Annotated in this window: 54 protein-coding genes (2 of these 54 running past the window's edge); 21 read left to right on the top strand and 33 right to left on the bottom strand. The window is 54.4% G+C overall.

What is annotated here, in order from left to right; all coding sequences use genetic code 11:
- From CPA45_RS09450 to CPA45_RS09425, 6 genes are all read left to right on the top strand, one after another.
- Window positions 1-2,412: the 3' portion of a formate dehydrogenase subunit alpha gene (locus tag CPA45_RS09450; protein WP_096651304.1), read on the top strand. The gene continues 441 nt to the left of window position 1, outside the view; only the last 2,412 of its 2,853 coding nucleotides appear in the window; its start codon lies beyond the left edge, outside the window; the stop codon is at window positions 2,410-2,412.
- Between the two features lie 72 nt (window positions 2,413-2,484).
- Complete coding sequence (gene fdh3B / locus CPA45_RS09445; RefSeq protein ID WP_016915147.1) at window positions 2,485-3,099, top strand: formate dehydrogenase FDH3 subunit beta; 615 nt, start codon at window positions 2,485-2,487, stop codon at window positions 3,097-3,099.
- Between the two features lie 11 nt (window positions 3,100-3,110).
- Window positions 3,111-4,211 (top strand): formate dehydrogenase subunit gamma, encoded by a 1,101-nt coding sequence (locus CPA45_RS09440; RefSeq protein ID WP_096651303.1) that lies wholly within the window; start codon window positions 3,111-3,113, stop codon window positions 4,209-4,211.
- Window positions 4,212-4,376: 165 nt separating this feature from the next.
- Window positions 4,377-4,709, top strand: a complete 333-nt coding sequence (locus CPA45_RS09435) for a DUF1244 domain-containing protein (RefSeq protein WP_078088914.1) — start codon at window positions 4,377-4,379, stop codon at window positions 4,707-4,709.
- A gap of 5 nt (window positions 4,710-4,714) precedes the next feature.
- On the top strand, window positions 4,715-5,236 hold the full coding sequence (gene moaB / locus CPA45_RS09430) for a molybdenum cofactor biosynthesis protein B (RefSeq protein ID WP_096651302.1): 522 nt from the start codon (window positions 4,715-4,717) through the stop codon (window positions 5,234-5,236).
- On the top strand, window positions 5,229-6,440 hold the full coding sequence (locus tag CPA45_RS09425) for a molybdopterin molybdotransferase MoeA (RefSeq protein ID WP_096651301.1): 1,212 nt from the start codon (window positions 5,229-5,231) through the stop codon (window positions 6,438-6,440). Before moaB ends, CPA45_RS09425 begins: the two co-directional genes overlap by 8 nt.
- Before the next feature lie 23 nt (window positions 6,441-6,463).
- On the opposite strand, the gene CPA45_RS09420 is transcribed toward CPA45_RS09425, so the two are convergent.
- From CPA45_RS09420 to CPA45_RS09350, 14 genes are all read right to left on the bottom strand, one after another.
- Complete coding sequence (locus tag CPA45_RS09420; protein WP_096651300.1) at window positions 6,464-6,832, bottom strand: hypothetical protein; 369 nt, start codon at window positions 6,830-6,832, stop codon at window positions 6,464-6,466.
- Entirely contained in the window at window positions 6,832-7,374 is a 543-nt protein-coding gene (locus tag CPA45_RS09415) for a chemotaxis protein CheW (protein ID WP_096651299.1), read from the bottom strand. Before CPA45_RS09415 ends, CPA45_RS09420 begins: the two co-directional genes overlap by 1 nt.
- Window positions 7,349-8,605 (bottom strand): diguanylate cyclase, encoded by a 1,257-nt coding sequence (locus CPA45_RS09410; protein WP_244287564.1) that lies wholly within the window; start codon window positions 8,603-8,605, stop codon window positions 7,349-7,351. Before CPA45_RS09410 ends, CPA45_RS09415 begins: the two co-directional genes overlap by 26 nt.
- Complete coding sequence (locus CPA45_RS22625) at window positions 8,598-10,658, bottom strand: hybrid sensor histidine kinase/response regulator (RefSeq protein ID WP_106408411.1); 2,061 nt, start codon at window positions 10,656-10,658, stop codon at window positions 8,598-8,600. The genes CPA45_RS09410 and CPA45_RS22625 overlap by 8 nt, the downstream gene beginning before the upstream one ends.
- Window positions 10,658-12,040 (bottom strand): CheR family methyltransferase, encoded by a 1,383-nt coding sequence (locus CPA45_RS09395; protein WP_096651298.1) that lies wholly within the window; start codon window positions 12,038-12,040, stop codon window positions 10,658-10,660. Before CPA45_RS09395 ends, CPA45_RS22625 begins: the two co-directional genes overlap by 1 nt.
- A complete protein-coding gene (cheB, locus tag CPA45_RS09390) occupies window positions 12,037-13,107 on the bottom strand; it encodes a chemotaxis-specific protein-glutamate methyltransferase CheB (RefSeq protein ID WP_096651297.1) in 1,071 nt (356 codons plus the stop codon). Before cheB ends, CPA45_RS09395 begins: the two co-directional genes overlap by 4 nt.
- Before the next feature lie 10 nt (window positions 13,108-13,117).
- The gene (locus tag CPA45_RS09385) at window positions 13,118-15,145 is read right to left on the bottom strand and encodes a methyl-accepting chemotaxis protein (RefSeq protein WP_096651296.1); all 2,028 of its coding nucleotides are present in this window, start codon (window positions 15,143-15,145) and stop codon (window positions 13,118-13,120) included.
- Between the two features lie 206 nt (window positions 15,146-15,351).
- Entirely contained in the window at window positions 15,352-16,518 is a 1,167-nt protein-coding gene (locus CPA45_RS09380) for a glutathionylspermidine synthase family protein (RefSeq protein WP_096651295.1), read from the bottom strand.
- A 15-nt stretch (window positions 16,519-16,533) separates the two neighbouring features.
- Entirely contained in the window at window positions 16,534-17,175 is a 642-nt protein-coding gene (locus tag CPA45_RS09375) for a DUF1190 domain-containing protein (RefSeq protein ID WP_096651294.1), read from the bottom strand.
- A gap of 14 nt (window positions 17,176-17,189) precedes the next feature.
- Window positions 17,190-17,603 carry a DUF350 domain-containing protein gene (locus tag CPA45_RS09370; protein WP_096651293.1) on the bottom strand — a complete coding sequence of 138 codons (414 nt, stop codon included), beginning with the start codon at window positions 17,601-17,603 and terminating at the stop codon, window positions 17,190-17,192.
- 71 nt (window positions 17,604-17,674) lie between these two features.
- Entirely contained in the window at window positions 17,675-18,388 is a 714-nt protein-coding gene (locus CPA45_RS09365) for a DUF2491 family protein (protein WP_096651292.1), read from the bottom strand.
- On the bottom strand, window positions 18,388-19,467 hold the full coding sequence (locus CPA45_RS09360) for an ion channel (protein ID WP_096651291.1): 1,080 nt from the start codon (window positions 19,465-19,467) through the stop codon (window positions 18,388-18,390). Before CPA45_RS09360 ends, CPA45_RS09365 begins: the two co-directional genes overlap by 1 nt.
- Window positions 19,468-19,547: 80 nt before the next feature.
- The gene (locus tag CPA45_RS09355; RefSeq protein ID WP_096651290.1) at window positions 19,548-20,243 is read right to left on the bottom strand and encodes a PspA/IM30 family protein; all 696 of its coding nucleotides are present in this window, start codon (window positions 20,241-20,243) and stop codon (window positions 19,548-19,550) included.
- Window positions 20,244-20,325: 82 nt separating this feature from the next.
- Window positions 20,326-20,784, bottom strand: coding sequence for a DUF2170 family protein (locus CPA45_RS09350; RefSeq protein WP_244287563.1), 459 nt, complete (start codon window positions 20,782-20,784; stop codon window positions 20,326-20,328).
- Between the two features lie 186 nt (window positions 20,785-20,970).
- Between CPA45_RS09350 and CPA45_RS09345 the strand changes: the two genes are divergently transcribed.
- Both CPA45_RS09345 and CPA45_RS09340 read left to right on the top strand, forming a co-directional pair.
- Window positions 20,971-21,975: a GlxA family transcriptional regulator gene (locus CPA45_RS09345; protein WP_096651288.1), complete on the top strand. Its 1,005-nt coding sequence runs from the start codon at window positions 20,971-20,973 to the stop codon at window positions 21,973-21,975.
- The gene (locus CPA45_RS09340) at window positions 21,966-23,129 is read left to right on the top strand and encodes an MFS transporter (RefSeq protein ID WP_096651287.1); all 1,164 of its coding nucleotides are present in this window, start codon (window positions 21,966-21,968) and stop codon (window positions 23,127-23,129) included. Before CPA45_RS09345 ends, CPA45_RS09340 begins: the two co-directional genes overlap by 10 nt.
- On the opposite strand, the gene CPA45_RS09335 is transcribed toward CPA45_RS09340, so the two are convergent.
- From CPA45_RS09335 to CPA45_RS09315, 5 genes are read right to left on the bottom strand one after another with little or no spacing between them, the layout of a single operon-like run.
- Window positions 23,126-23,572: a phosphatase domain-containing protein gene (locus CPA45_RS09335; RefSeq protein ID WP_096651286.1), complete on the bottom strand. Its 447-nt coding sequence runs from the start codon at window positions 23,570-23,572 to the stop codon at window positions 23,126-23,128. The two genes, CPA45_RS09340 and CPA45_RS09335, sit on opposite strands and share 4 nt — an antisense overlap.
- The gene (locus CPA45_RS09330) at window positions 23,560-24,651 is read right to left on the bottom strand and encodes an MBL fold metallo-hydrolase (RefSeq protein WP_096651285.1); all 1,092 of its coding nucleotides are present in this window, start codon (window positions 24,649-24,651) and stop codon (window positions 23,560-23,562) included. The genes CPA45_RS09335 and CPA45_RS09330 overlap by 13 nt, the downstream gene beginning before the upstream one ends.
- Window positions 24,648-25,694: an ABC transporter ATP-binding protein gene (locus CPA45_RS09325; RefSeq protein ID WP_096651284.1), complete on the bottom strand. Its 1,047-nt coding sequence runs from the start codon at window positions 25,692-25,694 to the stop codon at window positions 24,648-24,650. Before CPA45_RS09325 ends, CPA45_RS09330 begins: the two co-directional genes overlap by 4 nt.
- On the bottom strand, window positions 25,682-27,409 hold the full coding sequence (locus CPA45_RS09320; protein ID WP_096651283.1) for an ABC transporter permease: 1,728 nt from the start codon (window positions 27,407-27,409) through the stop codon (window positions 25,682-25,684). Before CPA45_RS09320 ends, CPA45_RS09325 begins: the two co-directional genes overlap by 13 nt.
- 2 nt (window positions 27,410-27,411) lie before the next feature.
- A complete protein-coding gene (locus tag CPA45_RS09315; RefSeq protein ID WP_096651282.1) occupies window positions 27,412-28,416 on the bottom strand; it encodes an ABC transporter substrate-binding protein in 1,005 nt (334 codons plus the stop codon).
- Window positions 28,417-28,551: 135 nt separating this feature from the next.
- Between CPA45_RS09315 and CPA45_RS09310 the strand changes: the two genes are divergently transcribed.
- On the top strand, window positions 28,552-29,304 hold the full coding sequence (locus CPA45_RS09310; protein ID WP_096651281.1) for a DeoR/GlpR family DNA-binding transcription regulator: 753 nt from the start codon (window positions 28,552-28,554) through the stop codon (window positions 29,302-29,304).
- Between the two features lie 64 nt (window positions 29,305-29,368).
- On the top strand, window positions 29,369-29,635 hold the full coding sequence (locus tag CPA45_RS09305) for a DksA/TraR family C4-type zinc finger protein (RefSeq protein WP_096651280.1): 267 nt from the start codon (window positions 29,369-29,371) through the stop codon (window positions 29,633-29,635).
- A 32-nt stretch (window positions 29,636-29,667) separates the two neighbouring features.
- On the opposite strand, the gene CPA45_RS09300 is transcribed toward CPA45_RS09305, so the two are convergent.
- On the bottom strand, window positions 29,668-30,177 hold the full coding sequence (locus tag CPA45_RS09300; protein WP_208858479.1) for a DMT family transporter: 510 nt from the start codon (window positions 30,175-30,177) through the stop codon (window positions 29,668-29,670).
- 24 nt (window positions 30,178-30,201) lie between these two features.
- Entirely contained in the window at window positions 30,202-30,630 is a 429-nt protein-coding gene (locus CPA45_RS09295; protein WP_096651279.1) for a DMT family transporter, read from the bottom strand.
- 89 nt (window positions 30,631-30,719) lie between these two features.
- Between CPA45_RS09295 and CPA45_RS09290 the strand changes: the two genes are divergently transcribed.
- Both CPA45_RS09290 and mtnK read left to right on the top strand, forming a co-directional pair.
- A complete protein-coding gene (locus CPA45_RS09290; RefSeq protein WP_096651278.1) occupies window positions 30,720-31,649 on the top strand; it encodes a LysR family transcriptional regulator in 930 nt (309 codons plus the stop codon).
- 111 nt (window positions 31,650-31,760) lie between these two features.
- Window positions 31,761-33,017: an S-methyl-5-thioribose kinase gene (gene mtnK, locus CPA45_RS09285; protein ID WP_244287574.1), complete on the top strand. Its 1,257-nt coding sequence runs from the start codon at window positions 31,761-31,763 to the stop codon at window positions 33,015-33,017.
- A 694-nt stretch (window positions 33,018-33,711) separates the two neighbouring features.
- Here mtnK and CPA45_RS09280 read toward each other — a convergent pair.
- Genes CPA45_RS09280 through mtnB form a run of 3 tightly spaced genes read right to left on the bottom strand, consistent with a single transcriptional unit; the run spans window position 33,712 to window position 35,583 of the window.
- Entirely contained in the window at window positions 33,712-34,260 is a 549-nt protein-coding gene (locus tag CPA45_RS09280; protein WP_096651276.1) for a 1,2-dihydroxy-3-keto-5-methylthiopentene dioxygenase, read from the bottom strand.
- Window positions 34,261-34,295: 35 nt separating this feature from the next.
- A complete protein-coding gene (gene mtnC, locus CPA45_RS09275; protein WP_096651275.1) occupies window positions 34,296-34,982 on the bottom strand; it encodes an acireductone synthase in 687 nt (228 codons plus the stop codon).
- A gap of 13 nt (window positions 34,983-34,995) precedes the next feature.
- Window positions 34,996-35,583, bottom strand: coding sequence for a methylthioribulose 1-phosphate dehydratase (gene mtnB / locus CPA45_RS09270; protein WP_096651384.1), 588 nt, complete (start codon window positions 35,581-35,583; stop codon window positions 34,996-34,998).
- A gap of 119 nt (window positions 35,584-35,702) precedes the next feature.
- Here mtnB and mtnA point away from each other — a divergent pair, with 119 nt between their 5' ends.
- A complete protein-coding gene (gene mtnA / locus CPA45_RS09265; RefSeq protein WP_096651274.1) occupies window positions 35,703-36,713 on the top strand; it encodes an S-methyl-5-thioribose-1-phosphate isomerase in 1,011 nt (336 codons plus the stop codon).
- Window positions 36,714-36,724: 11 nt separating this feature from the next.
- Here mtnA and recQ read toward each other — a convergent pair whose 3' ends face one another.
- From recQ to CPA45_RS09235, 6 genes are all read right to left on the bottom strand, one after another.
- Window positions 36,725-38,866, bottom strand: coding sequence for a DNA helicase RecQ (recQ, locus tag CPA45_RS09260; RefSeq protein WP_096651273.1), 2,142 nt, complete (start codon window positions 38,864-38,866; stop codon window positions 36,725-36,727).
- A 64-nt stretch (window positions 38,867-38,930) separates the two neighbouring features.
- Window positions 38,931-39,785, bottom strand: coding sequence for a carbohydrate ABC transporter permease (locus CPA45_RS09255; RefSeq protein WP_096651272.1), 855 nt, complete (start codon window positions 39,783-39,785; stop codon window positions 38,931-38,933).
- Window positions 39,782-40,669 (bottom strand): carbohydrate ABC transporter permease, encoded by an 888-nt coding sequence (locus CPA45_RS09250; protein WP_244287562.1) that lies wholly within the window; start codon window positions 40,667-40,669, stop codon window positions 39,782-39,784. Before CPA45_RS09250 ends, CPA45_RS09255 begins: the two co-directional genes overlap by 4 nt.
- A 142-nt stretch (window positions 40,670-40,811) precedes the next feature.
- Complete coding sequence (locus CPA45_RS09245; protein WP_096651271.1) at window positions 40,812-42,092, bottom strand: ABC transporter substrate-binding protein; 1,281 nt, start codon at window positions 42,090-42,092, stop codon at window positions 40,812-40,814.
- Between the two features lie 46 nt (window positions 42,093-42,138).
- On the bottom strand, window positions 42,139-43,269 hold the full coding sequence (locus tag CPA45_RS09240) for an ABC transporter ATP-binding protein (RefSeq protein WP_096651270.1): 1,131 nt from the start codon (window positions 43,267-43,269) through the stop codon (window positions 42,139-42,141).
- A gap of 102 nt (window positions 43,270-43,371) precedes the next feature.
- The gene (locus CPA45_RS09235) at window positions 43,372-44,793 is read right to left on the bottom strand and encodes a sigma-54 interaction domain-containing protein (RefSeq protein ID WP_096651269.1); all 1,422 of its coding nucleotides are present in this window, start codon (window positions 44,791-44,793) and stop codon (window positions 43,372-43,374) included.
- 287 nt (window positions 44,794-45,080) lie between these two features.
- On the opposite strand from CPA45_RS09235, the gene speB reads away from it, so the two are divergent.
- From speB to CPA45_RS09215, 4 genes are all read left to right on the top strand, one after another.
- Window positions 45,081-46,031, top strand: coding sequence for an agmatinase (speB, locus tag CPA45_RS09230; protein ID WP_096651268.1), 951 nt, complete (start codon window positions 45,081-45,083; stop codon window positions 46,029-46,031).
- A 101-nt stretch (window positions 46,032-46,132) separates the two neighbouring features.
- Window positions 46,133-47,515, top strand: coding sequence for a YjiH family protein (locus CPA45_RS09225; protein WP_096651267.1), 1,383 nt, complete (start codon window positions 46,133-46,135; stop codon window positions 47,513-47,515).
- A 10-nt stretch (window positions 47,516-47,525) separates the two neighbouring features.
- On the top strand, window positions 47,526-49,169 hold the full coding sequence (locus CPA45_RS09220; protein ID WP_096651266.1) for a 5-guanidino-2-oxopentanoate decarboxylase: 1,644 nt from the start codon (window positions 47,526-47,528) through the stop codon (window positions 49,167-49,169).
- Window positions 49,170-49,178: 9 nt separating this feature from the next.
- On the top strand, window positions 49,179-50,654 hold the full coding sequence (locus CPA45_RS09215; protein ID WP_096651265.1) for an aldehyde dehydrogenase family protein: 1,476 nt from the start codon (window positions 49,179-49,181) through the stop codon (window positions 50,652-50,654).
- Here CPA45_RS09215 and CPA45_RS09210 read toward each other — a convergent pair.
- Window positions 50,651-51,586 carry a hydroxymethylglutaryl-CoA lyase gene (locus tag CPA45_RS09210; protein ID WP_096651264.1) on the bottom strand — a complete coding sequence of 312 codons (936 nt, stop codon included), beginning with the start codon at window positions 51,584-51,586 and terminating at the stop codon, window positions 50,651-50,653. The genes CPA45_RS09215 and CPA45_RS09210 overlap by 4 nt on opposite strands.
- Window positions 51,587-51,596: 10 nt before the next feature.
- On the bottom strand, window positions 51,597-52,802 hold the full coding sequence (locus tag CPA45_RS09205; protein WP_096651263.1) for a CaiB/BaiF CoA transferase family protein: 1,206 nt from the start codon (window positions 52,800-52,802) through the stop codon (window positions 51,597-51,599).
- 150 nt (window positions 52,803-52,952) lie between these two features.
- Here CPA45_RS09205 and CPA45_RS09200 point away from each other — a divergent pair, with 150 nt between their 5' ends.
- The 4 genes from CPA45_RS09200 (at window position 52,953) to CPA45_RS09185 (ending at window position 57,056) form a co-directional block, all read left to right on the top strand.
- Window positions 52,953-53,852: a LysR family transcriptional regulator gene (locus CPA45_RS09200; RefSeq protein WP_096651262.1), complete on the top strand. Its 900-nt coding sequence runs from the start codon at window positions 52,953-52,955 to the stop codon at window positions 53,850-53,852.
- A gap of 310 nt (window positions 53,853-54,162) precedes the next feature.
- Entirely contained in the window at window positions 54,163-55,143 is a 981-nt protein-coding gene (locus CPA45_RS09195; RefSeq protein ID WP_096651382.1) for a TRAP transporter substrate-binding protein, read from the top strand.
- Window positions 55,144-55,224: 81 nt separating this feature from the next.
- Window positions 55,225-55,764 carry a TRAP transporter small permease gene (locus CPA45_RS09190; RefSeq protein WP_096651261.1) on the top strand — a complete coding sequence of 180 codons (540 nt, stop codon included), beginning with the start codon at window positions 55,225-55,227 and terminating at the stop codon, window positions 55,762-55,764.
- Window positions 55,761-57,056, top strand: a complete 1,296-nt coding sequence (locus CPA45_RS09185; RefSeq protein WP_096651260.1) for a TRAP transporter large permease — start codon at window positions 55,761-55,763, stop codon at window positions 57,054-57,056. Before CPA45_RS09190 ends, CPA45_RS09185 begins: the two co-directional genes overlap by 4 nt.
- A gap of 69 nt (window positions 57,057-57,125) precedes the next feature.
- On the opposite strand, the gene CPA45_RS09180 is transcribed toward CPA45_RS09185, so the two are convergent.
- On the bottom strand, window position 57,126 holds a 1-nt sliver of the coding sequence (locus CPA45_RS09180) for an FAD-binding oxidoreductase (protein WP_096651259.1). Its footprint extends 1,424 nt past the window's final position; a 1-nt sliver of its 1,425-nt coding sequence is all that appears in the window; its start codon lies off the right edge, out of view; only part of the stop codon is in view: it crosses the right edge, with 1 base visible at window position 57,126.

The following is a 57,126-nucleotide window of genomic DNA, read 5'->3' as shown; positions in this document are numbered from 1 at the left end:
CTGCGCGATGAACATGGCCCGGATAGCGTGTATTGGCTAGGTTCGGCCAAGTTTAATAACGAGCAGGCGTATCTAATGCGTAAGCTGGCCTCGCTATGGGGCACTAACAACACTGACCATCAGGCACGTATCTGCCACTCCACGACAGTGGCTGGCGTGGCAAATACCTGGGGCTATGGGGCGATGACTAACTCGCTCAATGACATGCATAACAGCAAATCGATGCTGTTTATTGGTTCCAACCCGAGCGAAGCCCACCCGGTGGCGATGCAGCATATCTTGATAGCCAAGGAGCGTAATAACTGCGACATCATTGTTGCTGACCCACGCTTTACCCGCACAGCGGCTAAGGCCAATAAATATGTGCGCTTGCGCCCAGGTTCCGATGTTGCCTATATCTGGGGCCTGCTGTGGCACATTTTTGAAAATGGCTGGGAAGATAGCGAGTACATCAGCCAGCGGGTTTATGGTATGGATGAAGTACGTGCCGAAGTGGCTCAGTTTACGCCAAGAGTAGTGGAAGACATTACTGGCGTATCTGAAGCAGACATGTTCGATGTGGCCAAGCGCCTTTCCGATAATCGTCCTGGCTGCGTTGTATGGTGCATGGGCGGTACGCAGCACACTACTGGTAATAACAATACCCGCGCTTACTGCATCCTTGAGCTGGCGCTAGGCAATATCGGCAAAGCAGGCGGTGGTGCCAACATCCTGCGTGGCCACGATAACGTCCAAGGCGCTACCGATTTAGGCTTGGGCTCTGATTCGCTGCCGGGTTATTACGGCTTGGCAGAAGGCGCTTGGCAGCACTGGGCTAAGGTGTGGGACGTTGAGTACGAGTGGCTGAAAGGGCGCTTTGATGATACGGAATACGCCGATGGGAAACCGATGTACTCCAGTGGTATCACGGTCTCCCGCTGGGTGGATGGCGTGCTGGAAGAGGATGAAAACATCTCCCAACGCAGCGCACTAAAAGCGATGTTCTACTGGGGGCACGCGGTTAACTCGCAAACCCGCGGCGTCGAAATGCAGAAGGCGATGCAGAAGCTGGAGATGATGGTCATTGTTGATCCCTATCCCACTGTTGCCGCCGTTATGCATGACCGTTCCGATGGGGTTTACCTGTTGCCTGCGGCGACCCAGTTTGAAACCACCGGTAGTGTCACCGCAACCAATCGCTCTATCCAGTGGCGCGATAAAGTGATTGAGCCGCTGTTTGAATCCAAACCAGACCACGAAATCATGTACCTGTTTGCCCGTAAACTGGGCTTTGGTAACGAGCTGGTCAAGAACTATCAAATGAATGGTAACGAGCCGCTAATCGAGGACATTCTACGGGAAATCAACCGTGGTATGTGGACGGTAGGCTACACCGGGCAAAGCCCTGAGCGTCTCAAAGAGCACCAGCAAAACTGGCATACCTTTAGTTTTGAAAACCTGCGTGCCCAGGGAGGCCCCGCCGACGGCGACTACTACGGCCTGCCATGGCCCTGTTGGGGCACACCTGAATTCCGTCATCCGGGGTCGCCTAACCTTTACGACACCAGCGTGCCGGTGATGGAAGGCGGTATGGGCTTCCGCGCCCGGTTTGGTATTGAACGAGATGGCGTCAATCTTCTGGCAGAAGGCTCTGCGCCAGTCGGCGGCGATATTGACGATGGTTATCCTGAGTTCAACGATCAGTTGCTGAAAGATTTGGGTTGGTGGGACGACCTGACCGACGTGGAGAAAATGGCGGCTGAAGGTGAAAACTGGAAAACCGACCTTTCAGGCGGTATTCAGCGGGTAACGATTGAGCATGGTTGCGCGCCTTACGGCAATGCCAAAGCGCGTGCGGTGGTCTGGACGTTCCCTGATCAGGTGCCGAAACACCGTGAGCCGCTCTACACCACGCGGCGTGATTTGGTTGAACGCTTTCCCACCTGGGACGACTTTGACTCCATCATGCGCCTGCCGACACTGTACAAAACCATTCAGGACCGTGATAACAGCGCCGACTATCCGATCATCCTTACCTCGGGTCGCCTTGTTGAGTACGAGGGTGGTGGTGAGGAAACACGCTCCATGTCGTGGCTGGCTGAGTTGCAACAGGAGATGTTTGTGGAGATTAACCCCGCAGATGCCAACGATATTGGCGTGCTCGATGGCGACCAGGTATGGGTAGAGGGCGCGGAAGGCGGCCGCGTGAAGGTGAAAGCACTGGTGACGCCGCGTGTCGATCGCAAAGTAGCCTTCATGCCATTCCACTTTGGCGGCATGTTCCAAGGGGAAAGCCTGCGCGACCGTTATCCGGAGGGTTCTGATCCTTACATCATTGGTGAGTCGGCTAACACTGCAACTACCTACGGCTATGATCCGGTGACACTGATGCAAGAGACCAAATGCACCATTTGTCGTATTGAGCGTGCCTGAGTCTAGAAAAAAGTCCCGACCTGACAGCACTGCCAGTGCGGGCGAGGCCCGCGCTGGCAAGAGGAGAACACCATGGCTCAAATGAAATTTATGTGTGATGCCGAGCGCTGCATTGAGTGCAACGGCTGTGTCACCGCCTGTAAAAACGCCAATGATGTCGAGTGGGGCATCCAGCGTCGCCGTGTGGTCACACTTAATGACGGTGAAGCGAGTGAAATGTCGATTTCAGTGGCCTGTATGCACTGTGACGATGCGCCATGTATGGCGGTTTGCCCCACCGACTGTTTCTACAAAACTGATGACGGTATTGTGCTGCACGATAAAGATCTGTGCATTGGTTGTGGCTACTGCCTGTATGCCTGCCCCTTTGGTGCGCCGCAGTTCCCGAAACAGAACGCGTTTGGTGAGCGTGGCAAGATGGATAAGTGTACCTTCTGCGCGGGTGGCCCTGCTGAAAGTAAAGAAGAGGAGTATCAGAAGTACGGCTCTAACCGTATTGCCGAAGGCAAACTGCCACTATGTGCCGAGATGTGTTCCACCAAAGCGCTTCTCGCAGGTGATGCCCAAGACGTAGCCGATATCTTCCGTCAGCGTGTCGTGCATCGTGGCCACCCAGATGGTGCTTGGTCCAACAACCCTCAGGCCAGTACCGACAACCTAGCCTATGATGCTGCCCGTAAAGGGTAAGGAGGCGTGTCATGAACCTGTTGACTGCACAGCTGCCCGGAAGGGCGCCGCGCTCAGGTAAAGGGCTAACCCTGGGTATCTGGCGCTGTATGCTGGTAGCGTTTGTTCTGGTACTAAGCCTTGGTTTCACACAAGTGGCAGTTGCCCAGGCTGACCCTGACCGCGAGATGAGTTCTGCCGCTCCTGGCATCACTGCTGAGCAGTGGCGACAAGTCCGTAGCGGGGAGACGGGGCCTAATTTTCGTGACTCGCGACACGAGAGTACCTATAACCTGATCAATGCGAGTGGCGAGACATGGCGAATTCTGCGTAATCGTTGGGTATCACCGTTTGGACTGATTGCGATAATAGGCATGGCGGCAGTAATTACCCTGTTCTACGTTATCGTTGGTCGTAAGCAGTTAGACGAGCCACGCACGGGGCGTAAGCTGTTTCGTTGGTCGCTCTTTATGCGCTCATTACACTGGACGGTAGCGACGCTGTTTATCACCTTGGCGCTGACGGGGCTTAACCTACTGTATGGCAAGTTTGTGTTTCGCTCTTTGTTCGGCGATGCCTTCTGGGGATGGATGATCTCTGCCTCTAAAGTGCTGCATAACTACCTGGGCCCGATATTTGGAATTTTGCTTATTGTGCTGCTGATTAGCCTGTTAAAAGACAACATCCCCAAGAAGCAAGACTGGGTGTGGTTCAAAAAGGCTGGCGGCTTAACTGGCAAACACCATCCAGACGCTGGTTTTGCCAATGGTGGTGAGAAAGCGTGGTACTGGCTGCTGGCCACTGTGGGTCTAGTGGTCGTTGCCAGTGGCTTTGTGCTCGATTTTCCTAACTTCAACCAGAGCCGTGACACCATGCAGTGGGCGAATATCATCCACGCGGTAGGTGCGCTAGGGTTAACGGCGGTAGCGCTGGGTCATATCTATATCGGTACGGTGGGAACCGAAGGCTCTTTGGAAGCCATGACCACTGGTTATGTGGATGAGACCTGGGCGAAAGAGCACCACAACTTATGGTATGAAGAGGTAAAAGACCAAGCGATCACAGAGGAGGAGTTGGCCGCTCGTAAGTCGGGAGACAGCAGCGGTGACATTTCAGCCTCTCGGCCAAGCTAATGACGTAAAGTAATGCTCTACGACACCGCCTCCGAGCGGTGTCTTTTGTTATGCTGCTTCTATGTTTGTTAAAGCGTATGTTTCTGAAAACACGTGTTGCTTAAAACCTACGCCCTTTAAAATTTGCGTCGCTTAAAACGATATCACTTGATAGGAGAAACGGTAATGTCAGCGTTTAATGAGTTGGACACTTCTACCCAAACCGAACTGGAAGCTGCCGCGTTTCGTCGCCTGCTTAAGCATTTAGACGATAATAAAGATGTGCAGAATATCGATCTGATGATCCTGGCAGATTTTTGCCGTAACTGTCTCTCCAAGTGGTTGGTCACGGCAGCAGAAACTCGCGGAGAATCCCTCAGCTACGAAGAGGCACGCGAGCACGTTTACGGTATGCCTTATAGCGAGTGGAAGGAGCTTTATCAGCCGCCAGCAACACCGGAGCAGATGGCGGCTTGGGAAGCACACCATGCTAAAAAGAAAGCAGCGAAGCAAGGGTGAATTCTATGAGTGAGTCGATGGTTCCCCTTAATATCGCCGTGCTTACCGTATCTGATACCCGCAGTGAAGAAACGGATCGTAGCGGCCAAGCATTAGTTGAGCGTTTAACCAGCGCCGGTCATACACTCGCTGAAAAGCGCATCGTACCCGACGATGTCTATCGCATTCGCGCTGTGGTGGCGAACTGGATCGCCGATGAGAAGGTACAGGTGGTGATTACCACTGGCGGCACCGGTTTTACCGGCCGCGACTCTACGCCGGAAGCCATCTCGGTACTGCTGGATAAGCGCATCGAAGGCTTTGGTGAGCGCTTTCGCCAGCTAAGCGGTGATGAGATTGGCAGCTCCACCATCCAAAGTCGTTGCCTCGGTGGCTTAGCGAATGCAACGGTCGTGTTCTGCCTGCCGGGGTCCACCGGCGCCTGCCGAACTGGCTGGGATGGCATTCTTGCCGAGCAGTTGGATAGCCGCCATAAGCCCTGCAACTTCGCTAATCTGGTTATCCCAGGCCGAGGTCAGCATGGCTGATTTACAGCCAATTTCAGCCGCACTTGAAGCACTACTGGCAGGAGTCAGCCCTCTAAGTGCTGAGACTGTTCCTCTCGAAGCTGCCGCAGGACGGGTGCTGGCTGACGCGGTCACCGCGCAGCTGGATGTACCGCCGTTTGATAACAGCGCCATGGACGGCTATGCATTGCGCGCTGCTGATGCGGGGAAACGGTTGCCCATTAGTCAGCGTATTGCGGCGGGTAGCCCCGCCGTGCCACTGATTGAAGGCAGTTGCGCGCGAATCTTTACCGGTGGAGCAATTCCTCCTGGTGCCAACTGCGTGGTGATGCAGGAACGTGTAGAGATGGACGGCGAACGTGCACTAATACCTGAGGGGATTCCCGTTGGTGATAATGTTCGCCTCCAGGGGCGCGACGTGAAAAGAGGCTCTATATTGCTGAATGCCGGTGAGCGGCTGGAAGCTGCTGCATTGGGCCATTTGGCTGGCCAGGGGATAACCCAAGTCAACGTACGTCGTCGGCCTCGGGTGGCGCTGCTCTCGACGGGTGATGAAATTATTGATCCAGGCACACCGCTCAAACCGGGGCAGCTATATAACTCCAACCGGCCGATGCTCAAGCGCTTGCTGGAAAACTTTGGGGCGGAGGTAGTGCAGCTGGTTAGTGTACCGGATGATTACGCTCAGACCGTTGCACTATTACGTCAAGCGGCGATGGAGGCTGATGTAGTCGTCAGTACCGGCGGGGTTAGTGTGGGTGAAGAGGATCATGTAAAAGCCGCGCTGGAATCGCTGGGCCAGTTGGACATGTGGAAACTGGCGATTCGTCCTGGTAAGCCGCTGGCGCTGGGCCGTCTGCCTCGCACGGATGGCAGTGAAGCTCGCTTTGTAGGGCTTCCGGGTAATCCAGTGTCTAGTTTTGTGGGTGCTTGGCTATTTTTGCGTCCCGTAATGGGGGCGTTACTTGGCTGCCCTGCTTTAAACGCGCTGCCTACCCTAACGGCCATCGCTAACTTCACCACCAATACTGGGCCTCGTCAGCACTATATGCGCGTTGCGCTACGTTTTACTGACACAGGAGTCATTGCCGATGCGTTTGAGGACCAAAACTCTGGGGTGCTCTCGTCATGTATTAGTGCCGACGCCTTAGCAGTGATTGCCCCCCACCAGAAGGTTGAGAACGGCTCGCTTGTTCGCTGTCTATGGCTAAAGGGCCTGGGTTGACTTAAGAGTTGGGCTGAGCAGGATTACTTATCGGGGCCCAACAGTGCACCGTTAAGCAGCAGTATCAGCCTATTACCTTCCAGTGCTAGCCCGCATAGCGCAGGGTGGGGGCGATGCGCGTCAATCAGCGGTGGTAGTCGCTGTAGTATGGTGACTGGTAGTGCCCCCAGCACGCTTTCTCCGGTGATGCCCAACTGCCACACTCCTTGGGTGTCGTGTAGGGTTAGCCAGCGGGTGGGAGTAGTGAGTGTGTTGAGCCGCAGTAGCGTATCAATGGCTACGCGGCGTGGCGCTGTGGGAGCGCTGTCGATACGTTGCACATAGTGCGCTTCAATCGCCACTTGATACGCGCCTGTATTAAATAGCACGCAGCTCACTTGGCTGGGGGCCATTAGCCAAGCCCTTGCTGGTAAGCTTTAAATAGGGCGTCGACATCCAGTAACGCAGTGGCGGTACGCTGCTCGCTGGGTTGCCAGAGGGCGCTAACGTAGGGGCGCAGCGAACTGGCAAGAGTAGCAGGTGCCGGCTTGAAAGCGCTGATTGGCAGCTCACATACATCGTCCAACTGGTCAATGCGCACAGCACTACTTATTCCTGCTGCACGAACAATGAGAATCATACCCTCTGTATCGCTTTCCGGTAGCCCCAAAAGTGGCTGCAGCGTGATTAACGACTCGATTTTTCCACGTAGGTGTATCACACCTTGGGTAGAGGCTGGCAATCCAGGCACAAAATAGACTGGAGTATCACCCTTTAAAATTTCGCTAACGGCCTGGCCGGGCAGTGCAAATGACTGACCTGACAAGTGAAATAGCACCATTTGTTGACAGGGCTCATCCACATCCACAATGGCGCTGTCGTCACCGTGTGTAGCTAGTGCTTGCTCAAACGTCATGTTGGATGATTCATTAAGGGGTGGTTGTGAATCCGTCATTATCTTGTTCCTTGCTAACAACCACCTGGTTACGCCCCTGGTGTTTGGCGCGATACAGCGCTTGATCGGCGCTTAGGCGGAGCGATTCCGTGGAGAGGTGGGTGGGGAAGCTGCTAATCCCAGCACTGAACGTACAGCGAAAACGCTCCCCGCCAGCATGGAACTCTACCTGTTCAAAGTCACTGCGCAGTGCATCGATGAGTTCGCTGGCGCGCTCGTCGCTGATGCCCTTAAGCAGCACCACAAACTCTTCACCGCCATAGCGCCCGATAATGTCGGATACGCGTAAGCGCGTTTTTAATAATCTTGCTAGGGTGATAATTACCTGATCACCCGCAAGGTGGCCATGGGTATCGTTGACTGCTTTAAAGTGATCAATATCAATCATTGCCATTGCATGCTGCGTGCGGTCACGATACGCCTGGGAGAGTGTTTTGCCGATTAAATCGGTGGTAGTACTGTGATTATAAAGCCCGGTCATGCTGTCGCAGGTCATTAGTGAACGCAATAGACGTAGTCGCTCGGCGCGTAGCTTTACCGCAGAGACCAGCGCTTCCGGCTCCACAGGCTTGGTAATAAAGGCTTCTACGCCAGCCGTCATGGCTGAAAGCTGCTTTCGGCTGTCGGTTTCACCAGACAGGTAAATGATCGGTAGGCCAACGTATTCGGGCTGCTGGCGAATAATATTAGCCAGTTCTTCGCCAGAACAAACCGGCATATAAACATCGACGAGCAGTAGGTCAGGGCTAAAGCGTTCAAGGGCATCGAGCGCGTCAGCGGGGTGATTAACCTGCTGTACGACCATGCCAGCTTCTTCTAACAATAGTGCATGATAGGCTGCCACTTCTGGCTCGTCATCGACAACCAGTACACGCAGAGGCTCTTCCTCTGGTGGTGTGGTCAAATCATCTACCGCCAGCATGAGATCAAGCGGCTTGACCGGCTTGGTGAAATAACCGTCACAGCCTGCCCGAACGGCACTTAAGCGCGAGTAAAAATCAGCGTGGGCGGATAGGACAATGGAAGGTAACCGTTCGCCGATGAGTTTATTCAGGCTGGTGAGTGTTTCGGTGCCTGCGGTGTTTCCCTGGGGAAACTGGACATCCATAATAATGGCATCTGGACGACGGTTTAGCACTGCATTAAAGAAGGTCGTGGTATCTGCAAAATGCTCTACTTCGTGGCCGAAACAGCGTAGATGGTGAAGCAACTGGCTTACTTGATTAGGCATCAGCACCTACTTCGATACCGCGTTGGCGGTCAGCCTCTGTTTCACGGGAGGTGATAATAATAATAGGCTTATGACGGTAGTCTTCATTTTCGCGCAGACTCGCGGTTAGCGCAAAGCCATCCATCACGGGCATCTCAACATCGGTGAGCACTGCATCAAACTTATCGGCGAGCGCCTTGTTTAGACCATCGCGTCCATTTTCCGCCAAAGTAACTTGGTAGCCCCAGGCTTCGAGCACGTCTTTTTCGATTTCACGAGTATTTAACGAATCATCCACTACAAGAATACGATGCGCTTGGGTTGTCGTAGTCGTTGTTGCGATGCCGCGTTGCTCGGTGCGGCGAGCACGCTCTAAGAGTGCTGGTACATGCAGTAGGCTCACCAATGCATTGCGCCCTTGAGAAACCATGCCTGATACGAGTGGTAAGTAGCGTAAGTGAGCAGGTAATGGCTTAATCACCATGTCGCGTTCATCTACTAGTGCATCGACAATCAGCGCCAGTTTTTGCTGGCGTTGGTGGACCACCAATAGTAGGACGTTATCGGCCTGTTGAGTGGTGGTTGGCAGCGAAAGCAACTCGGCAAGCGCTACGACGGGTACAAACTCATTACGCAGAATCAGCGCAGTTTGCCCTGCGGCGTCAATAAACTCGCTGGTAGAGCACTCCAAAAGCTCTGCGACGTGAGGGGCTGTTACTCCCAACGTCGCTTGGCCAACGTTAACCAGGAGAACCCGCATCATTGCCAGCGATAGTGGCAAGCGCAGAGTGAAACAGGTACCTGTACCCGCCTCGCTAACAAGCTGTAGGTCCCCGCTAAGTTCGTCGACGATGGTGCGTTTAACTACATCCATGCCGACCCCACGCCCGGAAAAGTCAGTAATCATTGCTTTGGTAGAGAACCCAGGCAAAAAAATCAGCTCCAAGGTTTCCTGCTCACTCAGTGCCTGGAGCTGCTCTTCGGTGAGCAGGTTCTTGGCGAGTGCTTTTTGGCGCACCGCTTCAACGCTGATACCTGCGCCGTCATCACGCATTTCAATGACTACCCAGCTATCATCCTGCCACGCTTTCAAGGTTAGCTGGCCGCGCTGTGGCTTGCCTATAGACTGACGCTGCTCGGGGGGCTCTAGTCCATGATCAAGTGCGTTACGCAGCAGGTGAATGAGCGGGTCTGATAGTCGATCAATCATTTGACGATCCAGCTCGATTTCGCTGCCTCGCACTCGGCAGTCAACTGTCTTACCCAGAGAGTGAGCTAGTTCCCTTGCCATTTGGGCCAGCGGGTCAAACACGACACTTAATGGCAGCATGCGCATTTGCAGCGCCCGGTCGTGTAGGTCACTCATCAGGGCATCGTGGCTGAGCACACTATCTTTTAGCTCACGGTTAAACGCGTTAAAAGTGGCTTGATGGCCTGTGGGCAGTGTTGTACCTAGTAGACGTGCCTGCTCAACCAAACTATGTAAGTGATGATGGCCGGAGAGAACTTCGCCCATGAGGCGGATAACGTCATCTAAACGGTCAAGGCGTACGCGCACTGTGTCGCTTAGTACCATTGAAGTGCTGCCTGCCGCTTTGCCAAGTGGATCGAGATTGGTTGACCTTGCTGCAGTATTCACTTTTACCCCTGCCACTGTTGGTGGGGTGCTTGCAGGTAGCTTTCCTGTGGCTGCAGCTTCTAGGGCGTGGCATAACGCAGGGTCGGCATTGGCTAAGTCGGCGGGCGTTGCTCCCCGAGCGAGTTGCCCAACTAAGTCTGCCAAAGCATCGATGGCTTGATTTAGCAAGCTGGAGGTAGCAGGAGTGGGTACTTGGCTGCCATCACGAAAGGCACTTAATAGCTCTTCAGTGCTGTGGGAAATAGCAGTAATTGGAGCTAACTTCAGCATCCGCGAGGAGCCTTTTAGCGTGTGCACCGCGCGAAACAGTTCGTTAATACGTTCTTTATCTGCATCTCCCTGTTCAAGGGCACTCACGCCTTCACGCAAACGTGGGAGATGATCGGCAGCTTCTTCCACAAATCGTTGAATAAAACGTCGGATATCCAAAACCATTAGCCAACTCCCTGTATGGCGGTTTGCTCGCTTAAGTAACGCTTGGAGAGAAAGCAGGCATCACCTGGTGGCAACGGCGGGGATATCACTTGCAGCGCACCGTCTGCCTGAGGGGATGACTCCAGCAGGCGTACCACGGCGGCGTAACCACGCTGGCGCTGGGCAGCGTTACCAGTTAACTCGCCTAAACGCAGCAACTCGGCCTGATAAAAGTGTGCAGGCCAGCACTCAGGAGCTACGTATAGCGCTCGTTTAAAATAGTCGAATGCCTGCTGGGGTTGCTGCTGCCAGCGGGCTACAAGGCCGGCGAGTAGAAGGGCGTCTACGCTCCAAGGTTGCTCAACGAGTAGCGGTTCGAGCAGGTTTCGGGCCGCGGTAAAACTGCTCTGGTTTAACAGATCGTTGGCTTGATGCAGTGTGTCGTGAAAGTCCTTAGACGTCACGTTTGTCTGGCTGCCAGCATCTCCAGGGGGAGGAACTGGGCAAGAGTGAATTGATTTGTCGTCGATATCTGAGTGGCAAGTGGATGTTGGCGTGCTGGTTACAGTGGGCATGCTAGAAGAGACAGGTGAGTGCGTCGGCCCGGCGTGGTCACGAAAATAAAACAGGCCATGTTCCTCAACCATCTCTAGCACGCCCAAGTCGTTACCAAGCGTTTCGGTAACGCCACATAGCAAAATACCATCTGGGGTGAGCAGTTGCTTCAGATGCTGCTGGATCGCTCGGCGGGTAGCCTCATCGAAATAGATGGAGACATTACGGAATAGAATCACATCAAACGGGCCACCTAGTGCCTGCGCGTTGTGATCTAGTAGGTTAAATGAGCAAAAGGTGACCCATTGCCGTAATGTATCAAGCAACTTGAAGCGCCTGCCCTCCGCTGAGAAATAGCGTAGCTTTAACGATGAGGGAAGGGCGCGAAATGCCATGCCTCCATAAATTCCAGCCTGGGCTTTATCAAGTACCTGCTGGTCAACATCGCCACCGGTAATATGAAAAAGCTGTTTGGCGCGTTCACCGTAACGTTCGTAAAGCGCTATCGCGAGGCTATAAGGTTCTTCGCCCGAGGAGCAACCTGCACTTAAAATAGACAATGGTGCATTTTTGTTCACCAGGAGCTTGGGTAAATGTGTATTGACCAGCCAGTTTAGTGCTTCAGGCTCACGAAAAAAGTAGGTTTCGTTGACCGTTAATTGACTGATGAAGTAATCAAAAAGGGGGCTATCTTGCTCCAGCTTGCTAATCAGCAATGTAGGGCTATGAATTCCTGTTCGCGTACGCAGTAGCGCCACCGCTTTCACTAGTCGCGCTTCCGCAAGCCCTTCTAGGTGTAGCCCACAGCGCTGATGCACCAGTTGCTTAAAGAGCGCAAGCGTACTCATCGGGGTACCCGGCAGGAGGAATGATGGAAGCGAACCTCGCGCAGCAGCCGGCTAGGTAGGTCATCTAAAGCAATAACATGCTGGACAACACCTGAATTTACAGCTTCTTGATTCATGCCGTAGATTACAGAGCTCGCTTCGTTTTGGGCAAATGTTGTGCCTCCAGCCAAGTGAATGGCACGCATGCCGCTCACGCCGTCACGGCCCAGGCCCGTCAAAATAACGCCAATTGTATCGGTGCCATACACGCTGACAACGCTGTGTAAAAGTGCATCGCAACTAGGATGATAAAGGGCACCCTTAGGGCTTGCCTCTAGCCGAAGGCGGTGCTGAGAAGTTACACAAAGATTACACTCGGAGGGCGAGAGATAAATACACCCGGGTCGGATACGCTCGCCATCCTGGGCGACGCTAACTGGCAGGCTGCATAGTGAGCCCAGCCAGGTTGCCATACCCTCTATAAAGCCATGACTAATGTGCTGAGCTATCATAATGGGGGCTGGAAAACCTGCTGGCAGTTTACTCAGTAGGCGAGCGAGTGCCTGCGGCCCGCCTGTTGAACAAGCGATGGCGACAACGCGCTGAAAGGCACGAGACGCTGCTCTGTTGGGGCTAGATGGTAACGGAGGTATGGCGGTGGGCAATGGGGAGGGCGATGTTGGGCGGCGCCGCAGTCGAGTAATTACCGCCACACCTGAAAGCAGCCGGACCCTTTCCAGGAGCCGCTCGGCATCCTCTTCATCAATGGTCGGTTTAGGCAGTACCTCAAGGGCACCAACCTCCAGGGCCCGGTAAGCTGTCTGTGCATCAGAACGGTCGCTAACTACCAGGATTGGCACGCCCTTAGTGTGCATGATCTCTTCAATAGCGCTAAGCCCGTCCATCACCGGCATGTTCAGATCCATGGTGATCAACTGAGGTGCAAGGCGTCTCGCCATGTCAACAGCCTCACGGCCATTAGCCGCTTCGCCGATAATCTCAATATCACCATCACGAGTGAGTATATCGCGTAGCACAGCACGCGATAATTGACTGTCGTCTGCTATCACCACCCGAATTGCACTCATCAAAGCGTCCTCAGGAAGGGCGTTGTTGATTATTGTTATGTTGTGCCAGTGTAAATTCCTGGACGAGATCATTCAGTTCTGTAGACATCAGAATCATATCTTGGCTAATGTCGGTAATGCTGCGCACGGATTGAGCATTACGAGCGCTGGCAGTATCAATATCACGCAGTGCAATCACGACCTGATTGCTGGCTGTTTTCTGCTGCTGTGTGGAGAGCGATATTTGCTGGGCAGCGCTACTGGTTTGACTAGCGGCCTTAAGCAGCGCTTCCAAGTCTTGTGCAGTGCTGATGCTAGCTTCTACCCCCTGCTCTATTGAGGTTGCTCCTTTTTCAGAGGCAACCACTAAGCGGTTGATGGCCTGTTGAATTTCATCAGTATGACCCTCAATCTCCTGGGTAGAATCGGTCACGCTATCGGCTAAGCGGCGAATCTCATTGGCCACAACCGAAAAACGTCGCCCAGACTCCCCTGCGCTCGAGGCTTCTAAAGCGGCATTAAACGCGATCAGTTTGGTCTGTGCAGCAAGGGTATTGATCAGCTCCATTACCTTACTGATTTGTTTGGATTTAGCGCCTAACGTCATAATCTCAGAGAGGCTTTGCTCGCTGTCGCTGCGGATGTCCTGCATTTTAGCCTGCAGCAGTTGCATGGCTGTGCTGCCTTTGCGGCTACGCTCCAGCGTTTGGTTGGCAACATCGACAACCGATTGGGAGTGATCGGCAATTTGGGTGGACGAGGTCGAGAGCTCCTCCATAGTTGAAGTGATTTCGGCCACCGAAGATGCCATTTCTTCCACTGCTGCGGCCATGGTTTGATTGGCTTCGTGGCTAATATCTCCGCCTTGAACACCGGAAAGCCCTGCGGTTTGTGCCAGTCGATCGGCTACTTGGGTAAGGGCTAAAGAGTTATTTGACACTGCAGCAATCGCCCGGGAAAGACGTGCCAGCAACTCGTTGGTTTGTGCGGCTAAGTCGCCTAGCTCTGCGCGATCATCGGTGTCTACCCGGCGTGATAAGTCTAGGCTATGGGTAATCTCTTTTAGTTGGCGTTGGAAGCGTGTCAGGGGGCGGATCAGACTGCCGGTTAAGGGATATAGAACCATTAGTCCGACCACTAAAATAATTAGCCCCAAGCCGATAGAAGCCAAGAAGCGCTCACGGGTAGTAGCGGTGTACTCGCTCTTAGATACTTCTACTTGTAGATAGCGCTGTAGCTCGGGTAGCCAGCGGGTTGTAATAAAGTAAATTTGCCCATCGCGCTGAACCTCTCTTACGTGAATCTCGCGGTCAGTAATGAACAGTTGTTCAGCTTCTTGCTCTTTTAATGTTGATATATTGGTTTCATCGCTGCGAATTAATAACTCGCCTTCGGCGCTTAGGATGGCTGCACGGCCTGTGTCACCAAGTCGATAATCTTCGATCAGTTGAGCCATATGTGACAGGTTAAGCCCGGCACCGGCCACCACAAGAGGGCGGTTGTTGGCCGCCATTTCTCTGCCGCGGTAATTGAGATAGACAAATGCATCCTCGGGCGAGAAGGTATCGCTGTCTAGATTTAGGTTGTAATCGTCGTTGCTATCAATGAACTGGTAGTACCAGTCATCGTTTCCTCCTGGGGCGAGCAAGGAGCGCTGCAAAAGCTCACCGTCACGGAGCTGAAAGTAGTAGCCTCTGCCTTGGTACTGGGCGACGATGAACATCAGCTCAGTATCGAGCTGGCCCATTAGGCGTGATAGATAGCGAATAACATCTACCTGTTGCTCTTCATCCAGCCCATTTTGTACCCACTGTTCAATAAAGTAGCTGTTCGCTAGGCTTTCTGAGATGGCAAGGGCTGGGCTTAAGCGTAGGTTGATGTGCGTGGCCAGCCCCTCAACTTGCGCGGGGAGCTCATGGTTAATCAGGTTCTCCAGGCGCTCTTGGCTATGGGAGCGCGCTTGAAGGTAGAGTGCCAAGAGCATTGCGAACGCTAAAACCGTCCCAAAAGAGATAAATAGCCGTAGCCGTAGTGGCAGGGATTTCCAGCGCGCGATCATATTCGCCTTTGCTCCAAAATAAACGGTGGCCCTGAAAACGTAGCGGTTTGTTGTCTTTACGCTGTCTAATATCTCTCAGGGTTAAATAAAGCAGAGTGAAGGTTACCGCCCTACTTAAGATAGTACTGCTCACGACATTAACCCTGAGTTTCAGCTTTTTTCGGGAGTGTTGTCCAGCGTTTGTCCTCGGCCATTAGTGCTGGTGTTTATACGATAGCGTGGGGTACAAAGCAGGAGGAGTCTTTGGTGATGCGACCTACATCTTCACGAATGCCCATCCCACAGGCGCGATCACCGACGACCCAGCTGCCGATTAAGGCGTGGTTATTACCAAACCTCGGCATTGGGTGATATGCCTGGCGAATCCATGGACTATCGGTATAGGGCCCATCCACCGCTTCACGTTGTCCTGATGGCGTGATTAACTCTATGTTACTACCTTCCCGGGAGAAGAAGGGCTTGCGTACCCATCCGGCAGGCAACGGCGGGCTGCTAGCGTTCTCGAAAAACGCCGGTAATAGGTTAGGGTGACCCTCAAAGTGTTCCCACAGCAGAGGGAGAATCCCTTTGTTAGAAAGAATGGCTTTCCAGGGCGGTTCAAACCAGTGGGTGTTGAGCTGTGGGATCTGCTCGCCAAAGTCGTCGTCGGCCATTTCTTCCCAGGGGTAGAGCTTGAACAGGGCATGAATGGGCTTATCATCCAGATCAACAAAGTGATCCATGCCTGCTCGCAGGCCAATATCTTCCGTGTAGATAAATGGGGCTTTTAGGCCTGCCTGTACCGCCACATCCTGCAAGTAGTGCACGGTGGCACGCTCTTCAGCATTATCTTTGATGCAGGAGAAGTGCATCGTGCGCGCTTCGATTCGGTCGCCAAGGTGTGCCATGGCATTGATCAGCCGCTCCTGGATCGAGTTGTACTGATCCGCATGGCGCGGAAGGATGCCTTGCTCAATGGCTTGTTCCAGCCACACCCACTGAAAAAAGCCCGCTTCATACAGTGAGGTAGGGGTGTCGTAGTTAAGCTCTAACAGCTTCGCAGGGCCTGTGCCGGAATAGGCAAAGTCCATTCGTCCATAGAGGTGCGGTTGTCCCGACTTCCACGAATGATGGATGCTGTCCCACATATGCTCCGGTAGTGACAGACGCTGCATTAGCGCGTTGGAGTGGCAGACCTTATCTACCAACTCCATACACATTTCATGTAGCTCCTCAGTGGGGGCTTCAATGTCCTGTTCTACCTGTTCCATGGTGAACTGGTAGTAGGCGTCTTCTTTCCAGTAGGGCTCCCCGCCAATGGTATGAAAATGAAAGCCCAGCTCGTGGGCTAGGGCTTTCCAGTTGTTTCGCTCAGGAATGTCGATTCGCAGCATGATAGTGTTAGCTGGCTAGGAGCCCCAGCCACCCCGTGCTGAAGAGCGTGAGCCGAAACCGCTGCGCTGAGTACTCGCTTGGCGACTCTGAGCTGCTTGGCGGTTCTGAACTACCGAGCTACGCATTGCTTCATTACGTTGAGTCACGCGCTGAGTGGCTTGGGTCGAGGCGGTGTTCCAGTTGCCCTGATTCTGGCGGTTTCGGTACACAGGCTCCTGATAAACTCGCTCAAAGGAGCGGCCACGGTTGGTGTTAGACATCATGCTGCCAACCATGTAACCCATCATAGCGGGCATAAACCAACTACCGCCGCTGCTGCCGGTGGCCGCTTGTGCTTGCGCCTCGGTTGGGGCGGTACAAGCGCCTTCGCCGTGCTCGGCTTCACACTCTTCAAGGGTGCTGAAGCGTGGCACTGCTTCTAATGAGGCTGAGTAGGCGTCTTCACAGGCGCTGCGGGTATAGATATTTGCGGCTACACACTCTTCGACGCTTTGGAAGCTACGTGGCTCGTCGAATCTTACTTCGGTTATTTGCTCTTCCTGCGGTGGTTGACCGCAGGCGGTAAGGCCAAAAGCGCCCGCGCCCATCACTGCTAATGACAAACGCGCGCTGCGCTTACGGCGCGGCAAATGCGGTGTTTGATCGTGTTTAGACATGCCGACTTTCTCCTTTACCACGTCATCGAAGCGGCGTTGAGCAAGCCGACGGCTATCGCAACACTAGCCATCAGAATGCCATAGGCATGGTGGCCTTCGGTGATGTGCTGGGAAAGACTTTCGCCCTGTTTGCGCAGAAACAGCTTAACCGCGAAGAAGGTGGCTAACTGCACGATAAAGGCAACAATACCCCAGAGCACAAAATCGATAAAGCTGATGGAGTGCGCCATTGCGCTATACAACGGAATCGTAAAACCTAAAATAGAGCCGCCATATGCCGCTGCTGCGGCAGAATTGCCTTCGCGGATCAGCGTCCACTCGTGGTGGGGGGTAATACGGCTGTAGCAATACATAAAGGCGACGAGTAGTGCAATCGCAGTCACTAAATAGGCAAGAAATGACGGCAAGCCGTAGAGGTAGTTCACCATGGTGGTTGTTTCCTTTTATAGCTTAAAAGTATCGCTTGTAAGAGATAGCGTTTAATAACAGCTCGGAAGTTTCAGATTGCATCAATATCAACAGAAGCAATATCCACACCCACATTTTGCACTAGCATATAACCGCCTTCGCCATCGTTTTCAGCGCTCAACAGTAAATACTCCATACGCTCAGAATCTTCGATAGTGCGCTCATACAGCATTACATGATGAGTTACATAGCGTGTCATCACACTCTCTGTTGTCATGACTTGCTCTTCAAATACCACTGGCGGAGACCAAAGGCTATCGCTATTACCCCATACCCGTTGATAGGTGCAGGTCCTTGCTTCTTCCGATGTTGCTGCAAGTGTAACGGTGTGAGCACCGATGCTGTCAGGCTTTTTATCTTCACCGTTAATCATGCTGTCAAACTCAGCGTCTGAAAGATGGGCGACACGGTAAAAGTCAAACAGCTTATATTCAAGTACCTGACCATGCTCAATATTAGCCTGTAGCCAAGTGTCATTATCTAAATAAAAGCGAACTAGGTGAGCCCCCTGACCTAAATCAACGTGGCCCACGGCAGCAATGTGATGATAGGCATCATCGTCCCAGCTAAATAGTGCATCCTGGTGGGCACGTAGGCCTATTAGCTTAATATTGACGCGGCCATCCAAACGCAGGCCTTCCAGCATCTCCGAGGAAATGCCTATGGGTAAGCCTGGGGAAGTTTGGGAAGGTTGCTCTTGTGGAGCGGTAGTAGCGCGAAATAGTGTTTTAAGCGTCTTAAACATCAGCTAGCTCCTTGGACGGCAGACATAAACAAGGTAGTAAGTTCTTCCTCGGTCAGTCGTTTATTACCCATGTAATAAAGGGTATCTCCTTTGCCCACCATAAAATCAGCCGGTGGGTTGAGCAGTTGCTGAGTTTGAGTAGAGGGTCGCCATACGCCCAGTAGTGTCACGTTGTCACGTGATTTTGCTAGGTTCATCAGCTCTCCGTAGCAAACCTTTTGATCGGCCGGTAGAGTATCGGGCAAGCACCCTTGGAACTGGGTTGCGCCGTGATCAATGGCGAGCAGCTCATTGACCACACGACTGATGCCCGCATCAGTCGCAGAACGAACCAGCATCTCAATCGATAGACCTTGGGTGCACTCTATGCCTGGCAATGTGCGGCGCAACATGTTGGCTGTAGCAGGATTATCGCAGTGAGCGACAACATGGCAGTTGGGGGGCTTTTGATCAAAAACCGACAAAGCAATAGTGGCCACACGCTCATCGGCCTCATCGTAGATAATGACCCGATTGGCTCCCTGAATTCCGGCACGTGCCAGCAATTCCGGATTCGAGAAACTATCACCTTTGACAAATTTGATGCTGCCAGGCAATGGATTGTCGATATCTTTAGTCACGCATAGCACTATATCATCGGGAAGATTTGGGTCGGCTTGCAGAATGCGAATAATTTGAGCCGTTGGCTCACCGTGCCAACCGATGACAAGCGTATGCCCGCAAAGGCTGCTGTAATTAGCGTTGCCTTGCACCAGCATTCTCCATGTTGAACTAATATTAGCCGTAGCTTTGCCGATCAAACTGGCAAACAATATAATGCCGCCAGGAATTACCCATAAGGCGGCGGCCCATTGTCCACCCGGTGTGACTGGGCTGTAATCACCGTAACCCACAGTCGTGGCAGTGGTGACGTAAAAATACACCCATGTCCCCAGCGTGTTTGCAACCGCTTCATTGCTTAGTGCCATGAAGGCCCAGGATAGAGCCGAATGGCAAACCACCATCAAGAACAGAAATGTCCAACTAACTTTGATCGTAGACGCCTGAAGCGCCTTGATCAGACGTAAAAAAACAGGCACTGGATGCCCCTTTGAACTAGGCCCGCCGATATAGACGGCGGGCAACATCAGTGGGTTAGTTGTTTGGGTGGTCGTACGGATTATTCCTGGGTAGTGTTCTTCTTGGCTTTGAGACGAGTCAGCACGTCATCCGCCTTTCGCTGTGAACCGCCGATGCCCGCCGCTTTAAGACGTGCCTCCAGTGAGCTGCCACTCTCTTCTGCGGCCATATCGTCGGCAGCTTGCATTTGCGCAGAGTTAAGTTGTTGGCGCTCTTTTATGCGCTCTAGTGATTCCATCGCACTGCTCATGGCGCTGTTCTGGCCCGAGTGACGAGCAGCTACGGCGGATTGCGCTTTTTGTGCAGACTCAGTGGCTTTAACTACACTAACCTGTTGCTTAAGCTGGCGCAGTTGGTTGTCGGTACTACGAATTGCGCCACGCAGTTTTTCGATGCTGGCATCGTACTCGCCCACAATTGCACGCTCGGCTTCAAGATCATCCTGTAGTGCTACCATACGCTCAGCGACTTCCATCGCCAGTGCTTCCTCGCCTTTATCTAAAGCAGCTTCAGCACTTTTTTCCAGCTCAGTAATTTTACTTTCTAGTGTGTCCGCTTTATTGCTGTTTAGCTGACGCAGCCCCATCAGGCGGGTGAGTTCCGTTTTGGATTTACTAAGGTGGTTTTCTGAATCGCGAATTTCCTGGTCTAAAATACGCAGTGCTTGCGAGTCTACGACCGCTTGGCCGGTTTCATTGGCTTTACCACGCAGGGCCGTCATAATTTTGCTTAACATAATTGATCTCACTTATATGTCACCGCGATAGCGACATTAGTTAATAACAGTGGCACTGATAATAGATAATCTATTGTATACGTTAAACGAAATGCGTTTGTATCAGTTCGGCAACTTCCATCGCAGCACCTGCTGTAGCGTGTAGTTCCGCGCAGATTGATTCAAGTTTGGAATCGCCAAATAGCTGCCCGTAAGCCACATAAAAATCGTGGCCATCGATCTCGACAATACCAACAGATGCCAGTGGTAATGAAATACCCTGGCGTAGCAGAACTTCGTTCAGCTCGACAGTATTCGTGATGCTCTCTACGGCAACGATAGGTGCCATCGCTATCCACTCATTTTCGCTTCGCGACAGGGTAATCGGCAAGTTGCCGTAATCATGAAGCTCCCAGATTAGCGTCTGGTTTGTTTCATCCAGGCTAATCGTGGCCTGGGGCCACTCAAGGCTAGCGTTTTCACTACTGCTGGAAGCTGGTTGGCTTACTAAATTATATAGCTCGGTGGCGGTGATGCCGTTGGTAACGGTAGATGTGTTCAAAGCGACTTTCTCCATCGTTCTATAAGTGGTTTTACCTTAACACTAAGAGAAGTAAATGGTTCAGTTTAGTAAGTGTCTGCTAATTATACATAAGTCTTTTTAGGTGGGGTAATGGTCCTTGCCGACATGAGTCGTAGCGCCGACACTCTCTCTAATGCTTCGATACCCCACCAGCGGAGAGAGACCGTGACTCGCCATGTTGCCCTATTTGCCTACCCTGATTGCCAACTGTTAGATGTGAGCGGGCCCTGGCAGGTCTTTGCCAGTGCCAATGAGTTGAGCCCTAAGCCGCTCTACCAGCTTACCCTGGTTGCCGATGCCGCAGGCCCGGTAACTACCAACGGTGGGTTAGCGGTACATGCTACGCATACCTTTCACCAGCTCCATCAGTTACAGCCTCTGGATACGCTGCTGGTAGCGGGCGGCAGTGGAGTGATGCAGCAGCGCAATAGCGTCGCTGTCAAAAAAGTGCTCTGTGAGGTTGCCCCAAACGTCAGACGCTTGGGGTCTATCTGCTCTGGGGCATTTCTGTTAGCCGCAGCAGGATTGCTGGATGGTTGTCGCGTCACCACCCATTGGCGCCATGCTCAGCAATTAGCTGAGGAATACCCCGCGCTTAGCGTCGAACCTGAGGCGTTGTATGTCGAAAGCAACAGTCGCTATACCAGCGCTGGCGTAACGGCGGGGATTGATTTGGCGCTGTCGCTGGTAGAGGCGGATCACGGGGCTGAGCTTGCAGGGAGAGTCGCCCGCGAGCTAGTGGTGTTTTTGCAGCGCCCAGGTGGGCAGTCCCAGTTCAGCGAGGTATTGCGCAGTCAGCAGGAGGCTGGGCCTCTGCGCCGCTTGCTGGATCAATTACACGCTGACCCCAGCGTCGATCATGGGCTTGAAAGTATGGCCGAGCTGATGGCGGTTTCCCCCCGTCATCTCACCCGGCTATTTAGGCGCCACTTAAATACTACCCCCGGCGCCTACCTGACCCAGCTACGCCTTGAACAAGCGCGCCTGGCGCTGCTCAGCGAGCGTGAAAGTTTATCCCTTGAGCGTTTGGCACAACGCTGGCGGCTGGGTGGTGCCGAGCAGCTGCGCCGCCAGTTTCAGCGCCACTATGGCGTGTCGCCCTCGGTCTATCGTCAGCGCTTTGCTTCCTCTTATGCGGCTTCCTCTCAGGAGAGTGTCTTATGCCTTTAACCGTCTCACTGCTATCGCTCTGCCAAGCGCTGCTGGTCACTGGCAGCGTATTATTGATTGCCGTCTCGCCGCTAATTGGAGCCTCGTTGGCCCCTAGCGCCTCTTGGTCTACGGCGCCGGTTGCCACCCAGTGGTTGGGGCTGATGTGCGCGACCATTCCGGCCTCTTTGATTATGGCCAAGCTAGGCCGTAAGCGTGGTTTTTTTCTAGGCAATCTGGTTGGGTTGATCGGGGCAGTGGTGGCGGTTCAGGCGCTAATCGGCGAGCATTTTGGACTATTTCTGCTGGCGACCTGGCTGATTGGTATCGGTATTGGCTTTGGCCAACTATATCGCTTTGCAGCGGTGGAAGCGGCCCCCGTTAACCTGCGTGACCGAGCGATTGGTTTGGTGATGGGCGGTGGCGTGCTGGCTGCGTTTGCTGGGCCGTGGTTGTCAAGGGTGAGCCGTGAGCTGGGCGACGTACCCTTTCTGGGCAGCTTTGTCGGCCTGGCCGCACTTTATGCGCTGGCACTGTTGGTATTGACCATAACGCGCTTACCACCTGCTTCACGCACCCACGGTGAAGGAACCGGGCTTCCGCTGCGAAAAATACTCAGCCAGCCTGGGTTTATTGTGGCGGTAAGCGCGGCGATGGTTGGTTATGGCGTGATGAACCTGGCCATGACCGCCACACCGCTCGCCATGGCGGGGGCAGGGCACCACTTTAACCACGTTTCAATGACCATTCAGTGGCACGTGGTCGCGATGTTTTTACCCTCGTTCTTCACTGGCCATTTAGCCACTCGCTTCGGTGCCAAGCAGGTGATTGTGGCCGGCTGTCTGTTGCTGGTAGCGAGTGCTCTGGTCGCACAATGGGGTGTCGGTTTGGCGGGCTTCAACGTGGCACTTATTTTGCTGGGTTTGGGGTGGAACTTCACCTTCTTGCCTGCCACCGGACTGCTCACCGAAAGCTACCGGCCAGAGGATAAAGCGCGTACCCAGGCCGCCAACGAGTTTTTAGTGTTTGGCACCGCTGCGATCACTGCGTTGCTCGCTGGGCCCTTGGTCAGCGGCTTAGGCTGGGCGACACTTAACCTAGTGTTGATCCCCATCGCGCTGATTCCCTTGGCGGTGCTGGTGTGGCAATACCGAATCAGACTGGCAAACGCTTAAAAATCCCCCGGCGCGCACTGGAGGCAAGTAAGCCCGAGGGCGCGCCACTGGGCCACCACCGCATCACGGTCATCCAGCACTAGCCAGGGCTCAAACCCATCGTTACGCATGGTGCTGAGTAGGGCTTCCTTAACAGCTTCATCATCCACATGATCATCGCCTTCAGGGCGCAGGTACATGGCATCGAAAGGGATGGTGTGGCGCTCCAACCAGCGTTGGGTATGCTCACGGTGGCTGTCGGGGCGATCACTGCAGATAACGATCTGCTGGCCCTGGGCTTTAAGAATTTTGACCAGCTTAGCCACCGCTTCGATCACCGGCGCTTCGGCCATATGAGCAAAGAAGGGCTCCCACTGTTTCTGGCTGCCTAGCACCCAGTCGCTGACCTGGTGGGGGTGAAATTCGGCTAAGGTACCGTCGACATCGACAATTACTGTGGACATGCAAAACTTCCTAAACAAGAGTGAGTGTTCAAACGAGTATTGGCTGTGAAGCGCTGAGCAGTGCAGAGGCGGTTGGTTAGCAGCCCACGCCACGCCTTTAATTCGCTATCGCTAAGCTGAGTAAATAGCGGCACTACTTGAGTAGCGCCTAGCTGATCAGCGAGCGCCACCAGGTGTGACGCGCGCAGGTGCACATTCCAGCGCTGCCAGCTTATCTTGCCCACCGCTAGCTGGGCGCGGCGATCCGGGGTTAGATAACCGGTGTGGAGCAGGCGGTGGTCGGGCCACTGTTGCGGGGTGTCATCGCGATCACGCACTAGTCTTAGCGTGGCATTTTTATCGTCTCCTCGTGCCAATACCTTGGCGATAGCGGCATCAATGCCAGGACGCCGCAGCGCCTCAGGCATTGCCAGCAGGGCGGCAAGGTTGGTGCGAATATCGGCGTCGATGGCGAGTGTTAACCCTCGCGCTTCAGCCTCATCAGCCAGCCATAGCGCCATTTCTAACCCACGACCGGTTTCAGGGACTGGGAAGGCCAGCGGCTGAAAAAGCTGTTCGCTGATGGCTTGAATACAATGTGCTTGGGGCTGGTCGTAGCTGCCGTAGGAGGCATCCAGTAGCGCTACAGCCGCTTTTGGTGGCGTATCAAACGGAAACACCGCCGACTCAAAGCAGGCATCGCCGCTGTAAAATACGCCGTTGCCGACGGCTAAGTGTAGCCATACGCCGCCTAGGGAGTGGCCCGCTTGGCCGGTGGTGACGGTGATGCCTTCTATTTCAAGCGTGCCCCGTTCCGGCAGCGGCCGCCATAACCGGCTTTTGGGCAACGATTTAGCGACTAACGGTGTGCAATAAAGCGGCACGTTCTTTGCTAGTTCGGCCACGCCGCCGATATGGTCAATGTGGTCGTGGCTGATTAGTACGGCATCCACATCCAGTGCGTTCGCCCAAGTGATGGGGTCACCAGGGTGGAGCGCACCGCCTGCGTCCAGCAGCAGGCGTTTTCCCTGGGCTTCAACCACGATGGCAGCAGGCCCCTTATCGCCTAATCCACTAAGCACCTCAACGTTGACACTCATTGGTCAGGCTCCAAACACCAGCCCTGATGAAGGCTAACGGCAACCTGGCTGCCAGGGTCAGGCGCGCTGTGATGGTAAGCCAGCAGCGTTTCGCCGCTGGGTAGGCGCAGGCTAAGTTCATAGCGCTCGCCACGGAAAATAACGCTCTCTACCTGGGCGGCAAGCTGGTTAGCAGCTGGCGTTTGGGTGCTAATTTGAATATGTTCCGGGCGTACCAGAACCGATTGGGTACGCTCAGTGGCAATAGCGTTCAACCCACGCATCAGATCAGCGCCCTCCAAATGCTTTCCAGGGTGTCCGGCCGCGACCTTTAATTGACTGCCCTGACCGATAAAGCCCGCTACCCATACCGTGCGCGGTTTACTGTAAAGGGTTTCCGGCGTGCCCCACTGAACCAGTTGACCCGCTTTCATAACGGCAATTTTGTCTGCCAGTGCCATGGCTTCGCTCTGGTCGTGGGTGACGTAGACCAGGGTGGCGCCGGTGCGCTGGTGAAAGTCGCGGAAGCTGTGTTCCATGGTGGCGCGCAAATGGCGGTCAAGGTTGGCCAATGGTTCATCCAGCAGCACTACTGAAGGGTCGCTCACTAAGCAGCGTGCCAGGGCGACGCGCTGGCGCTGTCCGCCGCTTAATGCTTGGGGCATGCGCTCGGCGTAAGCCTCAAGCTCTACCAGGGCCAGCGCTTGCTGAACCTTTAGTTGATAGGCTGTACCACGTAAACCGCGCAGTTTGATGGGGTAGCCGACGTTGTCCGCAACGCTCATATGCGGCCACAGGGCATAGGATTGAAACACCATGGCCATATGGCGCTGCTCAGGCGGCACATGCGTATCGGCGCTTGCCAGGGTACGATCGGCTAGCTGAATACGGCCTTCATCGACCGTTTCAAAGCCCGCCAGCATACGCAGCATGGTGGTTTTTCCGCAGCCACTAGGGCCAAGTAGCGCAACAAATTCACCTGGTTTAATTTCCAGTGACAGTGCATCCACGGCGGTGTGCTCGCCAAAGCGTTTAGTTACGCGATCAATAGCTAGCCCTGCCATGGGATGACTCCTTTAGGTAGTCGCGGTGCCAGCAAGCTAAGTGCCAACATCAGCGAAGCGACCATGATGACTACCAGTACAGAAACGGCAGAGGCCAGCACGCTTTCGCCACCTTGATCTAAGTTGAAAATCAGTACCCCAAGGGTTTCGTTACCGGCACTCCATAGCAGCGCTGACACGGTGAGTTCATTGACCGCCAGCAGGAATACCAACAGCCCGCCTGCGAATAACGCTGGCGCTACTAGCGGTAAAATGATGCCGCTGAGCCGCCGCCAGGGGCCCGCGCCTGCCAGCTGCGCGGCCTCTTCAAGGGAAGAGTCTAACTGCGCCAAACTAGCGGCGACGGGCTTGACGCAGACCACCAGAAAGCGCGCCAGATAAGCGACGAAAATCAGCCCCAGAGTGCCGTACAGCGCCACATTGATAATCGGCAGCGGGCGGACAAATATCAGAATGCAGGCAATCGCCAGTACCACGCCAGGGAGTGCATAGGGAATCTCGATGGCGCTGAGCACCACGCCGCGCCAGCGCTCTGGCAAGCGTTGCAGCCGGTAAGCCAACGGCAGACTCAACAGCATTAGCACCACCGCCGCACTGCCCGCCAGCCATAGACTGTTACGCACTGCCCGCCACGTTGCCCCTTGGCGACCAACCACTTCGGCGTAAGCGTTAAGGGTGGCGGTATCGGCATTAAGCGGAACGCCCACCGCCGGTACTAACGAGCTAACGATCAGCGCCACCAGTGGTGCGACCAAAATAATCAGCAAGATGCCCATCAGGGTCGCGGTGACCAGGGTGCGCCATCGTCCCAGGGTGAAATCATGTGAGCGACCGCTATGGCCGCCTAAGCCAAAGCGGCTGCGGCCCATCAAGTGCTGTTGCAGCGCTACCCCGGCCAGCGCCAGTAAACCAATCAACAGCGACAGGGCGGCCATTTCTGCCAGTACGCCGGTGCCAAAACTGGCCATGCGCTGATAGATCAGTGTAGGGAGTACAAAATAGCCTGCCGGAATGCCCAGCATGGCGGGAATGCCGAAGTTACCCAGACTAGAAATAAACGCCATTGCGCCCCCGGCGATCAATCCGCTACGGGTCACGGGAAGAATAATATGGCCCCATACTTGAGTCTGTTTGGCACCGCTAATGCGGGCCGCTTCAATAAGCTCTCGGGGTAGTGACAGTAGGCTGGTGCGCAGGGCCAGAAATACCAGCGGTGCGCTTTGGATGCCTAGCAGCAGGGCGATGCCCTCCGCCGAGTAGAGCGGTTGCGGGCTGCCCAATGGCGGTGCCATGCCAATGCTCTTTAACAGCGGACTGGCCGGGCCAAATAGCTGTAGCCAGCTTAGCGCGGTGACCTGGGGCGGAATCATCATTGGCAGCATAAAGCAGAACACCAGCCACGCTTTGCCGCGCACATTGGTGAGCGTAATGGCAAAAGCGAACAGGCTGCCTAACACCAGCGCAATCAGCATGCCGAGCCCTGAGGTATAAAGGCTATGCCACAATGCTCGCCAGGTGCTTGCACTATTAAGCACCCGCCACAGGGGAGAGTGGCGCCCCTGGTTTAAGTCGCTCAATGCTTCTACTAGCAGGCGCAGGCTGGGCGCCAGACTAAGCAGCACAATGGCAATCAGCAGGCTTGAAAGCAGCCAGCGGTGCTGGCTGTCGTACTTGTTGTCGCTTCCGTACTTATCATAGGTCAAGGCGGGTGTCATGATTAACCGCCGAATAGATCGCTAAAACGCTGTTTAAGCTCAGCTTCTTGTGCCAACGTCTGCTCGATATCGACCGGCATTAGCACAATGCTATCGCGCTCTGGAAACCCTTCCGGCGGGGTAACATCGTTGCGGGCGGGCAGGTAACCTTGCTGGCTTACCAATTCCTGGCCCTGTTGGGAGAGCACGAAATCGACAAATTTTTGTGCAGCGTCCAGGTTGTCGGTGCCCTGCATAATAGCCACTGGCTCGGTAACTGCGCTAACCCCTTCTTCAGGAAACACAAATTCTACCGGTGAGCCTTTTACCGCTTCGCGAATCGGTAAGAAATCCACCACGATGCCATAGGGTTTAGAGCCTGCGGCGACGGCATTAAATACGCCCCCATTACCGCCTTGGGCTTCGGTGCGGTTAGCGTGTAGCGCATCGTAGTAATCGGCGCCTAACTCGGGGTTGGCGCTAATGGCCGCCATGTGGATCAATGCCGCGCCGGAGTAAAGCGGGCTGGGCATGGTGACCATACCTTCATAGTCAGGCCCCAACAGATCTTGCCAGCTTTGCGGCTGATGCTCGGCGCCAGTGTTATACACAATGCCGGTGGTGATCAGCTTGGTGCCGTAGTAGTAGCCTTCCGGGTCGTATAGGTCTGCGTCATACCCGTTACGCTCATCGCTTAAATACGACTGTAAGTGCCCCTCTTGCTTGAGCGACTCCATGGTCATGCTGTCGGCAATCAGCAGCACATCGGGATTGCTCACCCCGGCTGATAGCTCTGAGCGCAGTCGCGTCATTAGCTGCGTCGTTCCATCGCGAACCCACTCCACTTCGATATCTGGGTAGGCGGCTTGAAAGGCATCAACGGTTTGCTGTGCATCGCTATTAGGCTGGCTGGTGTAAAGCGTCAGCGTTTCGCTAGCCACGGCATGAGCCGAAAGGGCAAGGCTGGCTGCAGCAACAGCAGCCGCAAGAGTCGTTACGGGTATAAAACCTAGGGGGCGCTTCAACATGGGGAGACCTCAAGTGAGTGAACCCCACCTAAGCTACTGTCATCTGCTTACAACAAAGTGACAGTACGCTTTCGTTTGGCACTTTTTATCTTTCGCTTTCAGTCTTATTTGCTTTCGTTTCACCGTGAGGTATCCATGCGTCAGTTCGAACGTCGCCAACTATTGCTACAGCGTATTAATAGTGAAGGCCGCCAATCGTTAGAGACACTGGCCCGGCACTTTGACGTTTCTGTACAGACCCTGCGTGGAGATATTCGCCATCTAGCGGATAAAGGGTTGGTGCTGCGCCGTCAAGGCGAAGTATTGCCGTTTCCTGAGCAGGAGAATATTGGCTACGACCAGCGTCAGATCGTTAATGTGGCGGGTAAACGACAGATAGCGGCGCGGGCGGCGAGTTTAGTGCAAGACCATCAAGCACTGTTTTTAGGCACCGGCACCACCGTTGAGCAGCTGGCGGATTCGCTTAGCGATAAGCAAGGCCTGCACATCATGACCAATAACTTGCATGCGCTGATTAAACTGTGTCAGTTGAAGTGTGAGTTAGTGGTGGCGGGTGGGCGAGTACGCCGTCGTGATCAGGACGTCATTGGTGGCGATGCCTGGCGTTTTTTTCAACGCTACCGTGCCGATATAGGCATTGTCTCGGTAGGCGGAATGGATAGCCACGGCAAACTCTACGACTATAACGACGATGAAGTCATGGCCCGCGAAGCACTGTTGGCCCACACGAGCTATCGAGTGTTGGTATTGGATAAAACCAAGTTCGATTTACCACTGCGCTGTGCTGCTGGTCAGTTGAGTGATTACGATGCCGTGGTGACTGATGTGCCGCTTCCAGATCGCTTGAGAAGCCCACTGGCAGCACAAGGCATTCGGTTTTTGGGGTAACGGTGTATCGCCCTCGTTGCTGCTATGCTGAAAACATATTATTAGCGGAGAGAGGGACCATACCATGGCAGGTGGGTGGGCAAAAGATGGTGCTGAACAAGAGCAGATTGAGAGCACATTGGACGATGCAGTGCAGCGAGCCCGCCGCCAGTTACCCCGCGGTGAAAGCCTTGAGATCTGCGAGGAGTGTGGCGACCCTATTCCTGAGGCGCGCCGTAAAGCGATGCCCGGTGTGCGGCTGTGCGTGGTATGTCAGAGCGAGTTGGACAAAAAACAGTCGGGCTTCAGTGGCTATAATCGCCGTGGCAGTAAAGATAGTCAGTTGCGATAATGCAGCCGGTAAGTAACCCTACGCCCTGTGCTCTAGGGTTTAGGGTCAACAGCCGCTTCTGTGCACTCGCTCGGTTGACTCACTAATCGACGCTGACGCTGTTGATGGCTTAAGTAGATTAACCCAATAGCGCCTATTAGCAGCGCCATGGCGATATACCGTGAAACATCTAAGGGTCGTTGAGCATTGTCAAACCAGCCAAAATGATCAATCAGCAGGCTCATCAACAGTTGTCCTGAGATTACGGCGACCGTTGCCGCTGCTGTGCCTACGCGCGGTACGGCGAAAACAATCGCGAGCATATACACCACGCCAAAAAGTGCGCCAGTTAATTGCCATTTGGGTACGCTGAATAGTGTGGCTTCCTGGACTGGTTCGAAAAAGAACATTAGCAAAAAAGTCAGCAGGGCGCCCATCACAAAGGTTAGCCAGGCACTTTCAATCACGCCGGTGTTGGCGCCTAAGCGACCGTTAATGGAAGATTGGGCTGCCAGTATGGCGCCACCGACAAGTAGAAGAACAAAAATAATCGGTAGAAACATGGTCATCTCCGTTATATAAGCTGCTTACATGAGCCACAGAGCGGCTAAAATCATCACTAACGCGAGCACTCTGTAGCTGTCCACCCCGCGACACTCGCTGCCAAGCCAGCCGAAATGGTCGAGGGCCAAGCTGGCCGCTACCTGTCCACACAAAATGCCCACCATAGTCATACCTACGCCCACTATAGGCGTTGCTAGTGTCAACACGATGACGTAAAAGGGCCCAAGTAGACCGCCGGTTAGCAACCAGCGAGGTTGACGAAAAAGGGTGGCGACTTTGGGGTTAGGTGAAAATACCAGCGCCAGTGATAGCAGCAGTCCACCCACTAAAAAAATCGATAGCGTAGCGGACAGATGGCCTACCTGCTCGCCGAGTGGGCCAAGCAAGCCAGCCTCTACCGAGAGCCCCATTCCTGCGATCAGTACTCCGAGTAAAATAAGTGCGTGTTGCATGACAACGCTCCGAAGATCAAAAGAGCGAGCACTTTAGAGTCTTATCTTTATTGCTACAATGCGTTGAAAAAGCAAAGGAGTATTGCTAATTGGACAACTCTATTCGCCTGCTCGCGTTGCGGCTGTTTGTGCGTGTCGCCATGACCGGTAGTTTTGCCGATGCGGCACGCTACTATGATTTGCCTGCATCTTCTGTATCGCGTCACATTGCCGGTTTGGAACGCACTCTAGGGCAGCGGCTACTATATCGACATACTCGGGCAGTGCGACTCACTGATGCTGGAGAGCACTACTTCCGCGATGTGCAGCGCGTGTTGGATAGTTTGGACTTAGCTACAGAGCAAGTCGTTGGTGGTGCTAAACGGCCCCAGGGGGTATTGCGCATTAATGCCCCTGTGGCGTTTGGGCGACGGCATATTGCTCCCTTATTGGCCAGCTTTCAGGACGAACACCCAGCGGTGGAGATAGAGCTAACGTTGAGTGATGCATTTATCGACCCAGTGCAAGAAGGGGCTGATTTAGTCATACGAGTGGGGGTATTAAGTGACTCAAGTTTGGTGGCACGAAAGCTTGCAACACAGCACTTTGTGGCGTGCGCCTCCCCTGTTTATCTAAAGCGTCATGGCGAGCCACATCATCCAGATGAATTGAGTGAGCATAATTGCCTCGTTTACAAAGGCACGCGCGGAGTACAGTCTTGGTATTTCCAAGAGTCAGAGAGTGATCAAGCGCAACGCTACCCAGTGAAAGGCAACCTTTATAGCAACAATGCGGAATGTTTGGTTGAAGCGGCACTGCAAGGGCAGGGCATTGTGCTATTTCCCACTTGGCTGGTTTTCGATGCACTGCGCGATGGAGGCTTGGTGCCTATTCTAAAAAGCTATCAAGCACTGGGCGAAGCGGCGCGAGAGGGTATCCACGTTATCTATCCAGAAAACCGACTGCGCTCATCTAAAGTAGCGGCATTTCTAGAGCATTTATTCTTAGCAGTTGGCGACCTACCGTACTGGGATCACTAATTAATGGCGACGGTGATGGCGACTTTGTTACCCTTTGAAAATCCAGTGTATTTGAGTGCTACTTTTGGGCATGAATATATACAAAAAATTTGTGAGGATTGACCTGTGGAGATGGAACAACATTACCGTGCCCTTAGCGTAGAAACACTGTCTCAGCGTCTTGGCGGCGTCACAGAAGTGGCGAGCCGGGTAGGCGGTGATCCCACTGCGTGGGATATTCGCGAAGTGGGTGACGGCAACCTCAATCTGGTATTTATTGTCTCTGGAAATCTTGGCAGCGTCGTGGTGAAACAAGCACTCCCCTATGTACGCATGGTGGGTGAAAGCTGGCCACTGCCTATTTATCGCGCTCATTTTGAATATTACGCCCTGGTGCGCCAAGCCAAGTATGCACCGGGAATTGCCCCAGAGGTGTACTACTTCGACAAGCCTCAGGCGCTGATTGTGATGGAGTATTTACACCCGCATACTATTTTGCGCCGCAAGCTCATCAATGGTGAGCGAGTGGATGTTTTGGGCGAAACCATCGGCCAATTTTGCGCTCGCACGGCGTTTCGCGGTTCGGAACTTTCACTGAGCAGCCCCGAGAAGAAGCAGGATGTCGGGCTGTTTTCAGGCAATGTGGCAATACCTGCGATTACCGAATCGCTGGTATTTACCGACCCCTATTACGGCGCCGAAATGAATCACCACACGCCGGAGCTTTCGCCAGTGGTGGATGAGCTACGCCGTAATGTGCGTTTAAAAGCCAAAGTGCAGCGGCTATTGATGAAGTTCACTGCCAATACTGAAACCATGCTACACGGTGACCTGCACTCCGGTTCGATTATGGCCACCGACACGGAAGTACGGGTCATTGACCCTGAGTTCTCCCAGTATGGTCCAATGGCTTTTGACTTAGGCATGGCAGTAGCTAATTTTCTGATGGCCTACTTTAGCCAGCCTGCTCATCGTCAGGGAGATGAGCTTGAATCGTATCAGGCATGGATTCTTGAAGTCATTGAGGCGTGTTTTACCTGCTTTGATGCCGAGTTCCGTTACTTATGGCAAACCGAACGTACTGGCATTCTGTTTCCGAAAGCCTTGTTTGAAGAGCAGGGTAACAGCGCCGACGATGCCTGTGATGCACTGCTGGAGGAGATCCGCCTGGATGCACTGGCCTACTGCGGAATTGAAATGCACCGTCGAGTGTTATCGCTGGCCCACAATGCTGATTTTGAAGAGATTGAAGATACTGCCCTTCGCGCCAAGCTTGAAGCGCGCAATGTGCTCATGGGGCAAGCGTTGATTCTGGAGCCGGAAGCCTATAGCGATCTTACCGCACTTGCGGAACTCGCTAAGGCCTACAACCAGCAAGAGGTGTTGTAAACGCTTTACCCGCGCGGCTTCGCGGGTGCGCTGACGCTTACACCGCGCTACATGGCTTATCGCTTTTCAGGATGAGGTGCACAAGCGTCGCGATGGGCTATCCCGTAGCGCGGTGTAACGAATCTCGCGAGGGACGAGCGTATGAGGCACTCGCGACGGCGGCGCCTGGCACTGTGACCAATCCTGCCTCGGTGCCAGCCTCGGCAACGCTCGGGCGTTGCTTCGCGGGTGCGCTGACGCTTACGCCGCGCTACATGGTTTATCGCTTTTCAGGATGAGGTGCACAAGCGTCGCGATGGGCTATCCCGTAGCGCGGTGTAACGAATCTCTCGAGGGACGAGCGTATGAGGCACTCGCGACGGCGGCGCCTGGCACTGTGACCAATCCTGCCTCGGTGCCAGCCTCGGCAACGCTCGGCGTTGCTTCGCGGGTGCGCTGACGCTTACGCCGCGCTACATGGTTTATCGCTTTTCAGGATGAGGTGCACAAGCGTCGCGATGGGCTATCCCGTAGCGCGGTGTAACGAATCTCTCGAGGGACGAGCGTATGAGGCACTCGCGACGGCGGCGCCAGCCGCCTGGATTGGCACTGTGACCAATCCTGCCTCGGTGCCAACCTCGGAAACGCTCGGGCGTTGCTTCGCGGGTGCGCTGGCGCTTACGCCGCGCTACAACTGGCTTCTACGATTCACAGCTTACAACTGATCCAGGCGATCAAACTTCCCGGCAATATCGCTCTCTGTCCAATGTGGTACCCAACCTTCCACGTTATCGAAGAAACGTAGCGCGGTGAATTCTGGCGCTGGCCCCATATCAAACCAGTGGGGCGTATTGGCAGGTACGCTGATCAGGTCATTGCGGGTACACAGTACTTGATACACTTTGTCATCAATGTGCAGGCAGAAAAGCCCTTGGCCTTTAACGAAGAAGCGCACCTCGTCTTCGTGGTGGCGGTGTTCATTTAAGAACTTCTGGCGCATGGCATCTTTGTCTGGATGCGTAGGCACCATATGTAGCACATCCACGGTTTGATAGCCGCCCTTAGCTTTTACCCGGTCAATATCCTCCTGATAAAGCGCCAAGATATCTTCTTGGGTAGCATCATCGGCAATCTCGCCTGGTGTGGCCCAGCGCTCAAACAGTACACCCACCTTGTTCAGCTCAGCGGTAATCTGCTCGCCATCAGTGATGTCGATTAGGGCATCATTAGGGTTTTGGTCGGCGAATACTTTCAATTGTGACATCGTAAGCTCTCCTTAAAGGTGACGGGTCATAAACGTTATAGAACGATCTCGTCGAAGCTGGTGACGCACGCGTGAACGGTGCCAGCCTGGGTGCCTTCGCGCACCAGCTGCAGGGTTTGCATACCGGCCTGCTTGGCCGCATCCAGCTCTTCGATGACATCAGACAAGAACAGCACCGCATCCGCAGGTAGGTCAAGCTCAGTGACAATACGCTGGTAGGCGGCAGCGTCACGTTTATGGCCAATATGAGTGTCAAAGTAGCCGCTAAACAGCGAGGTTAAATCGCCCTCATCGCTGTAGCCAAACAGCAGCTTCTGCGCCTGCACTGAGCCGGACGAATAGACGTACAGCGTCTTTCCTGCACCTTTCCATTGGCGTAGCGCGGGGGCTACGTCGCTATACAAATGGCCTGTAAAGTCGCCGCACTGGTAGCCATTCGCCCACACCATGCCCTGCAAGGCTTTCAGCGGGGTGACTTTTTGATCGGTTTCAATCCAGTGCAGTAGCTGGGCAATCACGGCGCCAAGCGTGGCATCAGCATCACCCATTTCACGGCGTACCGCGTTAATCTGCTCGGCAACCTCCGGGGATTCAGCGTTTGCGCGCAAGAAGTCGGGCAGCTTGGCGTGGGCGTAGGGAAACAGCACCTTATGCACGAAGTTAATATCCGTGGTGGTGCCTTCAATATCGGTCACAATCGCGCGTACAGTTGGGTTGCTCATTTAAGGCTACTCATTAAGACCAGCGACTCTCTTCAAGAACACAGGCTAGTAAAAACTCTATGGCTTCCAGGTGGCGCCGACAGCTGGCGATGCTATCGCCTATGGCGTAAATGCCGTGGCCCTCAACCAAAAAGCCCCAGGGCATCGGCCAGCCGAGGCGCACATGCTTGGCCAGCTCTTCCATATTCTGTTCATTCGGTACTACCGGCAAACGTATGGATGCGTTATGGGTGACGTTACCCGCCAGTGCCTTTTGCATCTCAAAGCCGCTTAGCTCAATGCCCTGAGGGAAGCGCCGCGATAGCACCGTACTGGCCACGGTGTGAGTATGCAGCACACAGTGAATGGCCGGGTCTAGCCGATAAAGCGCGGCATGTAGATCACTTTCTGCGCTAGGCTTGCCGTTGCCTTCCAGCACTTTGCCATCCAGGTCACACATCAACAGGTCATCGGCCTGAATGCGGGTTTTATCCCGACCAGAGGCGGTGACCAGATAGCCAGCCTCGGTACGGGCTGAAAAATTACCGCCAGTGGCTGGCGTCCAGCCTTGCTGCGCCGCCCATGAAATAGCGTCCAGCAGTTCAGTTTGTAGCGTCATCATAGGATCTGCATCGCCTCTTCTAATGGCAGCCATTCTATATGATAAGCTTCGCGCCTGATAAGCCGTGCCGTTGTTTCCTTACTCAAGTGCTCAAGTCAAGTGCTCAAGGAGTCCATCGAATGTTTCACCTTCAATCACGCAGTTTACGGGTCTACGCCGACCACCTTGAGTATTTGGATCAAACTCAACTGCCGCAAGCGGAGCAGTGGGTGGGCTGTGGCTCCCCTGAAGAGTGGCAGGGCGCGGTCAAGAACCTCGCCATTCGTGGCGCGCCGCTAATTGGTCTAAGTGCCGCTTTTGTACTGGCCCAATACGCCGCACGCCACCCGGATGGTGATTGGCAATTGGTGAGTGATCGCTTACGCGCCACGCGTCCCACGGCGGTTAACTTAATGTACTGTTTGGATGCCATGGAGGCCTGCTTCGAGCAAGGCGCCAGCGCCTTGGCCGTACGTGCTGCTGAATTGTTTACAGAAGACCGCGAACTTTGCCAGCGTATGGCTGAGTATGGTGCCGATCTTTTACAACCGGGTGACCGGGTGCTTACCCACTGCAATACCGGCGCGCTGGCGACTGCTGGTGTGGGTACCGCCATTGGCGCACTGGCGGTTGCTAAGCAGCGTGGCACTGATCTACATGTGTACGTCGATGAAACTCGGCCGCTGCTACAGGGTGGCCGTTTAACCGCTTGGGAAATGGCCGACCTAGGGATCCCCTATCAGCTGATTACCGATAGCATGGCTGCCAGCCTGATGGCGGCGGGCAAAGTGGATAAAGTAATGGTCGGCGCTGACCGTATCTGCGCCAATGGCGACTTCGCTAACAAAGTGGGTACTTACATGCTGGCAGTGGTTGCTGACTACCATCAGGTGCCATTTTATGTAGTGGCTCCCTACACCACGGTAGATGCTGCCTGTGCCACCGGTGTTGAGATTCCTATTGAACAGCGCGACCCCGCCGAGATCCGCGGCGCCGCAGGCGCCTTTGGTGATGTAGTGTGGGCGCCTAGCGATGCACCTGTTTGGAACCCCGCCTTTGATGTTACCCCCGCCAAGCTTGTCACTGCTTGGGTTTTGGATACCGGTGTGTTTGATGCTGCTGCCATTGCCAGGGGTGAGCATTGTCGATAATGCGCGCCGCGCTAACTCGGCGCCGCCATGGCAGCCCTCACACAGGCCAATACGTGGTAGTCGAAACGCCCTCCCAGCGCCTCAAATACCACTTTCAGCCCTTGGCCGGGATACTGTGTAAAGGTGGCACGGATCTGCTCCAGGGTGGCGGCTTCCAGGGTGAGGACTTCTTCCAGTGCTAACTCACCGCTTTGGATCGCATCGCTTAGATGGCGATAGACGGTATTGGGGGCTAGACCGCGCTGTCGGGCGATTTCCTCAGGCGCTAACCCCTGGCGCAGCAGGGCGGCGGACTCCATGGTGCTACCACCTGGGGGCTCGCTGGCTTGGGTATCTTGCTGGGTTTCCTGATAAGCCTGGATGACGGCCAGGAATCCCTCACCGTAATCGGCAAGTTTGCGCGCACCGATGCCGGAGATCGCGCCCAGTGTCTCCAGGCTGTGGGGTTTCTGCTCAACCATTTCGGCCAGTGTGGCATCGTGGAAAATTACATAGGCAGGTACGCCCTGGGTTTCGGCAAGTTCACGCCGGTGCTGGCGCAGGGCTTCCCACAGTGCGCCGTGGCCCAGTGTGGTAGAGGCCCCTTTGTTGCCTCGCCGGGTGGTTTTGGATTTGCTTGGTTTGCGTAGGGTGAGAGGGTGTTCGCCGCGCAGCACCGGCCTTGCGTTGGCAGTGAGCTGAATACCGCCGTGGCCCTCCATATCCACACTTAAATAACCACTGGCAATCAGCTGGCGAAAGAGCGCTTTCCACTCGTTGACTGCGAGCTCTTTACCAATGCCGAAGGTGCTAAGGCGATCATGGCCAAAGCGGGTGATACGCTCGTTGTGTTTGCCCAGCAGCACATCCACCAGGTAGGTCACGCCGAAGCGCTGTTCGGTGCGGTAGACACACGACAGTGCCTTTTGCGCTGCCACTGTGGCATCCCAAGTCTCGGGGGGTGTCAGGCAGTTGTCGCAGTTGCCACAGGGCGCATCCAGATGATCGCCAAAGTAGTGGAGCAGCGCTTGGCGACGGCAGCTGATGATTTCACACAGCCCCAGCATAGCGTCTAGCTTCTGCTGCTCAATGCGCTTTTGATGGTCAGCAGCGCTGGAGTCCTGCTGCATCTGGCGCAGCGTGATCACGTCCTGAAGCCCATAGGCCATCCAGGCATCCGCGGGTAGCCCGTCGCGCCCGGCGCGGCCGGTCTCCTGGTAGTAGGCTTCGATGCTCTTGGGCAGATTGAGGTGTGCCACAAAGCGCACGTCTGGTTTGTCGATGCCCATACCAAAGGCGATGGTTGCCACCACAATCACACCATCTTCACGCAGAAAGCGGGTCTGATGGTGTTGGCGCTGTTCGGCGGGAAGCCCGGCGTGGTAGGGCAGCGCGGTCAGCCCCTGGCGCTCTAGCCAAGCGGCGGTCTCTTCCACCTTGCGTCGGGAGAGGCAGTAGACGATACCCGCCTCGCCGTCGTGGTGCTCGCGAATAAAGCGCAACAGCTGTTCCTTGGCGTTGCCCAGGTTTTCGGCGATATGGTAGCGAATGTTGGGTCGATCAAAGCCGCTGTTATACAGCGCCGCCTCTTGGAGCTGAAGATGCTCCATGATATCGCCACGGGTGGGTACGTCGGCGGTGGCAGTCAGCGCGATGCGCGGTACCTGGGGAAAGCGCTGGTGCAGGTGGGAGAGCAGGCGATACTCCGGACGAAAGTCGTGGCCCCACTGGGAGACGCAGTGGGCTTCATCAATGGCGAACAGGGCAATTTGGGTCTGCTCCAGCAGCATCTGCATACGTGGCGTGGCGAGCCGTTCGGGCGCCACATAGAGCAGATCCAACTCGCCATTTCGCAGTCGGTTCTCCACATCGACCGCCTCGTGATAATCGAGGCTGGAGTTGAGGTAGGCCGCCTTGACCCCGTTCTGTTCAAGTGCCGCTACCTGATCCTGCATCAGCGCGATCAGCGGTGAGACCACAATCGCGGTGCCTTCGCGCAGCAGCGCAGGGATCTGATAGCACAGCGATTTGCCGCCGCCGGTGGGCATCAGCACCAGCGCATCGCCCCCGGCAATCACATGTTCAATAATAGCCTGCTGAGGGCCGCGAAAGCTGTCGTAGCCAAATACCGCCTGTAGCACCTTCAGGGCTGCCGGGTGGGGATCGCCGTGCATCAATGCTCTCCTTGTCTTGTGCTGGAGAGAGAATTGTCGCACGAAAAACTTGTGGGGCGCCTGCCTAGCGAATCCCGGCGCGCAGAAACGACTGCACAAATTGGCGTTGGAATAGTAGGAAAGCCACCAACAACGGGGCGATGCTTAACAGCGTCGCCGCACTGACAGTGGCCCAGTTAACACCGGTTTCTGGCGCGGAGAAAACCCCTAAGCCTACTGTTAACGGACGACTCTCTACCGAATTGGTCACCACCAGTGGCCACAGAAAGTTGTTCCAGTGGTGGCTGATCGAAACGAGCCCGTAAGCAAGGTAGGTGGGCTTGGCCAGGGGGACGTAAACCTTCCACAAAATTTCCAACCAGTTACAGCCTTCAATTCGTGCAGCGTCTTCCAGCTCACGGGGAATGGTCTTAAACGTCTGGCGAAGCAGAAAAATACCAAAAGCGCTGGCTACATAGGGCAGCCCGATACCGGTAATGGTGTTGATAAGTCCCAGTTCGCTGGCGATGCGATAGTTCTCGACGATCAGCACCTCCGGAAACACGAATAGCTGAATCAATACCAGCATAAACAGTACGTTTTTGCCGGGGATGGGAAAGCGCGCAAAGGCAAACGCCGCTAACGTGCAGACCACAAACTGGGCAAACACCACCCCAGTCACCAAGGTGAAGGTGTTCAAGTAGTAGCGGGCAAAGGGTGCCTGAGCCCAGGCGTTTTTAAAGTTATCCAGCGTAAGTGGGGCAAATAAGTCAAAGCGCACCATATAGGCAGGAGGATGAAAGGCGGCCCAAAAGGCGTAGAGCAGTGGAAAAATCCAAATAATAGCCAGCAGCCATGCAGCTACGGTTTCAAGCGCCGGGATTGAAAAGTAATCAGGACGAGGCGCATAGGTCTTTGATTTAGCAGTAACTGACTTCATTGGTAATGCGTCCTACGGTCTAGAATCGTGAACTTCACCGTGGCAACGACCGCCAGTACCAGCAGAATGACCACCGTAATCGTTGCTGCTGTGGTGCGGTCAAAGAACGAAAACGCGTTCTCATAAACGTAATAAAGCAGCAGATTGGTGGCGTTATTGGGCCCGCCCTTGGTCAGAATAAACAGGTGATCCACCACTCGAACGGCGTTGATCAGCGCATTAATAAGCACGAACAGCGTCGTGGGCATCAGCAGCGGAAAGGTGACTCGCCAGAAGAAGCTCCAGCGGCTGGTGCCCTCAAGGTCAGAAGCCTCTTTGAGTTCGGGAGCAATTCCCTGCAGTGCCGCTAGGTAAAAAATCATAAAAAAGCCGGCTTCCTTCCACACCGACATCACAATCACTGATCCCAGTGCCATGCTTGGGTCGCCAAGCCAGTTCACACCGGAAAAACCTAACGCACCTAGTAGTTTATTAAATAAACCAATCTGTGGGGCGTAGAAGAACATCCAGATATTGGCAGCCGCAATCATCGGTAAGATAGTGGGCGTAAAGTAAGCCATGCGCACAAAGCCGCGACCGCGAAGTTTGCCATTTACAAACAGCGCCATGCCCAATGCCAGCGCAATAGACGTCGGAATCGTACCAATGGCATAAATTAGGTTGTTACGGGCTACTTTCCAAAAGGTTGGGTCATCAAACAGTAGCTGGTAGTTTTCGAGCCCCACAAACTCCGCAGGGGCGCCACGAAAGCCAGGTAGAAACAGGCTGTTAATTACCGTAGTGATAGTGGGTAGATAGGCGAAGGTTGCCAGGAGCACGGCGGCAGGAAGTAATAACAGTGCGCCGTACAGTTGCATGCGCCGATGTGAGGTCATTTCGGCCATAAGTATCTCTCGATAACCACTTTAAAAATGCCGCATGAAGCATAGCCCTATGAAACATAGCCCTATGAAACATAGCCCTATAAAGCATAGCCCTATGAAATATAGCCCTATGAAGCATAGCTCCAAGCGGCATGAAGACTGTTTAGCGAGCGTAACGGCGCAGTACGCCTTCGGCTTCGCGCTGTGCCTGATTAAGCGCTTCTTCCGGCGTCATTTGACCAGTTAGTGCAGCTTGCACAGCGTTATCCAATGCGCGTCTCACTCGGCCACCTTGGTAGGTGGAAAGCTCTGCGGTGCCGTGTTCCAGCTGATCTCGGGCCACCGCTGCTGGCGAGAACTCTTCCACATAGTTTTGCAGCGCATCGGTCTCGTAAGCGGCGGGACTAACGCCCATGTAGCCGGTTTCAATTGACCAGGCAGCGGCGCGCTCGGGGGCTGTCATCCAGCGGATAAAGGTCATCGCCGCACGCTGCTCTTCTTCACTGGCGTCTTCGAAGATGTAGAAGTTACCACCACCGGTAGGGCTGCCGCGCTGAGTGTTCATGGGCAGCATGGCAACACCGAAGTCAAACGTAGCTTCGTTACGTACAGCGGTCAGGTTGCCCGTGGTGTGCCACATCATGGCGGTGGACGCTTCGAGGAAGTTCTGGCGTAACGTTCCCCACTCGATGGTGCCGTCGGGCATGGCATTGTGTTCAGTGGTTAGCGATACCCAGTACTCAAGCGCCTCAATGGCGGCGGGGTCATTGAAGTAAACCTCAGTGCCGTCGTCGCTCATTAAGCGGTGGCCGTTCTGAAACGCGAAGGCCTGAAACATCCAGTAGGGGTAGCCGGTGGAAGGCACCATCACGCCCCACTGATCGCCATTGGAGGCTTCGCGAATGGTCGCGGCCATTTCGGCCATCTCTTCCCAGTTTTCGGGGGGCGTTTCGGGGTCTAGACCAGCGGCTTCAAAGGCATCTTTGTTCCAGAACAACACAATGGTGGAGCGCTGGAAAGGGATGCCGTAGGTTTTGCCATCCAACTGGCCGTTTTCCATCAAACCAGGGTAAAAGCTGTCGAGCCATTCGCGCTCTTCATCGGTTTCGATTAAATCATCGAAGGCGACGATCGCATTCTGCTCAATCAATTCGTAAAGGTCGATGGAGAACAGTACCGACAGTTGTGGTGCATCACCGGCCTCAATGGCAGACATTGCGCGCACGCGGGTATCGTCGTAGTTACCGGCGTAGATGGCTTCCACGTTGATGTCGGGGTATTCGTTCTCAAACTCAGCTACCAAGTTATCGATGACATCCGTCAGTGCACCGCCCACCGAGACGGGGTAGTACATAGTAAGGTCAACACTATTCGCGTTCACCTGGGCAGCGCTTAATAGGCCAGCTGCTAAGGTGGTCATAGCGAAGGGTATACGTACGTGCATAAACGGCTCCACAGTTGTCAGTAATGGCTGAACAGCTATTCATTGATCAGTATTGGAAAGAGCCCACTGCCGGTGGACGAGGTACTGCTCGGAGTGTTTTAGAGAAGGTACTAGGCGTTAAGTCATCTCGGCGCAGGCCGTCAGCATTGAAGAGATGGGCCTTTTCGCTTGCCCAGCTAAGGCAACAGGGTTGACCTGCCAGCGAATGCTTGCCGCTCATACGCACCCTTAGGGTATGGCCACCTACGGTGACATGGGCAATCGTATCGGCACCCAAGTATTCATCGCTCACAACTAGTGCGGGCACGCCGTACGTAGAGGGTGGCCGTAGTTCAATATCTTCGGGGCGGACTCCCAAATGACCACCTGCAGCTTCCAAAGATGCCACGGGAGTGCTGGGTTCGCCTTCAATAATGGCGCCCTTTTCCCCCGCCACCAGTGGCAGCAGGTTCATAGCGGGGCTACCAATAAAGCTGGCGGCAAAGGCGCTAGCGGGGCGGTTATACAGTTCGTCAGGCGTGCCATCCTGCACGATTTTGCCGTGCTGCATTAAAATAACCCGATCACCCATGCTCATGGCTTCGACCTGGTCGTGGGTGACGTAGATAACTGTCATGTTCAAGCGGCTTTGCAGCGCTTTAATTTCCCGGCGCATATCGCTACGCAGCCGTGCATCCAGATTGGAAAGGGGCTCATCCATTAAGCAAATAGGGTGTTCGGATATAACCGCGCGCGCCAGTGCTACACGCTGGCGCTGGCCGCCAGAAAGCTGGGAGGGCTTACGGTTGAGGTAGTCGGTGAGATCGACCAGTTCGGCGACCTTCGCCAGCCGCTCGCGCTGTTCTGGCTTGGGCACTTTGCGGCTGCGTAGGCCAAACACGATGTTGTCTGCAACGCTTAGATGTGGAAACAGCGCATAGGACTGAAACACCATACTTAGCCCACGGTCTCCAGGCGGCAGGCGCGTCACGTCGCGCTCACCAATATAAATACTCCCATCGCTGGCCTCTTCCAAGCCTGCGATCATGCGCAGCGTGGTGGATTTTCCACAGCCCGAAGGCCCTAGCAGAATAACAAACTGGCCAGGGGAGACGTCGAAGGAGATGTTATCGACAGCAGTGGTCGCGTCCCAACGTTTGGTGACGCGTTCCAAGCGGATACGCGATTGATTTGACATAGCACACACATCACCGGCTGTTGGTTGTTATTAGTTCAGCTTGTGTTGAAGGTGTTGCACTAGTATGACACTTATATAGCAATCTTGTGTCAAGCGAAAAAATTACTTGGCGAGCTTTATCCCGTAGCGCTGCAGCCTTCGCACCACGCTAGATTGGCTGATACCAAGTCGTTCGGCGATGGCATAGGTGCTGGGCAGTGTTTTACTCAGTTCAGTGAGGGTTTCGCACTCGAGGCGAGCGAGATACTGCTTAAGCGTTTCATGGGGTTCTAGTGTTGCTGTGGGAAAAGAGGGAGAGCTACTCGGTGAGTTTTCAGCGTAGCTATGCTCTGCGAGGGAATGAAATACAGGCACTTCGATTTGATCGGTGGGGCTTGAGAGCCAGGCTCTTTCCAGCCAGTTTTCCAGTTCACGAACATTGCCTGGCCACTCGCCGCCCATTAACGTTGACCACACTCGGGTATCGAGAATTTTTTGTCGACCATAGCGTTGATTTAGTCGTTTCAAGCAAGCTTCTACAAGGTCAGGAATATCTTCACGGCGCTCCCGAAGCGGTGGTAATGTCACTGGGATAACATTGAGGCGATAGTAAAGATCTAAACGAAACTGCCCGGCTTCTACCTGTTTGGCCAAATTCTGATTGGTGGCAACCACCAAGCGGAAATCAACCCGACGAGGTCGAGTGTCACCCAAGCGAGTGAGGCTACCATCCTGAATTACTTTGAGTAGCTTGGTTTGCATCAATAGCGGCAGCTCGCCGATTTCATCCAAAAACAGCGTACCGCCCTCAGCCTGCTCTAAGAGGCCCGCTTTTCCCTGCCGCGCGGCACCGCTGAAGGCGCCGGGCTGATAGCCAAACATTTCGGACTCAAACAGATTCTCGGGAATCGCCGCGCAGTTAACGTCAATAAAGGGGCCGTCACAGCGCTGACTCCAGCGGTGCAGCTGTTTGGCAAAAGCGCTCTTACCAACGCCGGATTCCCCCAGCATCAGCACATTAGCATCGGAAGGGGCGACCCGCTTAAGCAGTAGCGCTATTTCGCGCATCACGCCGCTGCGCACCTGTAAATTATCCAGTGCGTCATCCAACGCCTGCTCTTCTGCATCCGGTGCTGCCTGACTGCGTTTTAAGTGTTCGCTAAAGCGTTTTTGCAGCAGCGCGTATTCGTCTTGGAGTAACTGTAGGTCGGTTAAATCCCGCGAGCGGCTGATAATACGCTCTAGCTTGCCTTCCACAAACACGGGGTAGGCTTCAGCGATTACCCGGCGGCCTGTTCCGGTTACCTGCATCAGCTGGGCAGGCCTGCGGGTGCGCATCACTTCCAGAGTTATCGATGGTTTGAGCACACCGGCGGTTTGTAGTTGTTGGACACTGCTAGAAAGCAGCTCTTCCCGTGATATCCCGTAAACCGCTTCGGCACCGGGGCTAATATCCAGCACGCGGCCTTCGCCACTGACGATAAAGAAGTGGTCGTTTGCAGTCTCCACAATAGTTTTCAGTACGCGTTTGTCTATCTCGCTCATCCTGTTTCGACCCATCCAGTTTCATTCATGGCGCATATATTTTGATCGAACCATTTTCGCATCATTGATTCAGTATTGAATTGTTTGTGGCTGAGATCAATGCATTTCTGCATCAAATTGCCCCTTGCAGTGCCTAATTAGGGGCGCGACGACTTGGCACGCTCTGTGCAATACCTATTCACAAATACCCATTTACAAATACCTGTTTACAAGCCGTAAACGCTACAAAGCCTTAAACGCTAAGCAAGCTACTAAATAATATTCAAAATAAAGCTAAGGAGATGTGTATGTCGGACTTCAATCAGCCTCTGGGCGGTAACACTATGCCGCGCTTTGCTGGACCCGCCACCATGATGCGCCTACCCACCCAAGAGACTGCCGAAGGCTTAGATGCGGCATTTATTGGCATCCCCATGGATATTGGCACCTCCAACCGCCCGGGGACACGCCTTGGCCCGCGCCAGATTCGCGATGAGTCTCGCATGCTACGCCCCTACAATATGGCGACTCGTGCCGCGCCTTTTGAAAGCCTGCAGGTGGCGGATATCGGTGATGTACCGATTAATACTTTCCACCTACCGAAAAGCGTCGACATCATCACCGCCTTCTACAATGACGTGCTCAAGCACAACTGCATTCCGCTAACCCTGGGCGGTGAACATACACTGACGCTGCCGATTCTGCGCGCCATGGCCAAAAAGCACGGCCCGGTGGGACTGATTCATATCGATGCTCATGCCGATGTAAATGAGCATATGTTCGGCGAACCCATTGCCCACGGCACACCATTTCGTCGTGCCCAAGAGGAGGGCTTATTGGCCCACGGCAAGGTGGTACAAATAGGTCTACGCGGTACCGGCTATGCCGCTGAGGATTTTGACTGGTGCCGCGATCAAGGCTTTCGTGTCGTGCCCGCCGAGGAGTGCTGGTACCGCTCGCTAGCGCCGTTGATGCAGGAAGTGCGCGAGCAGATGGGCGATATCCCGGTATATATCAGCTTTGATATCGACGGTTTGGATCCTTCCGTTGCCCCTGGCACCGGCACGGTGGAGATGGGCGGGCTGACCTCGGCTCAGGGGCTAGAAATAGTGCGCGGCGCGACGGGCTTGAACATTGTCGGCTGTGACCTGGTGGAAGTATCACCGCCTTACGATCCTAGCGGTAACACCGCGCTAATGGGCGCCACGCTGTTGTATGAAATGCTCTGCGTCCTGCCAGGGGTCAAACGTAGCGATTAATGCCGGACTAATCGCTCATAACTAGTTATCAAATAAAAAAAGCGCTGTCCCTGCAACGCCGCTAGCCCACCTCCAATAATCACTTCCAATGGGTGAACTCTATGTCTTATAGCAACGTTAAATCGGAACAGCCGACCTCGTCGGCGCCGATACCTCCCGCGCACTTACTGAAGTTTCTGATCCCATCGCTGATTGGGGTGCTGCTGTTTCTAGTCCCTTTCCAAGTGGGGGATTCTATTAATATTGGCATGGGCCTAATGGCAGATGGTTTGCAAACCCTGCTGGGCTCGGCGTTGCCAGCCATTGCGGTGGTGATACTCTGCTTGTCAGTGGTGGTAACGCTATACGCCAAAATCGCTCAACCTGCCTGGGCGAAAAGTGGCCCCTTTCACGAGATGTTTGATGTAGGGGCTATTTGGGTGGTTATGCGCGTACTAGGCGCCATTTTTGTCCTAATGACCTATTTCCAGTTCGGGCCAGAGTTTGTCACTGCCTCCTTTACTGGCGGCGTTATGCTGAATGATTTGGCACCGGTGCTGCTAACGTTCTTCTTTTTTGCGGCGGTGCTGCTGCCGTTTTTGGTTGAGTTTGGCTTTATGGAGTTTATCGGCACCATGGTGCGTAAACCGTTTCGGGTGATTTTTAACCTACCGGGACGTAGCGCTATCGATGCCACCGCCTCTTGGATGGGCTCGGGAACAGTGGGCGTTTTAATAACCGCTCAGCAGTATGAGCAGGGTTACTATAACGGCCGCGAAGCCTCGGTAATCGCTACCAACTTTTCCGTAGCCTCCATTGCTTTCAGCTTATTAGTGATTAACTTCGTCGGTATTAATCACCTCTTCGTGCAGTTCTACTTCACGGTGGTGGTGTCAGGGTTGATCGCGGCGGTCATTGTGTCTCGGATTCCGCCGCTGTCGCGCAAAACCAATGACTACTATGAGCCAGTCGGCTGCCAGTTAAGCGAAGAGCGTAACGAAAATGTGGGTCTATTCCGCTACAGCCTTTTGCAGGCAACCCGTCGTGCAGGCAGCGCGCCTGGGCCACGGGAGTTAGCCCGCTTAGCGCTACTCAACGTCATTGATATCTTCTTAACGTTGCTGCCGTTGGTCTTTGCGATTGGTACTGTTGCACTGATTTTAGCCGAGTTTACCCCGCTGTTTACCTGGCTCTCTTACCCCATGGTGCCGGTGCTGGAACTACTACGTATTCCTGAAGCTCAGGCTGCTGCGCCAGCGACGCTGGTGGGGTTTGCCGATATGTTTCTGCCCGCCGTACTGGCAACTAATATCGAAAGCGAGTTAACCCGTTTTGTGATTGCTTGCCTTTCAATGACGCAGTTGGTGTATATGTCGGAAATCGGCGCGCTGTTGCTCAAATCGAAAATTCCTATCAAGTTCTGGGAACTAGCGGTGGTGTTCCTACTGCGTACGGCGATTACGCTGCCGATCATTGCCTTTATGGCCCATACGTTTTTCTTCTAAGAGGCCTGCAATGAACGCTAATGTAACAAGTAATCAAGCGACAATGACCTGCGCACAACTGCTGATTCGCTTGCTGCGTGATACTTACGGTATACGTACACTGTTTGGCATTCCTGGTGTGCATACGGTGGAGCTGTACCGAGGGCTAGAAGGTAGCAGCGTTCAACACATCACCCCGCGCCATGAACAGGGTGCAGGGTTTATGGCTGACGGTTACGCGCGGGCCAACGGTCAACCGGGTGTCTGCCTGATTATCACCGGCCCAGGAATGACCAATATTGCCACCGCCATGGGCCAAGCCCTGGCGGACTCTATCCCCATGTTGGTGATCTCCAGCGTTAACCGCCGCGATACGTTGGGCCTAGGCCAAGGGCGACTGCATGAGTTGCCTAGCCAGCAGCAGATGATCAGCGGCGTAGCACGCTTTAGCCACACGTTGTTGGATGCCAATACGCTACCCGAGGTGCTGGCCCGTGCCTTTGCCATCTTCAATGGGGCGCGCCCAGGCCCGGTACATATCGAAATCCCTATCGATCTATTTAATGCGCCGGTGAGTGTGCCGGTTAGCTGGCAGACGCCTACGCTTTATCGAGCAGCGCCTGACCCGGAAGGGCTTGCTGAAGCTGCGCGCTTACTCATAGCAGCGAAGCAGCCCTTGGTACTGCTGGGTGGTGGCTGTGTTTCAGCGCCAGAGGCAGCACGGCAGTTGGTTGAGCAGCTCAATGCGCCAACAGTGACCACCATTAACGCCAAAGGGCTGCTAGGGCGCGACCATCCGCTGGATTTGGGGGCTAATGCGGCGCTGCCCGCCGTGCGTGAGCTAGCGGCCAATGCTGATGTGATTTTGGCGGTAGGCACTGAGTTAGGTGAGACAGATTACGACGTGGTATTTGACGACGGCTTCTATCTCAATGGCACGCTGATTCGTATTGACCTCGACCCAGAGCAGCTGGTGCGCAATCAGCGTACAACCCTTGGCCTAGTGGGTGACGCTGGGCGTAGTCTTGAGCTGCTACTCAATCACATCCCAGCCCCATTGCAGCGTAACGGCGTTGAACGAACGGCTGCTGCACTGAGCGCGCTAGACCTAGTCAATGATCCAGCTTTTGCCGACTTCGTACCGCTCTATACAGTGCTTGCTGAGTATCTTCCCGAAGCAATTCTGGTGGGCGATTCCACCGCGCCGGTGTATGCAGGCAATCACTTAGTGAGCCAGCCAGCACCACGGCGTTATTTCAATGCTTCAACGGGCTACGGTACCTTGGGTTACGGCTTGCCGGCGGCGTTAGGCGCACAGCTAGCGCGCCCAGACCTAGCTGTCGTGGCACTGGTAGGTGACGGCGGGGTGATGTTTACCCTTTCTGAGATGGCAACAGCGGTAGAAGCGCGACTGCCGGTGGTGATTGTGCTGTGGCATAACGCTGGTTACGAAGAGATTCGCCGCTATATGGATGCTAACGGCGTGGCGCGTTTAGGCGTGGATATTCAAGCGCCAAACTTCCTCACCCTGGCCGAAGGCTTTGGTTGCCCCGGCATATTAGTTGAGAGCCCCGCTGAGTTTGCCAAGGCGCTCGCTAATCGCGAAACCAACGGGCCGTTACTGATCGAAATTGATGCCGCTGCCTGGCAGCGTGCGTGCGCATTTACTGACTAGGATATTTTCATGCAGTCACTCAGCCAGCAACTTATCAATCAACAATTTATCAACAACCAGTTCATTAATAGCCAGTGGGTCATCTCATCAGGCACCCGCATGCTCGATGTGATGAACCCTTTTAGTGAGGAGCGCATTGCTCAAGTCACTGCGGGTGATGCGGCAGATGTAGAAGCTGCTGTAAAAGCTGCGCAGCAGGCGCAGCCCGCTTGGCAAGCGCTGAGCGGCTCCGCTCGTGCAGTATTCTTGGATGGTTTTGCTGATCGTTTGGAAAACCGTCGCGATGCACTTATTACGCTCTCGGCCACCAATAACGGTAAGCCACTGGCGGAAGCAGGGATTGATCTGGACGATGCAATTGCCTGCTACCGCTACTACGCGAAACAGGCCAAGGCGCTGGATGCTCGCCAAGGCGAGCTGGTTAGCGTAGGGATGGAGGGCGTTGAAGCGCGTACGTATCACGACCCCGTTGGTGTTGTTGGGTTGATTACACCATGGAACTTCCCGCTGGTGACAAGCGCCTGGAAACTGGCGCCTGCTCTGGCGGCAGGCTGTACGGTGGTACTCAAGCCTTCTGAAGTGACACCGCTACCTGAGTTGGTGTTGGCGGAGATTGCTCTGGAGGTTGGTTTGCCCGAGGGTGTGCTGAACCTGCTCAATGGTGACGGTGAGGGCATCGGCGCTCCGCTGACCAATCACTCCGGTGTGGATAAAATCTCCTTCACGGGCAGTAATCGCGTTGGCGAAGCAGTGATGCAAGCGGTGGCTGCTCGTACTGCCAGTGTGTCGCTGGAGCTAGGCGGAAAATCACCGATTTTGGTGATGGAGGACGCTGACCCAGCTCAAGCCGCTGACTGGGTAATAGCGGGCATCTACTTCAATGCTGGTCAAATTTGCTCTGCCACCTCGCGTTTATTGGTACATGAAGACGTAGCGGAAGCGCTCTATTCCGCTCTTGCTGAGCGTATGGATGCGTTAACGCTAGGCGACCCGCTTGCGGAAGGGACTGACTTAGGCCCACTGACCAGCGCTAAACAGCGCGACGCAGTGCAGCGTTATTTGGATATTGCCGAACAGGAAGGCCTGACGCCAGTGCGTTATGCGCAACATCGCACCTTGCCAGCGAAGGGCTATTTCTTAGCACCGACGCTTTACCGCGATGTGCCAGTAGAGAGCCGCCTATGGCAAGAAGAGATTTTTGGCCCGGTGCTCTGCGGCCGCAGTGTGGCAAGCGAAGCCGAAGCCATTCAACTCGCTAACGACAGTACCTATGGCTTGGCAGCCACGGTAATTAGTGGTGACCCCGAACGAGCCAAACGCATTGGTCGTCAGCTCAAAGCCGGTAGCATTTGGTACAACAGCGAGCAGCTAGTGCTACCCGAAACCGCCTGGGGCGGCTTCAAGCGCAGTGGCATTGGCCGTGAGTTGGGCCCTTGGGGGTTAAGTGCTTACTTGGAAGTGAAGCATGTGGTTGGGCCTGCTTAACGCTCAGGCATCGCATAGCGCCGGGTCGATCTCCCTGCTTTTACCACCTGCCCTGGCACCTCGTGGCCGATAAGGTCGGGGAGGGTGGCGGCGACCTTAAGCAGTGCATCTAAATCAACGCCGGTATCGATGCCCATGGTCTCAAACATATGCACTAAGTCCTCGGTGCATACATTGCCGCTGGCGCCTGGGGCGAAGGGGCAGCCGCCCAATCCACCTAGTGAAGAGTCGAAGCGGCTAATGCCCGCTTGCCATGCTGCTAGTGCGTTAGCCAAGCCCATCCCGCGGGTGTTGTGAAAGTGCAGTGTGAACGGCGTTTCTGGCCAGCGCTCAAGCACTGCTTCACACAGGCGCTTCACCTGTGCTGGGTTTGCCATACCGGTGGTGTCGCAGAGCGTAATACCCTGAATGCCAAGGCCGATAAGCTTTTCAACAAGCGACAGCACTCGTGCCTCGGGTACTTCACCTTCAAAGGGGCAACCGAAGGTCGTGGACAGAGAGGCGTTGATAAAGACGCCGCTACCCTGCGTCACTTCTAAAATCGCTGCGAACTGCTCAAGGGATTGCTCTGACGTCATGCGTAGATTGGCCAACCCGTGGCTATTGCTGGCGGACATGACTAAGTTGATCTCATCCACCTGGCAGGCCAGCGCCCGTTCGGTACCTTTTACGTTGGGTACCAGCACGGTGATGTCGACGCCCTCCCGGCGCTGAATACCGGTCACTACATCAGCGGCATCACGCAGATTGGGGATCGCTTTGGGTGATGTGAACGAGGTCGCTTCTATGCGCCGCAGCCCGGTGGTGGAGAGCGCGTTGATCCAAAGAATTTTTTCTTCGGTAGGCACAAAACGCGCTTCAATCTGCAGGCCGTCCCGGGGAGCGACTTCGTTGATCTCTATTTTTGTGGGGCACGGTGATAACTGGCTCATAACACGCTCCCTAGATAATGCCCGCTTGGCGCAGTTTGGCGCGGGTTTCGTGGTCGATACCTAGCTCATCCAGCACATCGTCGGTATGTTGCCCTAGCTGTGGGCCACCGTTGCCCAGCCGCCCAGGGGTAGCGCTAAGCTTGGGTAGTACGCCGGGCACTTTGAGTGGTTTGCCATTGGGGCGGGTAAAGGTTTGAATCATCTCCCGGGCTAAATAGTGGGGATCATGGGCGATATCTTCAGCGGTATAGGGATAGCCTACAGGCACACGGGCGTCATCCAGTGCTTGCAATATGGCATCTCTTGGGCGCTCTTTAGTCCATGCCTGAATGGCGGCATCAATTATCTCAGCTTGCTGGCTACGCCCATCGTTATGAGCCAGCGCTGGGTCGTTAGCAAGGTCTTCTCGGCCAATCACACCCATTAAGCGTTTGAAGATGCTGTCACCGTTACCGGCAATTAGCACGTAATCGCCACCCTGGCAGCGGTAGGCGTTTGAGGGGGTAATGCCCGGCAGGGCGCTGCCGCTGGGTTCTCGCACTTGTCCACTGGCATCGAACTCCGGCAGTAGGCTCTCCATCATCGCGAATACTGATTCATACAGCGCAACATCGACCTCTTGGCCTAGTCCGCTGCGGTTGCGCTCCTGAAGCGCTAACAGTGTGCCGATCACTGCGTAGAGGGCAGAAAGCGAATCACCGATGCTGACGCCCACGCGTACCGAAGGCTCACCCGGTTGACCGGTGAGGTAACGTAGCCCGCCCATGGCCTCGCCAATCACCCCAAAACCGGGCTTGTCGCGATAAGGCCCCGTTTGCCCGTAGCCGGAAATATGTACCATGATCAGCCGTGGGTTCAGTGCTGAAAGCGCTTCCCAACCTAGCCCCCAGTTATCTAACGTGCCAGGGCGAAAGTTTTCCACCACCACGTCTGCCTCAGCGGCAAGCTGGCGCACCAGCTTTTGGCCCTCTGCACTGCGCAAATCCAGTGCCACTGAGCGTTTGTTGCGGGTTTGCACATGCCACCAGAGCGATGTGCCCTCTTCTAACATTCGCCATTTGCGAAGTGGATCGCCGGTGCCGGGAGGCTCGATTTTGATCACGTCAGCACCAAATTCACCCAGCAACTTGGTGGCGAATGGCCCTGCAATTAGTTGGCCTAGTTCCAGAACTTTCAGGCCCTGAAGCGGAAGCTGGCGCGCTTCGGAAGCATTCATTTAGGCTCTCTCTTTATCATTGGCTTTATTACTTGTTGTCAGCATGCGCGAGGCACTAAGTGGCGACAATTAGGCAATGGGTAACAAAGGGTTCGTGGCTGGCGAAGGGGTGAGTTAGCATTAGGTGCTTGTCTCTGAGGAGTTTGTTGCATGCGCCGCTTTGATTTTGTGACTCTTAAGCTGTTTATCTCCGTGGCGGATGAGGGCCGCTTAACGGCAGCGGCCGAGCGCGAACATTTAGCACTTGCTGCGGTCAGCAAGCGGATTAGTGACTTGGAAGCACTGGTGGGTACTACGCTGCTTTATCGCCGTCCGCGAGGGGTCGAGCTAACCCCGGCTGGGCAGGCTTTTTTACATCATGCAAGACGCATTCTGGATAACATAGAACGCCTGCATGCTGAATTAAGTGAGTATGGTGAAGGTGTGCGCGGCCATGTGCGCATCCACTCCAACACCTCGGCGATTATCGCGTTTCTCCCTCAAGACCTAAGCGCTTTCTCGCGTCTCTACCCAGAAATTAAAATTGACCTGCAAGAGCGGGTCAGCAACGAAATTATTGCTGCGGTACGTGATGGTCTCACCGATATCGGTATTTTTGCCGGGCATGTGGCTGCGCCTGATCTTCAGCAGCTCTCTTATCGGCATGACCGCTTAGTGCTAATGACGCCCTTGGATCACCCTCTGGCTGAACGTGAAAGTATCGCTTTTAACGAAGCATTGGCCTTCGATTTTATTGGGCTGCAGCAGGATACGTCGCTTCAGTCACTGCTAAATGAGCAGGCCAATGTAGCGGGAAAGGCGCTGCGGATGCGTATTCAGGTACGTAGTTTTGACGCCATTTGCCGCATGATTCACCACGGTATGGGCGTGGGTGTGCTACCAGAGCAAACCATTTATCGTGACCTGGGTGACTTGCAGCTTAAAAGTATTCCGCTGAGCGACTCCTGGGCGCAGCGTGAGCTGGTGATTGGTATGCGCCGTTACGCCACGTTGCCGGTGACTGCTCGGCACTTGGTGGATCACCTCATCCACAAGCAAGATGATCACTAGCCGCAAAAATGACCTCTTTATGGCTTCGTGTTTTGAGAAAGCGAAGAATTCCTGCTTACTCCTCCTGGGGCCTAATAAATGCGAGCCAGTGGTTAATCACTTCAGGTAAGTATTAATCTTTGGTCGTATGACGTTGGGTGACTCGGCAAAACAGCGCGCTATAGCGACGTTTCTAGCCATCGTATTTAACGAAGTCAGCCTTCTTGAACGTCGATTTGAGCCCTTTGGTTGCTTGTTTCAAGATCAAGCAAGCGTTACTAAAGCTATTACAAAAGCACATCCAATAACGATAATCGTGGAGTGTCCTACGATGCGGAAACAACTGTTTGCTATGCTGGCTACCCTTGGAATGCTAACGGCGGCTCCCTTCGTCCTAGCCAACCCTATCGAAATTCAAGTTAACAACACCATGAGTGAGGGCGGCTCTGAAAGCGCCGCTGTGGAGCGCTTTGCTGAATACCTGGAAGAGCAAGCCCCAGGCCGCTTTAACGTGCGCCCCTTTTTAGCAGGCTCGTTGGGGGGTGAAAACGCTATTCTCGAGTTGCTTAATCTGGGCCAGACACAGCTATCTATTACCGGTGGTAACTGGCGACAGCAGTACGCCGCCGAATACGACGCGATTACCGTGCCGTTTGTCTTCACCACTTGGGAAGAAGTCGACGCCTATATGGAAAGCCCATCTGGTCAGGCGCTGATAGAGCAGGCGGAAAGCCAAGGTGGTCTAAAATACTTTGGCACCCAGCACCGTGGCCCGCGCCATATGACGGCGAATAAAGCTATTAACACGCCGGATGATCTCCAGGGGTTCCGCCTACGCCTTCCTTCACTGCCAGTATGGCTAGAAGTATGGGAAGAGATTGGGGCACAGGTGGTGAATGTACCCGCACCAGAGATTTATCTTGCCATGCAGACCCGCCAGGTAGATGGCCACGAGAACTCCCTTTCTTCGCCTTATACCCGCCGACTATGGGAAGTACAGGATCACATCATTCTTACCAGCCATGTGCAGTTTCCGTGGAACTGGGTAGCGAGCTCGCGTTGGTGGGAAGGGCTTGATGAAGAAGACCAAGCGTTAATTGAGGAGGCCATCCACGTTGCCCGCAAGCATGGTTCTGAGCGGGAGCGCGAATTGGATGAGTACTACCTGGAAGCACTGCAGGAAGAGGGTATGACCATTATTGAGCCCGATATCGAAGCCTTCCGTGAAGCGGCATTGCCGGCGATTGATCGAGTGATGGCCAAAATGGCAGATGGCGTACGCGAAGATGCGCTAAGTAACGACGGCGAATAAGACGTGTATGAAACGAGCAGCGGCGGCCCACTGGGCCGTCGTTGACGTTTCTCACGTTGCTAAATACTGAGGAGTTTTTCTGTGGATAACGCAGTAGCGCCCCAAAAAGGGCCTGATCGAATCGCTTTTTATATATTGCGCTACTTAACCCGGCTTTGTGACGGCATAGGGGTAGCATTAGTTGCCGCTATCTTGTTGCTGATTGTGTCGGCAGTGGTGGCAAGAGATTTGCTGGGATTGGGCATGCCATGGACTGAAGAGGTGGCGTCCCTATTGGCCATCTATGCCATTGGGTTTGGGTCGCTATCTGCCTGGGTGCGCAGTGAACATTTAGTAGTGGATCTATTCAGTCACAGGCTGTCTGGCTTGGGTAAAAATGTGCAATATCGGATTACCGCGCTTATCTCCTGCGGTTTTTTTGTGCTCGCCGCTTGGGGCGCTTGGATTATGTCGGATATGAGTTCCAACAATAAAACGGTCTCTTTGAGCATTAGTTTCAGCTACCTCTATTACGGTATTTTCTTCAGTTTTGCGGGCATGGCACTGATTGCGGTATGGCAAACGCTACGCGGCCCAGTAGCTTGGCTAGAAGCGCCCCGTGAAGAGGAGATCAAGCCATGACCGAGCTACTAATTTTTGTTGGCGGGCTATTGGTGCTGATGGCGATTGGCTTGCCCGTAGTGGTTGCTATCGGTGTGACCTCGTTTATTGCTCTTGGGGTTACGGGGGCGGGCGGGCTGCCGGTCGAGTTGCTCTCACTGCGTATGGTGCAGACACTCAATAACTTCACGCTGCTGGCGATACCGCTATTTATTTTGGCAGCCAACATTATGAATATTGGCTCTACGACCACACGGATTTTTGACTTTGCCACTGCGCTTGTTGGCTTTACCAAGGGCGGTCTTGGCCACGCTAATGTGGTGGCCAGCTCTATCTTTGCAACCATGTCCGGTACTGCGGTAGCAGATGCTGCTGGGCTTGGCAGTATAGAAATTAAAGCCATGAAAGAGCGCGGCTACGAGCTAGGTTATTCTACCGGCGTGACGGCTGCTTCCAGTGTTATAGGCCCTATTCTGCCGCCCAGTATTGCGCTGGTGGTTTATGGTTGGCTGGCCAATGTAAGCATTGGTGGGCTATTTATGGCGGGCTTGCTGCCGGGTATTTTGATGGCGCTGCTGCTGATGGGAATGACGGTACTGTTAGGAGCTACCGGCAAGGTGGTGATGCCTAAACCGACGCCCTTTGATGCCTGTGAAGTTGCTCGCACCGGCAAGCGTGCCATCCTGCCAATGATGATGCCTGCGATCATCGTCGGCGGGATTTGGGGGGGCTTTTTTACCCCCACAGAAGCAGGCGCCATTGCTTCACTGTATGCAGTGATTCTGGGCGGGCTTATCTACCGTGATTTGAACTTGCGGGATCTCTATAACGCCTTTCGCCGCACCTTGATGTTTAGTGCGGTGATTCTGCTGATTATCGCCGTTTCCAGCTTCTATGGTTGGATCTTGGTGCGCATGGGGATTCCCCAGGCATTGGCGGGGCAGGTGGCGAGTATTGATATGCCAATGTTTGTACTACTGCTCTGCTTTGCGCTGTTCTTTCTGCTGATCGGTTGCTTTATGTCGGTGATTGAAAGCATCCTGATTTTCACCCCGATTGTGGTGCCAGCCGCATTAAGCGCCGGGCTGGATCCCGTTCACTTCGGCATTGTAATGGTGATCACCCTCTCGGTGGGGGTCATTACGCCGCCGTTTGGCACGGTACTGTTCCTGATGGTCGGGATCACGCGATTACGCTACGGTCAGGTTGTTAGGGCGATAATGCCTTTCTTGCTGCCGATTATTGCTACCATTTTGCTATTGATCGCGGTGCCTGGGTTGGCGACATGGTTACCCGGTGTGATGGGGTATTAATTAGGCCTTGTACGAAAACTGCCCCGATTAGCCATGTGGTGACATGACCAATCGGGGCAGTTCGGGCGGT

The sequence above is a fragment of the Vreelandella nigrificans genome (assembly GCF_002374315.1).
Lineage (GTDB): Bacteria > Pseudomonadota > Gammaproteobacteria > Pseudomonadales > Halomonadaceae > Vreelandella > Vreelandella nigrificans.
Note: the sequence above shows the minus strand (reverse complement) of the source record. Positions and strands in the feature narration are given on the sequence as shown.

Coding starts and splice junctions, on each gene's coding strand:
- fdh3B (WP_016915147.1), top strand. CDS start 2,485: ATGGCTCAAATGAAATTTATGTGTGATGCCGAGCGCTGCATTGAGTGC.
- CPA45_RS09440 (WP_096651303.1), top strand. CDS start 3,111: ATGAACCTGTTGACTGCACAGCTGCCCGGAAGGGCGCCGCGCTCAGGT.
- CPA45_RS09435 (WP_078088914.1), top strand. CDS start 4,377: ATGTCAGCGTTTAATGAGTTGGACACTTCTACCCAAACCGAACTGGAA.
- moaB (WP_096651302.1), top strand. CDS start 4,715: ATGAGTGAGTCGATGGTTCCCCTTAATATCGCCGTGCTTACCGTATCT.
- CPA45_RS09425 (WP_096651301.1), top strand. CDS start 5,229: ATGGCTGATTTACAGCCAATTTCAGCCGCACTTGAAGCACTACTGGCA.
- CPA45_RS09420 (WP_096651300.1), bottom strand. CDS start 6,832: ATGGCCCCCAGCCAAGTGAGCTGCGTGCTATTTAATACAGGCGCGTAT.
- CPA45_RS09415 (WP_096651299.1), bottom strand. CDS start 7,374: ATGACGGATTCACAACCACCCCTTAATGAATCATCCAACATGACGTTT.
- CPA45_RS09410 (WP_244287564.1), bottom strand. CDS start 8,605: ATGCCTAATCAAGTAAGCCAGTTGCTTCACCATCTACGCTGTTTCGGC.
- CPA45_RS22625 (WP_106408411.1), bottom strand. CDS start 10,658: ATGGTTTTGGATATCCGACGTTTTATTCAACGATTTGTGGAAGAAGCT.
- CPA45_RS09395 (WP_096651298.1), bottom strand. CDS start 12,040: ATGAGTACGCTTGCGCTCTTTAAGCAACTGGTGCATCAGCGCTGTGGG.
- cheB (WP_096651297.1), bottom strand. CDS start 13,107: ATGAGTGCAATTCGGGTGGTGATAGCAGACGACAGTCAATTATCGCGT.
- CPA45_RS09385 (WP_096651296.1), bottom strand. CDS start 15,145: ATGATCGCGCGCTGGAAATCCCTGCCACTACGGCTACGGCTATTTATC.
- CPA45_RS09380 (WP_096651295.1), bottom strand. CDS start 16,518: ATGCTGCGAATCGACATTCCTGAGCGAAACAACTGGAAAGCCCTAGCC.
- CPA45_RS09375 (WP_096651294.1), bottom strand. CDS start 17,175: ATGTCTAAACACGATCAAACACCGCATTTGCCGCGCCGTAAGCGCAGC.
- CPA45_RS09370 (WP_096651293.1), bottom strand. CDS start 17,603: ATGGTGAACTACCTCTACGGCTTGCCGTCATTTCTTGCCTATTTAGTG.
- CPA45_RS09365 (WP_096651292.1), bottom strand. CDS start 18,388: ATGTTTAAGACGCTTAAAACACTATTTCGCGCTACTACCGCTCCACAA.
- CPA45_RS09355 (WP_096651290.1), bottom strand. CDS start 20,243: ATGTTAAGCAAAATTATGACGGCCCTGCGTGGTAAAGCCAATGAAACC.
- CPA45_RS09340 (WP_096651287.1), top strand. CDS start 21,966: ATGCCTTTAACCGTCTCACTGCTATCGCTCTGCCAAGCGCTGCTGGTC.
- CPA45_RS09335 (WP_096651286.1), bottom strand. CDS start 23,572: ATGTCCACAGTAATTGTCGATGTCGACGGTACCTTAGCCGAATTTCAC.
- CPA45_RS09330 (WP_096651285.1), bottom strand. CDS start 24,651: ATGAGTGTCAACGTTGAGGTGCTTAGTGGATTAGGCGATAAGGGGCCT.
- CPA45_RS09325 (WP_096651284.1), bottom strand. CDS start 25,694: ATGGCAGGGCTAGCTATTGATCGCGTAACTAAACGCTTTGGCGAGCAC.
- CPA45_RS09320 (WP_096651283.1), bottom strand. CDS start 27,409: ATGACACCCGCCTTGACCTATGATAAGTACGGAAGCGACAACAAGTAC.
- CPA45_RS09315 (WP_096651282.1), bottom strand. CDS start 28,416: ATGTTGAAGCGCCCCCTAGGTTTTATACCCGTAACGACTCTTGCGGCT.
- CPA45_RS09310 (WP_096651281.1), top strand. CDS start 28,552: ATGCGTCAGTTCGAACGTCGCCAACTATTGCTACAGCGTATTAATAGT.
- CPA45_RS09305 (WP_096651280.1), top strand. CDS start 29,369: ATGGCAGGTGGGTGGGCAAAAGATGGTGCTGAACAAGAGCAGATTGAG.
- CPA45_RS09300 (WP_208858479.1), bottom strand. CDS start 30,177: ATGTTTCTACCGATTATTTTTGTTCTTCTACTTGTCGGTGGCGCCATA.
- CPA45_RS09295 (WP_096651279.1), bottom strand. CDS start 30,630: ATGCAACACGCACTTATTTTACTCGGAGTACTGATCGCAGGAATGGGG.
- mtnK (WP_244287574.1), top strand. CDS start 31,761: ATGGAACAACATTACCGTGCCCTTAGCGTAGAAACACTGTCTCAGCGT.
- CPA45_RS09280 (WP_096651276.1), bottom strand. CDS start 34,260: ATGTCACAATTGAAAGTATTCGCCGACCAAAACCCTAATGATGCCCTA.
- mtnC (WP_096651275.1), bottom strand. CDS start 34,982: ATGAGCAACCCAACTGTACGCGCGATTGTGACCGATATTGAAGGCACC.
- mtnB (WP_096651384.1), bottom strand. CDS start 35,583: ATGATGACGCTACAAACTGAACTGCTGGACGCTATTTCATGGGCGGCG.
- mtnA (WP_096651274.1), top strand. CDS start 35,703: ATGTTTCACCTTCAATCACGCAGTTTACGGGTCTACGCCGACCACCTT.
- recQ (WP_096651273.1), bottom strand. CDS start 38,866: ATGCACGGCGATCCCCACCCGGCAGCCCTGAAGGTGCTACAGGCGGTA.
- CPA45_RS09255 (WP_096651272.1), bottom strand. CDS start 39,785: ATGAAGTCAGTTACTGCTAAATCAAAGACCTATGCGCCTCGTCCTGAT.
- CPA45_RS09250 (WP_244287562.1), bottom strand. CDS start 40,669: ATGGCCGAAATGACCTCACATCGGCGCATGCAACTGTACGGCGCACTG.
- CPA45_RS09245 (WP_096651271.1), bottom strand. CDS start 42,092: ATGCACGTACGTATACCCTTCGCTATGACCACCTTAGCAGCTGGCCTA.
- CPA45_RS09240 (WP_096651270.1), bottom strand. CDS start 43,269: ATGTCAAATCAATCGCGTATCCGCTTGGAACGCGTCACCAAACGTTGG.
- CPA45_RS09235 (WP_096651269.1), bottom strand. CDS start 44,793: ATGAGCGAGATAGACAAACGCGTACTGAAAACTATTGTGGAGACTGCA.
- speB (WP_096651268.1), top strand. CDS start 45,081: ATGTCGGACTTCAATCAGCCTCTGGGCGGTAACACTATGCCGCGCTTT.
- CPA45_RS09225 (WP_096651267.1), top strand. CDS start 46,133: ATGTCTTATAGCAACGTTAAATCGGAACAGCCGACCTCGTCGGCGCCG.
- CPA45_RS09220 (WP_096651266.1), top strand. CDS start 47,526: ATGAACGCTAATGTAACAAGTAATCAAGCGACAATGACCTGCGCACAA.
- CPA45_RS09215 (WP_096651265.1), top strand. CDS start 49,179: ATGCAGTCACTCAGCCAGCAACTTATCAATCAACAATTTATCAACAAC.
- CPA45_RS09210 (WP_096651264.1), bottom strand. CDS start 51,586: ATGAGCCAGTTATCACCGTGCCCCACAAAAATAGAGATCAACGAAGTC.
- CPA45_RS09205 (WP_096651263.1), bottom strand. CDS start 52,802: ATGAATGCTTCCGAAGCGCGCCAGCTTCCGCTTCAGGGCCTGAAAGTT.
- CPA45_RS09200 (WP_096651262.1), top strand. CDS start 52,953: ATGCGCCGCTTTGATTTTGTGACTCTTAAGCTGTTTATCTCCGTGGCG.
- CPA45_RS09195 (WP_096651382.1), top strand. CDS start 54,163: ATGCGGAAACAACTGTTTGCTATGCTGGCTACCCTTGGAATGCTAACG.
- CPA45_RS09185 (WP_096651260.1), top strand. CDS start 55,761: ATGACCGAGCTACTAATTTTTGTTGGCGGGCTATTGGTGCTGATGGCG.